The 56,231-nt window shown below is 58.3% G+C and carries 55 protein-coding genes, 2 tRNA genes, 2 pseudogenes and 1 riboswitch (1 of these 60 running past the window's edge); of the genes and pseudogenes, 21 read left to right on the top strand and 38 right to left on the bottom strand.

Features of this window, described 5'->3' with window-relative positions; translation table 11 throughout:
- Together ACR0BZ_RS13550 and betB are read right to left on the bottom strand one after the other, a co-directional pair.
- Positions 1 to 923: the 5' portion of an MmgE/PrpD family protein gene (locus tag ACR0BZ_RS13550; RefSeq protein WP_480920467.1), read on the bottom strand. It extends 445 nt beyond the left edge of the window; 923 of the gene's 1,368 nt are visible here — the first part of the coding sequence; the start codon lies at positions 921 to 923; its stop codon lies beyond the left edge, outside the window.
- Between the two features lie 119 nt (positions 924 to 1,042).
- Positions 1,043 to 2,497 (bottom strand): betaine-aldehyde dehydrogenase, encoded by a 1,455-nt coding sequence (gene betB / locus ACR0BZ_RS13545; protein WP_480920466.1) that lies wholly within the window; start codon positions 2,495 to 2,497, stop codon positions 1,043 to 1,045.
- Positions 2,498 to 2,685: 188 nt separating this feature from the next.
- Here betB and ACR0BZ_RS13540 point away from each other — a divergent pair, with 188 nt between their 5' ends.
- Entirely contained in the window at positions 2,686 to 3,015 is a 330-nt protein-coding gene (locus ACR0BZ_RS13540; protein ID WP_480487031.1) for a hypothetical protein, read from the top strand.
- A 3-nt stretch (positions 3,016 to 3,018) separates the two neighbouring features.
- Here the strand turns inward: ACR0BZ_RS13540 and ACR0BZ_RS13535 are convergent, their stop codons facing one another.
- Positions 3,019 to 3,531 (bottom strand): potassium channel family protein, encoded by a 513-nt coding sequence (locus ACR0BZ_RS13535; protein ID WP_480487029.1) that lies wholly within the window; start codon positions 3,529 to 3,531, stop codon positions 3,019 to 3,021.
- Between the two features lie 65 nt (positions 3,532 to 3,596).
- Entirely contained in the window at positions 3,597 to 4,502 is a 906-nt protein-coding gene (trhO, locus tag ACR0BZ_RS13530; protein WP_480920465.1) for an oxygen-dependent tRNA uridine(34) hydroxylase TrhO, read from the bottom strand.
- 97 nt (positions 4,503 to 4,599) lie between these two features.
- Here trhO and pncA point away from each other — a divergent pair, with 97 nt between their 5' ends.
- Complete coding sequence (gene pncA / locus ACR0BZ_RS13525) at positions 4,600 to 5,193, top strand: bifunctional nicotinamidase/pyrazinamidase (protein ID WP_267364923.1); 594 nt, start codon at positions 4,600 to 4,602, stop codon at positions 5,191 to 5,193.
- Here the strand turns inward: pncA and ACR0BZ_RS13520 are convergent.
- The gene (locus ACR0BZ_RS13520) at positions 5,190 to 5,723 is read right to left on the bottom strand and encodes a hypothetical protein (RefSeq protein WP_267364920.1); all 534 of its coding nucleotides are present in this window, start codon (positions 5,721 to 5,723) and stop codon (positions 5,190 to 5,192) included. The genes pncA and ACR0BZ_RS13520 overlap by 4 nt on opposite strands.
- Before the next feature lie 164 nt (positions 5,724 to 5,887).
- On the opposite strand from ACR0BZ_RS13520, the gene pncB reads away from it, so the two are divergent.
- On the top strand, positions 5,888 to 7,180 hold the full coding sequence (gene pncB, locus ACR0BZ_RS13515; protein WP_480484546.1) for a nicotinate phosphoribosyltransferase: 1,293 nt from the start codon (positions 5,888 to 5,890) through the stop codon (positions 7,178 to 7,180).
- A 57-nt stretch (positions 7,181 to 7,237) separates the two neighbouring features.
- Here the strand turns inward: pncB and tnpA are convergent.
- Both tnpA and ACR0BZ_RS13505 read right to left on the bottom strand, forming a co-directional pair.
- Positions 7,238 to 7,668, bottom strand: a pseudogene (gene tnpA / locus ACR0BZ_RS13510) (IS200/IS605 family transposase).
- 54 nt (positions 7,669 to 7,722) lie between these two features.
- Positions 7,723 to 7,798: transfer RNA gene (locus tag ACR0BZ_RS13505), tRNA-Thr, on the bottom strand.
- A 238-nt stretch (positions 7,799 to 8,036) separates the two neighbouring features.
- Between ACR0BZ_RS13505 and ACR0BZ_RS13500 the strand changes: the two genes are divergently transcribed.
- The 3 genes from ACR0BZ_RS13500 to arsJ are packed head-to-tail and all read left to right on the top strand — an operon-like array spanning position 8,037 to position 11,127.
- A complete protein-coding gene (locus ACR0BZ_RS13500) occupies positions 8,037 to 8,870 on the top strand; it encodes an arsenate reductase/protein-tyrosine-phosphatase family protein (RefSeq protein WP_480920464.1) in 834 nt (277 codons plus the stop codon).
- Positions 8,867 to 9,865 (top strand): ArsJ-associated glyceraldehyde-3-phosphate dehydrogenase, encoded by a 999-nt coding sequence (locus ACR0BZ_RS13495; RefSeq protein ID WP_480487022.1) that lies wholly within the window; start codon positions 8,867 to 8,869, stop codon positions 9,863 to 9,865. Before ACR0BZ_RS13500 ends, ACR0BZ_RS13495 begins: the two co-directional genes overlap by 4 nt.
- Complete coding sequence (gene arsJ, locus ACR0BZ_RS13490) at positions 9,862 to 11,127, top strand: organoarsenical effux MFS transporter ArsJ (protein ID WP_480920463.1); 1,266 nt, start codon at positions 9,862 to 9,864, stop codon at positions 11,125 to 11,127. The genes ACR0BZ_RS13495 and arsJ overlap by 4 nt, the downstream gene beginning before the upstream one ends.
- A 200-nt stretch (positions 11,128 to 11,327) precedes the next feature.
- On the opposite strand, the gene ACR0BZ_RS13485 is transcribed toward arsJ, so the two are convergent.
- A tRNA-Arg gene (locus ACR0BZ_RS13485) sits at positions 11,328 to 11,404 on the bottom strand.
- Between the two features lie 115 nt (positions 11,405 to 11,519).
- Here ACR0BZ_RS13485 and ACR0BZ_RS13480 point away from each other — a divergent pair.
- Both ACR0BZ_RS13480 and ACR0BZ_RS13475 read left to right on the top strand, forming a co-directional pair.
- Positions 11,520 to 12,545, top strand: coding sequence for a LacI family DNA-binding transcriptional regulator (locus ACR0BZ_RS13480; protein WP_267366879.1), 1,026 nt, complete (start codon positions 11,520 to 11,522; stop codon positions 12,543 to 12,545).
- Positions 12,542 to 13,753: a winged helix-turn-helix domain-containing protein gene (locus ACR0BZ_RS13475; RefSeq protein WP_480920462.1), complete on the top strand. Its 1,212-nt coding sequence runs from the start codon at positions 12,542 to 12,544 to the stop codon at positions 13,751 to 13,753. The genes ACR0BZ_RS13480 and ACR0BZ_RS13475 overlap by 4 nt, the downstream gene beginning before the upstream one ends.
- Positions 13,754 to 13,756: 3 nt before the next feature.
- Here ACR0BZ_RS13475 and ACR0BZ_RS13470 read toward each other — a convergent pair whose 3' ends face one another.
- Positions 13,757 to 14,455 carry a fumarylacetoacetate hydrolase family protein gene (locus ACR0BZ_RS13470; RefSeq protein WP_480920461.1) on the bottom strand — a complete coding sequence of 233 codons (699 nt, stop codon included), beginning with the start codon at positions 14,453 to 14,455 and terminating at the stop codon, positions 13,757 to 13,759.
- A 601-nt stretch (positions 14,456 to 15,056) separates the two neighbouring features.
- The gene (gene hpaR / locus ACR0BZ_RS13465) at positions 15,057 to 15,491 is read right to left on the bottom strand and encodes a homoprotocatechuate degradation operon regulator HpaR (protein ID WP_480494048.1); all 435 of its coding nucleotides are present in this window, start codon (positions 15,489 to 15,491) and stop codon (positions 15,057 to 15,059) included.
- 188 nt (positions 15,492 to 15,679) lie between these two features.
- On the opposite strand from hpaR, the gene ACR0BZ_RS13460 reads away from it, so the two are divergent.
- Complete coding sequence (locus ACR0BZ_RS13460; RefSeq protein WP_480487011.1) at positions 15,680 to 16,450, top strand: HpcH/HpaI aldolase family protein; 771 nt, start codon at positions 15,680 to 15,682, stop codon at positions 16,448 to 16,450.
- Positions 16,451 to 16,454: 4 nt separating this feature from the next.
- On the opposite strand, the gene ACR0BZ_RS13455 is transcribed toward ACR0BZ_RS13460, so the two are convergent.
- Positions 16,455 to 17,597, bottom strand: coding sequence for a DUF3095 domain-containing protein (locus ACR0BZ_RS13455; RefSeq protein ID WP_480920460.1), 1,143 nt, complete (start codon positions 17,595 to 17,597; stop codon positions 16,455 to 16,457).
- Positions 17,598 to 17,737: 140 nt separating this feature from the next.
- On the opposite strand from ACR0BZ_RS13455, the gene ACR0BZ_RS13450 reads away from it, so the two are divergent.
- From ACR0BZ_RS13450 to ACR0BZ_RS13430, 5 genes are all read left to right on the top strand, one after another.
- Positions 17,738 to 18,910: an MFS transporter gene (locus ACR0BZ_RS13450; protein WP_480920459.1), complete on the top strand. Its 1,173-nt coding sequence runs from the start codon at positions 17,738 to 17,740 to the stop codon at positions 18,908 to 18,910.
- A 21-nt stretch (positions 18,911 to 18,931) separates the two neighbouring features.
- Positions 18,932 to 19,963 carry a glycosyltransferase family 4 protein gene (locus ACR0BZ_RS13445; RefSeq protein ID WP_480920458.1) on the top strand — a complete coding sequence of 344 codons (1,032 nt, stop codon included), beginning with the start codon at positions 18,932 to 18,934 and terminating at the stop codon, positions 19,961 to 19,963.
- Positions 19,964 to 20,066: 103 nt separating this feature from the next.
- Positions 20,067 to 21,089, top strand: a complete 1,023-nt coding sequence (locus tag ACR0BZ_RS13440) for an aspartate-semialdehyde dehydrogenase (RefSeq protein WP_209598943.1) — start codon at positions 20,067 to 20,069, stop codon at positions 21,087 to 21,089.
- Positions 21,090 to 21,212: 123 nt separating this feature from the next.
- Positions 21,213 to 22,844, top strand: a complete 1,632-nt coding sequence (locus ACR0BZ_RS13435) for a DUF4139 domain-containing protein (RefSeq protein WP_480920457.1) — start codon at positions 21,213 to 21,215, stop codon at positions 22,842 to 22,844.
- A 163-nt stretch (positions 22,845 to 23,007) separates the two neighbouring features.
- Positions 23,008 to 23,979 (top strand): endonuclease/exonuclease/phosphatase family protein, encoded by a 972-nt coding sequence (locus ACR0BZ_RS13430; protein ID WP_480920456.1) that lies wholly within the window; start codon positions 23,008 to 23,010, stop codon positions 23,977 to 23,979.
- Positions 23,980 to 24,042: 63 nt separating this feature from the next.
- Here ACR0BZ_RS13430 and ACR0BZ_RS13425 read toward each other — a convergent pair whose 3' ends face one another.
- Together ACR0BZ_RS13425 and ACR0BZ_RS13420 are read right to left on the bottom strand one after the other, a co-directional pair.
- A complete protein-coding gene (locus ACR0BZ_RS13425) occupies positions 24,043 to 24,174 on the bottom strand; it encodes a hypothetical protein (protein ID WP_480920455.1) in 132 nt (43 codons plus the stop codon).
- A 73-nt stretch (positions 24,175 to 24,247) separates the two neighbouring features.
- Complete coding sequence (locus ACR0BZ_RS13420) at positions 24,248 to 24,898, bottom strand: carbonic anhydrase (protein WP_267363919.1); 651 nt, start codon at positions 24,896 to 24,898, stop codon at positions 24,248 to 24,250.
- 144 nt (positions 24,899 to 25,042) lie between these two features.
- Between ACR0BZ_RS13420 and ACR0BZ_RS13415 the strand changes: the two genes are divergently transcribed.
- The 4 genes and pseudogenes from ACR0BZ_RS13415 to ACR0BZ_RS13400 all read left to right on the top strand — a co-directional run bounded on the left by ACR0BZ_RS13415 (position 25,043) and on the right by ACR0BZ_RS13400 (position 27,756).
- Positions 25,043 to 25,432, top strand: coding sequence for a hypothetical protein (locus ACR0BZ_RS13415; RefSeq protein ID WP_267363938.1), 390 nt, complete (start codon positions 25,043 to 25,045; stop codon positions 25,430 to 25,432).
- A 63-nt stretch (positions 25,433 to 25,495) separates the two neighbouring features.
- Positions 25,496 to 26,878: a leucyl aminopeptidase family protein gene (locus tag ACR0BZ_RS13410; RefSeq protein ID WP_480920454.1), complete on the top strand. Its 1,383-nt coding sequence runs from the start codon at positions 25,496 to 25,498 to the stop codon at positions 26,876 to 26,878.
- Positions 26,875 to 27,117: pseudogene (locus ACR0BZ_RS13405) on the top strand (hypothetical protein); the annotation flags it as partial. The gene ACR0BZ_RS13410 and the pseudogene ACR0BZ_RS13405, both read left to right, overlap by 4 nt.
- 54 nt (positions 27,118 to 27,171) lie before the next feature.
- A complete protein-coding gene (locus ACR0BZ_RS13400) occupies positions 27,172 to 27,756 on the top strand; it encodes a C40 family peptidase (protein ID WP_480920502.1) in 585 nt (194 codons plus the stop codon).
- A 3-nt stretch (positions 27,757 to 27,759) separates the two neighbouring features.
- Here the strand turns inward: ACR0BZ_RS13400 and ACR0BZ_RS13395 are convergent, their stop codons facing one another.
- The 14 genes from ACR0BZ_RS13395 to ACR0BZ_RS13330 form a co-directional block, all read right to left on the bottom strand.
- On the bottom strand, positions 27,760 to 28,110 hold the full coding sequence (locus tag ACR0BZ_RS13395) for a DUF2794 domain-containing protein (protein ID WP_480920453.1): 351 nt from the start codon (positions 28,108 to 28,110) through the stop codon (positions 27,760 to 27,762).
- 73 nt (positions 28,111 to 28,183) lie between these two features.
- Positions 28,184 to 29,848, bottom strand: coding sequence for an ABC transporter permease (locus tag ACR0BZ_RS13390; protein WP_480920452.1), 1,665 nt, complete (start codon positions 29,846 to 29,848; stop codon positions 28,184 to 28,186).
- Between the two features lie 122 nt (positions 29,849 to 29,970).
- On the bottom strand, positions 29,971 to 31,188 hold the full coding sequence (locus ACR0BZ_RS13385; RefSeq protein WP_480482433.1) for a phenylacetate--CoA ligase family protein: 1,218 nt from the start codon (positions 31,186 to 31,188) through the stop codon (positions 29,971 to 29,973).
- Positions 31,189 to 31,207: 19 nt separating this feature from the next.
- The gene (locus tag ACR0BZ_RS13380) at positions 31,208 to 32,041 is read right to left on the bottom strand and encodes an ABC transporter ATP-binding protein (RefSeq protein ID WP_480482435.1); all 834 of its coding nucleotides are present in this window, start codon (positions 32,039 to 32,041) and stop codon (positions 31,208 to 31,210) included.
- Positions 32,042 to 32,152: 111 nt separating this feature from the next.
- On the bottom strand, positions 32,153 to 33,436 hold the full coding sequence (locus ACR0BZ_RS13375; protein WP_267363927.1) for an ABC transporter substrate-binding protein: 1,284 nt from the start codon (positions 33,434 to 33,436) through the stop codon (positions 32,153 to 32,155).
- Positions 33,437 to 33,510: 74 nt separating this feature from the next.
- Complete coding sequence (locus ACR0BZ_RS13370) at positions 33,511 to 34,587, bottom strand: branched-chain amino acid ABC transporter permease (protein WP_480482437.1); 1,077 nt, start codon at positions 34,585 to 34,587, stop codon at positions 33,511 to 33,513.
- A 3-nt stretch (positions 34,588 to 34,590) separates the two neighbouring features.
- On the bottom strand, positions 34,591 to 34,848 hold the full coding sequence (locus tag ACR0BZ_RS13365; RefSeq protein WP_209506939.1) for a hypothetical protein: 258 nt from the start codon (positions 34,846 to 34,848) through the stop codon (positions 34,591 to 34,593).
- 3 nt (positions 34,849 to 34,851) lie between these two features.
- A complete protein-coding gene (locus ACR0BZ_RS13360) occupies positions 34,852 to 35,838 on the bottom strand; it encodes a branched-chain amino acid ABC transporter permease (RefSeq protein ID WP_267363929.1) in 987 nt (328 codons plus the stop codon).
- A 29-nt stretch (positions 35,839 to 35,867) separates the two neighbouring features.
- Complete coding sequence (locus tag ACR0BZ_RS13355; protein ID WP_480559234.1) at positions 35,868 to 36,686, bottom strand: ABC transporter ATP-binding protein; 819 nt, start codon at positions 36,684 to 36,686, stop codon at positions 35,868 to 35,870.
- A 78-nt stretch (positions 36,687 to 36,764) separates the two neighbouring features.
- On the bottom strand, positions 36,765 to 38,756 hold the full coding sequence (locus tag ACR0BZ_RS13350) for an AMP-binding protein (protein WP_480920451.1): 1,992 nt from the start codon (positions 38,754 to 38,756) through the stop codon (positions 36,765 to 36,767).
- Positions 38,757 to 39,044: 288 nt separating this feature from the next.
- Positions 39,045 to 39,656, bottom strand: coding sequence for a hypothetical protein (locus tag ACR0BZ_RS13345; protein ID WP_480920450.1), 612 nt, complete (start codon positions 39,654 to 39,656; stop codon positions 39,045 to 39,047).
- 88 nt (positions 39,657 to 39,744) lie between these two features.
- Positions 39,745 to 40,143: an 8-oxo-dGTP diphosphatase MutT gene (gene mutT / locus ACR0BZ_RS13340; RefSeq protein ID WP_267363933.1), complete on the bottom strand. Its 399-nt coding sequence runs from the start codon at positions 40,141 to 40,143 to the stop codon at positions 39,745 to 39,747.
- On the bottom strand, positions 40,140 to 41,366 hold the full coding sequence (argJ, locus tag ACR0BZ_RS13335) for a bifunctional glutamate N-acetyltransferase/amino-acid acetyltransferase ArgJ (RefSeq protein WP_480506894.1): 1,227 nt from the start codon (positions 41,364 to 41,366) through the stop codon (positions 40,140 to 40,142). Before argJ ends, mutT begins: the two co-directional genes overlap by 4 nt.
- Before the next feature lie 5 nt (positions 41,367 to 41,371).
- Positions 41,372 to 42,220, bottom strand: a complete 849-nt coding sequence (locus tag ACR0BZ_RS13330; protein ID WP_480538338.1) for a peptidylprolyl isomerase — start codon at positions 42,218 to 42,220, stop codon at positions 41,372 to 41,374.
- Positions 42,221 to 42,397: 177 nt separating this feature from the next.
- Here ACR0BZ_RS13330 and secA point away from each other — a divergent pair, with 177 nt between their 5' ends.
- The 3 genes from secA to ACR0BZ_RS13315 all read left to right on the top strand — a co-directional run bounded on the left by secA (position 42,398) and on the right by ACR0BZ_RS13315 (position 47,714).
- Positions 42,398 to 45,115: a preprotein translocase subunit SecA gene (gene secA / locus ACR0BZ_RS13325; RefSeq protein WP_480920449.1), complete on the top strand. Its 2,718-nt coding sequence runs from the start codon at positions 42,398 to 42,400 to the stop codon at positions 45,113 to 45,115.
- Between the two features lie 100 nt (positions 45,116 to 45,215).
- The gene (locus ACR0BZ_RS13320; RefSeq protein ID WP_480920448.1) at positions 45,216 to 46,133 is read left to right on the top strand and encodes a hypothetical protein; all 918 of its coding nucleotides are present in this window, start codon (positions 45,216 to 45,218) and stop codon (positions 46,131 to 46,133) included.
- 24 nt (positions 46,134 to 46,157) lie between these two features.
- Positions 46,158 to 47,714, top strand: a complete 1,557-nt coding sequence (locus tag ACR0BZ_RS13315) for a phosphate ABC transporter substrate-binding/OmpA family protein (protein ID WP_480913755.1) — start codon at positions 46,158 to 46,160, stop codon at positions 47,712 to 47,714.
- Positions 47,715 to 47,717: 3 nt separating this feature from the next.
- On the opposite strand, the gene radC is transcribed toward ACR0BZ_RS13315, so the two are convergent.
- Genes radC through thiD form a run of 11 tightly spaced genes read right to left on the bottom strand, consistent with a single transcriptional unit; the run spans position 47,718 to position 55,867 of the window.
- Positions 47,718 to 48,473, bottom strand: coding sequence for a RadC family protein (gene radC / locus ACR0BZ_RS13310; protein WP_480920447.1), 756 nt, complete (start codon positions 48,471 to 48,473; stop codon positions 47,718 to 47,720).
- Between the two features lie 35 nt (positions 48,474 to 48,508).
- Positions 48,509 to 49,243, bottom strand: coding sequence for an ABC transporter permease (locus tag ACR0BZ_RS13305; protein ID WP_480920446.1), 735 nt, complete (start codon positions 49,241 to 49,243; stop codon positions 48,509 to 48,511).
- Entirely contained in the window at positions 49,240 to 49,968 is a 729-nt protein-coding gene (locus ACR0BZ_RS13300; protein ID WP_480920445.1) for an ABC transporter ATP-binding protein, read from the bottom strand. The genes ACR0BZ_RS13305 and ACR0BZ_RS13300 overlap by 4 nt, the downstream gene beginning before the upstream one ends.
- Entirely contained in the window at positions 49,965 to 50,639 is a 675-nt protein-coding gene (tenA, locus tag ACR0BZ_RS13295; protein ID WP_480920444.1) for a thiaminase II, read from the bottom strand. The genes ACR0BZ_RS13300 and tenA overlap by 4 nt, the downstream gene beginning before the upstream one ends.
- Positions 50,636 to 51,571, bottom strand: coding sequence for an ABC transporter substrate-binding protein (locus ACR0BZ_RS13290; protein WP_480920443.1), 936 nt, complete (start codon positions 51,569 to 51,571; stop codon positions 50,636 to 50,638). The genes tenA and ACR0BZ_RS13290 overlap by 4 nt, the downstream gene beginning before the upstream one ends.
- An 18-nt stretch (positions 51,572 to 51,589) precedes the next feature.
- Positions 51,590 to 52,555 carry a ThiF family adenylyltransferase gene (locus ACR0BZ_RS13285; protein WP_480920442.1) on the bottom strand — a complete coding sequence of 322 codons (966 nt, stop codon included), beginning with the start codon at positions 52,553 to 52,555 and terminating at the stop codon, positions 51,590 to 51,592.
- Positions 52,552 to 53,148 carry a thiamine phosphate synthase gene (locus tag ACR0BZ_RS13280; protein ID WP_480920441.1) on the bottom strand — a complete coding sequence of 199 codons (597 nt, stop codon included), beginning with the start codon at positions 53,146 to 53,148 and terminating at the stop codon, positions 52,552 to 52,554. The genes ACR0BZ_RS13285 and ACR0BZ_RS13280 overlap by 4 nt, the downstream gene beginning before the upstream one ends.
- On the bottom strand, positions 53,145 to 53,909 hold the full coding sequence (locus ACR0BZ_RS13275) for a thiazole synthase (protein WP_480474355.1): 765 nt from the start codon (positions 53,907 to 53,909) through the stop codon (positions 53,145 to 53,147). Before ACR0BZ_RS13275 ends, ACR0BZ_RS13280 begins: the two co-directional genes overlap by 4 nt.
- Before the next feature lie 2 nt (positions 53,910 to 53,911).
- Entirely contained in the window at positions 53,912 to 54,106 is a 195-nt protein-coding gene (thiS, locus tag ACR0BZ_RS13270; RefSeq protein ID WP_480494004.1) for a sulfur carrier protein ThiS, read from the bottom strand.
- Positions 54,090 to 55,067 carry a glycine oxidase ThiO gene (gene thiO, locus ACR0BZ_RS13265; RefSeq protein ID WP_480920440.1) on the bottom strand — a complete coding sequence of 326 codons (978 nt, stop codon included), beginning with the start codon at positions 55,065 to 55,067 and terminating at the stop codon, positions 54,090 to 54,092. Before thiO ends, thiS begins: the two co-directional genes overlap by 17 nt.
- The gene (gene thiD, locus ACR0BZ_RS13260; RefSeq protein WP_480898640.1) at positions 55,064 to 55,867 is read right to left on the bottom strand and encodes a bifunctional hydroxymethylpyrimidine kinase/phosphomethylpyrimidine kinase; all 804 of its coding nucleotides are present in this window, start codon (positions 55,865 to 55,867) and stop codon (positions 55,064 to 55,066) included. The genes thiO and thiD overlap by 4 nt, the downstream gene beginning before the upstream one ends.
- A gap of 44 nt (positions 55,868 to 55,911) precedes the next feature.
- Positions 55,912 to 56,017, bottom strand: a riboswitch (TPP riboswitch).
- Positions 56,018 to 56,231: the final 214 nt, after the last annotated feature.

The raw sequence follows: 56,231 nt of genomic DNA, 5'->3' as shown, positions 1-56,231 counted from the left end.
AGGCAGGCCGCCTGATGAAAGCTGCTGATATGCAAAGTTTCGATCCGCGCGCTGGTCAGGTCATGCGCGATCATGACTGCGCGCACGCCATCAATCGCGGCATGGGCCCAGCGACAGATCGGATAGGGTTTCACGTATTGATGTTCGACCTGCCAAAAGGTTCCCAGATCTTCCCAGTAGGGTGTGACCTCTTCCGCCTCGATTGTGATGGCGGGCGCGCCGGTAAAGCCGCGTTCGGCCAGAACAGCGGCGGACAGCCCCACCATCGCGCCCCAACCCGACCCGTCATGCAGCATTGTGGGGTTGGCAATCTCGCGCATCATCTGGCTGCGTGGCCCGTGATATTCGGCAATTCCCATCGCCTGCCGCATCTGGTCGACAGATAATCCGCGCAGGCGCGCCGCCATCGCAACCACGCCCAGCGCGTTCCAGGCACCGGATGTGTGGTAATCGCTGACACTGGCGTGCAGCGATAGGCCCGCGCGCCCGGCCACCTCGTACCCGGTAACGACCGCCGCCAAAGCCTCGGGTCCGGTCAGGTTCGGGCAATGTTCGGCCAGTGCGGTCAGCGTTGGCAACACAACTACCCCGATATGGCCCTTGGTTGGGTTGTATCCATCGTGACCATCCAGATTGTCGGTCTGCGTGGCGGCGGCATAGGCGGCACCCGCCATGCTGACGGTACGGCCATCGAATAGCATCCGTGCGCCATATGCAGGATCCGTGCTGGCATAAAGCAATGCCGCCGTGTCCCGCGCGATCACGCCTGCCTGCATCGGGCCGGATGCGATCAGGATCCCCATCGTGTCGAGCATCATCAGCGCCGCAGCCTCTAGTGCGCTTTCAGGCATGTCCGAGGCCGCACGGGTCAGCGTGAAATCGGCAACCATGGAAAATGTATTTGTCTGCGGGTTATGCGTCATGAGAGCTCTCCTGTCGGGCGGGGCCGGTACAGGAAAGTCAGCCACAGGTAAGGGCGAGCTTGTACTCTGTTCCCGACGCCAGATGTCGGGAACAGAGGAAAACGAACGAAGAAGAGACCCTAGTAAGGGGCTTCGACGTCATTCATGGAAACGTAGACTGTTTTCATTTCCGAAAAATGGTTGATCGCCAGCTTCGAATTCTCGCGCCCGACACCCGACATTTTCGATCCGCCGAACGGGGCTTCGACCGGGGCAAGGTTATAGGTGTTGATATAACAGGTTCCCGCCTCGAACCCGGCAACAACACGGTGCGCGCGGGTCAGGTCATTGGTGAACACGCCTGCGGCCAGACCAAATTCAGTGTTATTGGCACGGGCCATGACCTCGGATTCCGTGTCGAAATCCAGCACCGACATGACAGGACCAAAAATTTCCTCGCGCGCGATAGTCATGTCATCGGTCACATCCGCAAAAACGGTCGGCTGCATGTAGAAACCGTCGCCTTCGATCCGGTTGCCGCCGAAGACCAGCCTTGCGCCCTCGGCCCTGGCTTTGTCGACATAGCTCAGCACGATGTTCAACTGGTTTTCGCTGACCATCGGGCCAAAGCTGACGTCCTCGTCCATCGGATCACCGATTTTGGCGTTGGCCAGACGTTCGGACAGGCGTTTCAGGAAGGCATCCTTGATACCTTTTTGCACAAAGACGCGGGTACCGTTGGAACAGACCTGGCCCGATGAATAGAAGTTGCCAAGGATCGCGCCGGACACCGCGTTTTCGATGTCGGCATCGTCAAAGACGATCATCGGAGATTTGCCGCCCAGCTCCATGGTGACGTGCTTCATGCCGTCAGCCGCCGCGGCATAAACCTTGCGGCCTGTCGGCACCGATCCGGTCAGCGAGACCTTGGCCACACGCGGATCAGTGACCAGCGCGGCGCCTACGTCGCCATAGCCCTGAATCACGTTGTAGACACCCTTGGGCGCACCGGCCTCGACAAGAATCTCGGCCACTTTCAACGCCGAAAGGGGCGTCGTTTCCGAGGGCTTGAAGACCATCGTGTTGCCGCAGGCCAGCGCCGGGGCACCTTTCCAGCAGGCAATCTGCGTGGGATAGTTCCACGCGCCGATGCCGACGCAAACGCCCAGCGCCTGACGGATGGTGTAGACGAAATCGCCACCGCCCAGCGGAATATGCTCGCCGGTCAGAGAGGCGGCCAACCCGCCGAAATATTCCAGCGCATCTGCACCCGATGTGGCATCTGCCACCGTGGTTTCCTGAATCGGTTTGCCGGTGTCATGGGTTTCCAGAACCGACAGGTCGTAGTTGCGGTCGCGCATAATGTCGGCCGCGCGGCGCAGAATGCGGCCGCGTTCTGTTCCGGTCAGTGCGGCCCAGGCTGCCTGAGCGGTTTTCGCGCTGTTCAGAGCCTTTTCTACAATCGCCGGTGTCGCCGAATGCAGACGGGCAATCACCTCGCCGGTAGCGGGGTAGATCACGTCAATGGCCGCGCCATCGGTATCCTCGACATAGGTGCCGTCGATGAAATGGCTGGCCTTGGGCTGAAACTTCATACCGTGTCCTTTTCGCTCGACCCCGTCCGGGCGGGGCATTTGGTCATTTTGAATCGGCCCTAATGGTTATTGACTGGCCAGTCAATAAAATCATCCAAGCGGCAAGGTCACGCCTGCCACCGCGCACAAATCTTGAAATTCTTTGGTTAATGTTCTATATATGTTCCACATAGTCAGAGGACAAACCGATGACCCAGCACATGCGCCACGTGGCACTGAACGGGCCAAACAACGACTACCATCTGCTTCCGGTAACAGACCGGCAGATGCGATATGCGCGCGCCATTGCCGAGAAATCAGCGCTTGAGATCCCGGTCGAGGCGCAGCGCGACAGGCGGTTGTTGTCCGACTGGATTTCGGCCCACAAACCGCGCGGCACCTCGCAATTCGACGATTACCCGACGGGCAAGCAGGTGGCATTCGCCGAACGGATCTCACGCAGCAAGCACCGCCCGATCCCGTCCGAGTGTTTTCGGGACAAGAAAATGATGTCCCGCTGGATTGATCACAACAGATAACCCTTACTTAGGGTCTTCTGGCGCATGATTGCGGGTATAAAGCGCAACCGCAGCCGCAACAAACATACCCAGCAGAATGTAACCGGTCACAGCCTCGGACACTGCAAGCCCGCGACACAGGCCGGTCGGGGACATGTCGCCATACCCGACCGTGGTGAAGGTGACATATGAGAAATACAGGACATCCCCCGGACCCTGCGCCCCGACCACACAGTTGTCGTTGTACCCAAAAGCCCCGTAGACGGCGGCGAACAGGAACGGGACGACCTGGATGAATGACACGCCCATCAGGAACAAAAGCCGTCGCGGCGATTTCACCTGTGTCATGTAGTACCAGGATTGCGACACCAGCCAGATCAGCAGGCCAACCGACGCGATTGTTCCGATCATGTCACCCGCAGCGGTTTCGTTAAGACGCGATAGCCCGAACCAGGCAAGAAAACTTGTCAGAACCAGCCCCAATGCAGCAATCAGGGTCGATTTCCATTCTTCCAGAGTTGTGGGTTTGCGGTGCATGAACGCCCTCTCAGCCTAGTCTGACGGTGATCATCCGACCTAAAGCAAGGGCCTGCAACCCGCTTTCAGTCCTGCCGCAAATGCGGCTCGCCCCGCTTGCGCGCAAGCACTATCTGTTTTTGCCGTTCACGAAAGCGCATCTTGTCGGCCTCGGAGGTCTCGTCGATGCATTGGTGACAGGACACACCATGTTCATATTCGGGGCGTTTCATATCCTCGGGCAGGATCGGGCGACGGCAGCCATGGCACAGCTTGTGCGGTCCTTCAACAAGGCCGTGCCCTACCGAGACACGATTGTCGAACACAAAACATTCACCCTGCCACGAGCTGTCTTCGGATGGCATCTCTTCAAGATAGCGCAGGATGCCACCTTTGAGGTGATAGACATCATCGACCCCGTGCCCCAGCAGGTAATTGGTAGACTTCTCGCACCGGATGCCGCCGGTGCAGAACATGGCAACGCGCTTGTTGTGAAAGCGGTCCTTGTTTGCCTCCCACCAGGCAGGAAATTCGCGGAAGCTGGCTGTTTCAGGGTCTATTGCGCCTTCAAACGTGCCGATCGCCACTTCGTAGTCATTGCGGGTGTCGATCACCACGACATCGTCCGAACGGATCAGATCATTCCAGTCCTGCGGATCGACATAGTTGCCGACACGGGCGCGCGGATCGACATCCGGCTGACCCATGGTCACGATCTCTTTCTTCAGCCGCACTTTCATCTTGCCGAAAGGCGGATGGTCCGAGGTCGCCTCTTTCCACTCCAGATCCGAGCAACCGGGCAAGGCCCGGATATGTGCCAATACCGCATCGATCCCGGCGCGTGGACCTGCGATGGTGCCGTTGATACCTTCCTGCGCCAGCAACAGCGTTCCCGTGACGGACTGCGCGCGGCACAGGTCAAGCAACGGTTCGCGCAGTGTGACGGGGTCTGGGAATCGGGTAAAGTGATAGAGGGCAGCGATCGTGTACATATGCGCGATCTACCCCCGCAAACCCGGAGTCGCAAGGGATTGCATTGACGCCCCGGCCCCTGCCCCCTACCGATAAGGCAGTTATACGGAGGCCGCCATGACCCATGCCCTGCTTGTCATCGATGTCCAGAACGATTTCTGCCCGGGCGGTGCCTTGGCAGTGGCCGGAGGAGACGAAATCGTCGCGTCTATCAATACCATGATGGAGGAGTTCGACGCCGTGATCCTGACGCAGGACTGGCATCCGGCGGGGCATTCTTCCTTTGCCAGCTCGCACAAAGGCAAAAACCCGTTCGAGCTGATCGACATGCCATATGGCCCGCAGGTGCTGTGGCCGGACCATTGCGTTCAGGGCTCAAACGGTGCTGCGTTTCACCCCGAGTTGCGCACTGATGGTGATTTGATCCTGCGCAAGGGGTTCCGCAGTGGCATCGACAGTTATTCTGCGTTTTTCGAAAATGACCATCAGACGCCAACAGGCCTGAAAGGCTATCTTGAGACCCGAGGCATCACCCGTTTGACACTGGTTGGATTGGCGACCGATTTCTGTGTTCACTACTCGGCTGTAGACGCTGCCCGGTTGGGATTCGATGTCACAGTCCGGATGGATGCCTGCCGCGCGATTGATATGGACGGATCACTGGCTGCCGCCGAGCAGGCCATGCGCGACGCCGGTGTTACGCTGGCCTAAGGGGTCGCCCCGGCAGCCGCCAGCAGTTTGATCGTCACAAACAAAACAACGGCCAGCCCAAACGCCAGCCCGATACGCCCCGAAATAGAACGCCGACGGTCCGAAACAGGCTGCTGTGGCTGTGGCGGTGGTTTGCGCACCTGACGCGTGCGCACGATCCCGGCCATGGGCTGCGCCATCCGAATGTAATGCAGAAAATCCCACAGGTTGAATTCGCCGCAATACTCCCCCTGAACGCCGCGTGATTTTATGTTCTCAAACAGAGAACGCAGAATCCTGACCCGGTCCACCTGATCTTCGGCCGGAAATACGCCGGGCACGATGCCGCTGTTCCGCGACTCGAGGCTGAACCCGGCATCCAGGAAAATCTTGCGGATTTTCGGCGATGTTCCCCGTAGCGCATCTGCCGTTCTGATGTCGCGAAACACCGCACACACCTGGCGTTCCACGTCAGAGTCTGACCCCAGCTTCTCCGGGTCAATTTCGTTCAGTGCTACATTAACAATATCAAAATCGTACTCGAGACCCATTCACAAACTCAGTTTCGTCTTTCCATCCCCTTCTCTCACTAACCGGCGAAAACAATGCACAATATGCCCGTATTGTGACGTCATGCTGGCATTGTCACCAAATCAGCGACTCTTGCCATTCCCGTTGTCGATTGATCTAACTACGGAAATCGCAGGAGTTCCCCATGGTCGACATCGCGACCCGCGTCTACAATCATAAATGGAAGATTGACCCGATTGTCCGGTCTTTAATCGACACAGACTTCTACAAACTGCTGATGTGCCAGTCAGTGTTTCGAAACAAGCCCCAAACAAATGTGGTGTTTTCCCTGATCAACCGGTCGAATCACGTGCCTTTGGCCCGTTTGATCGATGAAGGCGAGCTGCGGGAACAGCTGGATCATATCCGCTCGCTTAGTCTCAGCCGGGGGGAAAGCACCTGGCTACGGGGCAACATGTTCTATGGAAAACGCCAGATGTTCCGTTCCGATTTCATGGAATGGTTCGAGAATATGCGCCTGCCGCCCTACCACCTTGAACGCAAAGGCGATCAGTATGAACTGACCTTCGAAGGCAAATGGCACGAGGTCATGTTGTGGGAAATTCCGGCGCTGGCGGTGCTGATGGAACTGCGCTCGCGTGCGGTGTTGAACGACATGCGCCGGTTTGCGCTACAGGTGCTATATGCCCGCGCGATGACCCGCGTATGGGAAAAGATCGAAAAGCTGAGCACGATCAACGGTCTGGGTATCGCCGATTTCGGCACACGACGACGGCATTCCTTCCTGTGGCAGGATTGGTGCGTGCAGGCGATGATCGAAGGGCTTGGCCCCGCGTTTACCGGAACCTCAAACTGCCTGATCGCGATGCGGCGTGAGGTTGAGGCCATCGGCACCAACGCGCATGAGCTGCCGATGGTCTATTCCGCGCTGGCCGACACCGATGCCGAACTGGCGCAGGCCCCTTATGACGTTCTCAGCGATTGGCATGACGAACATGACGGCAATCTGCGCATCATTCTGCCCGATACCTACGGCACCAAGGGCTTTCTGGACAACGCGCCCGACTGGTTGGCGGGCTGGACCGGTATTCGCATCGACAGCGGCGACCCGGCCACCGCCGCCGAGGTGGCCATCGACTGGTGGAAAGCGCGCGGTGAAGACCCGACCCAGAAACGGATCATTTTCTCGGACGGGTTGGATGTGGACAAAATCCAGGAATTGCATGCGCAGTTTGCCGACCGCACCAAAGTATCCTTTGGCTGGGGTACCTTGCTGACCAACGATTTCCGCGGTCTGGTTCCAAATGACTCGCTGGCACCGTTCTCATTGGTCTGCAAAGCCGTATCCGCCAATGGACGCCCGACGGTAAAGCTGTCGGACAACCCGGAAAAGGCGATGGGCCCGAAGGACCAGATCGAACGCTATAAGCGGGTGTTTGGCGTTGGCGCTCAGGAGGCGATCGAGGTGATTGTCTAAGCCAAGGCACAATATCAAACACTTATCCTCAATTCATATGATGCCGGGACTAAACGACTACAGATTGGCGTCGGCAGGATCGGCGATATGGTTTTCGAGGTATTGCAGCACGATGTTCTCGGTGATGGCGCCGTCGGTGGTTGAGAAATACCCCCAGCCCCAGAACCGGCGTCCACAGTAGCGGCTGCGCAGCGCGGGAATTTCCCGTTGCACCTTGTGAGACGAACGGCCCTTCATCTTGCGCACCAGACCCGAGATGGCAATCTTCGGCGGCACCGACACGAACAAATGCACGGGATCGCTCAACAACACCCCGCGCAAGATGTCGACCTCGTTCTCGTGGCAGACCTGACGGACGATGGCGCGCACCCGCAGGCGCACCGCACCGGTCAGCACCTTATAGCGATACTTGGTCGACCAGACGATATGGTACGGTGATAGAAAACGCAGTGCTTGCCAATATCATAACACGATTCTCCGCACTGAATCGGGCCCGACCGGAAGTCGAAGGGTTTGCGTCAAAGCGTGGATACTGAAACTTGTGGTGCCGCTGAAGGGACTCGAACCCCCGACCCCATCATTACGAATGACGTGCTCTACCAGCTGAGCTACAGCGGCGCCTTGAGTCATCCGGAACTGGTCTCTGCCGGATGAGATGGCTCATTTAAACTGTCAGCCTGAAGCCTGCAAGACCAGTTATTTCTCCTCGGGCCTTTCCGCTCTTTTCACCAGATGTTGTCGTCGAGGTATTGGGCCAATGATCAATCCATTGGGGCGAGCTTCCAGTTTGTGAAATTTTTGTAACGACGCAAAAGTCGTTTTGACTCCATAGCTATAATTCCATAATTCGTGAAATATGATAACAGAAGTAATCGATCAACTGGCCATCCTTGGCCACCCACAACGTATCACCGTGTTTCGCATGTTGATGCGACGGTATCCCGACGCCGTTCCGGCGGGGGAACTGGCGTCGGAACTGGGGATCAAGTCCAGCACCTTGTCGAACTATCTCAACGCGTTGCAGCGATCCGGGCTGGTCAAGCAGGAACGCTCCGGGACGTCACTGCTCTATTCGATTGAGATGAAGAACGTGCAGCACATGTTCGATTTCCTGCTCGTGGATTGCTGTCGCGGCCGACCCGATCTTTGCGTGCCCTTGGCCAAAGGACGCGAGCCAATGGCCGACCGAAAGTTCAATGTGTTGTTCATTTGCGTGGGTAATTCTGCCCGGTCGATCTTTGCCGAATCCCTTTTGCGGGATATCGGCGGGGATCGGTTCAATGTCTATTCGGCCGGCATACGACCGTTTTCCGAACTCAACCCGTTTGCAATTCGGGTCCTTCAAGACAAGGGGCACGATACGTCGGCGCTCCGCTCGAAGAATGTATCCGAGTTCTCGGGGCCGGGCGCACCTGAAATGGATTTCGTCTTTACGGTCTGCAATCAGGCTGCGAACGAAGAATGCCCCGCCTGGGAAGGCCAGCCGATCAGCGGTCACTGGGGTATGGCGGATCCAGTCAAGGCAGAAGGCACCGATGCCGAGAAAAGCCTGGCCTTTCAAAACGCGTATGGCGCGCTGAAGCGTCGGATTCAAGCCTTTACATCGCTGCCGGTTGAAAGCCTGGACCGGATCGCACTGCAATCCGCCGTTGATGAAATCGCGCGATCGCCAGTTGAGGATGCGACATGACGACTTACGCTTTGAACGGCCTTGGCCGAATGGGGAAACTGGCCCTGAAGCCACTCTTGGAACAGGGGGCAAAGATTGCCTGGATCAACGATGCCGTCGGCGACCCCCAGATGCACGCGCATCTGTTAGAGTTCGACACCGTGCATGGGCGATGGGATGCAGAATTCAGCTTTGATGCCGACAGCATCACTGTGAATGGAACCCGCCTGCCGTTCATCGGCACGAAAGACCAAAACACCCTGCCGCTGGATGGCGTCGACGTCGTGATCGACTGTACGGGCGTGTTCAAGACCGAGGCCAAGCTGGCCCCGTATTTTGATGCCGGGGTGAAGAAGGTCGTCGTCTCGGCCCCGGTCAAAGACGGCCCGACGGCCAATATCGTTGTCGGTGTGAATGACGGCACATACGACCCCGCGACCCATAAAATTGTGACAGCGGCCTCTTGCACAACGAATTGCCTGGCGCCGGTGGTCAAGGTGATCCACGAGAATCTGGGTATCCGCCACGGGTCGATGACTACGATCCATGACGTGACCAACACGCAAACAATCGTTGATCGGCCCGCAAAGGACTTGCGGCGCGCACGGTCGGCCCTCAACTCACTGATCCCGACGACCACCGGTTCGGCCACCGCCATCACGCTGATCTATCCCGAACTCAAGGGGCGTCTGAATGGTCACGCCGTCAGGGTGCCGCTTTTGAACGCCTCGCTGACCGATTGCGTATTCGAAGTTGAGCGGGCCACCACGGTTGACGAGGTCAACGCCCTCTTCAAAGCGGCGGCTGAGGGTGATCTGAAGGGTATTCTGGGTTATGAGACCCGCCCACTGGTATCCACCGATTACACCAATGACAAACGCTCCTCGATCGTCGATGCGCCCTCGACCATGGTGATAAACGGGACACAGGTGAAAATCTATGCGTGGTACGACAATGAGATGGGCTATGCGCACCGCTTGGTGGATGTGGCGCTGATGGTCGGGTCCTCGCTGTGACCCAGCGGCCCGAAGGACTGTCGGCTTATGTCGCGGTCACGGCGGCTTATTGGGCCTTCATGCTGACTGACGGGGCGCTCAGGATGTTGGTGCTGCTGCACTTTCACACCATGGGATTCTCACCGGTTCAGCTGGCCTATCTGTTTGTGCTTTACGAGATTGCTGGGATCGTCACCAACCTGGCCGCAGGCTGGATTGCCGCCCGGTTCGGGTTGACGTCCACCCTTTATGCAGGATTGGGGCTGCAGGTGGTGGCGTTGCTTGCCATGACGCAGCTTGATCCGCACTGGACCGTTACCGCCTCGGTCAGCTTTGCGATGATGGTGCAGGGGGCAAGCGGAGTGGCCAAGGATCTGGCCAAGATGTCGTCGAAATCATCAGTCAAATTACTGGCCCCGGCCGAGGGCGGAGGGCTGTTTCGGTGGGTCGCGGTGCTGACCGGATCAAAAAACGCCGTCAAAGGGCTGGGTTTCCTGTTGGGCGCGGCCATGCTGGCCACGTTGGGATTCATGACGGCAATTCTGGCCATGGCGGCGGTTCTGGCACTGATCCTGTTCGCAGTTATTCTGTTCATGCCAGCGGGCCTGCCGAAGGGGCGAAAAGGGGCGAAATTCTTGGAAATATTATCAAAATCCGCCAATGTGAACTGGCTATCCGCAGCGCGCGTCTTTCTGTTCGGCGCCCGCGATGTCTGGTTCGTGGTCGGCATCCCGATCTATTTCTACGCCGTCCTGTCGGATGGCACCGACGACGGCAACCGTTCCGCGTTCTTCATGATCGGAACATTCATGGCGCTGTGGGTCATCCTCTATGGCGCAGTGCAGGCCTACGCGCCAAAGATCCTTCGTGCGGCGGATCGAACCGAAGGCGATTTGATCCGCGCGGCACGTAATTGGGCGATTGTCCTTTTCTGCGTTCCTGCGGCTCTAACAATGGCCATATCGCTGTCACATGGGCCTGAAACCTGGCTGACCATAACGCTCGTGGCTGGGCTGCTGATCTTCGGAGCGATATTTGCGGTGAATTCATCGCTGCATTCCTATCTGATCCTGGCCTTCACCCGGTCCGAACGCGTGACAATGGACGTCGGATTTTATTACATGGCAAATGCAACAGGCCGGCTGATCGGCACGGTTCTGTCCGGCCTGACTTATCAGATCGGAGGGTTGCCAATGGTCCTCGGCACCGCGACCGTGATGGTTGCCCTTGCAGCGCTGACTTCAGTCAAACTGACAGACCAAACCTCCGACGCACTGACGTAACCGTTTCTGAACAATACCTCATTGACTGAATCGCCCTCGCCATGATTGGTAGCGATCTGATCGGCGGGGCTGCGCAAGGATATAGAATATCGAATGGCGCGAATTTTACATGTTTCGGCATTTGCCCTCGCAAAGCTCAGTAAACCATGACGGCACCGCTGGCCGCGGAAACCCGGTATCTGTTAAATTATCCGATTTTTTGGTGACCCCGGCAGGATTCGAACCTGCAACCTGCCCCTTAGGAGGGGGCTGCTCTATCCAGTTGAGCCACGGGGCCGTGCCAGGCTCTCTGTAACCGGGATTTTCCGGGTTGTCATCGCCTTTGCACAATTGTTGTACACACCGACCTGTTCACGCTACCATCGGACAAAACAACAACGCAGGTGCCTCCCGTGAACAGTGAAACCAAACGCCCGCTTACCCTTCGTGATGTGTCCGAGGCTTCCGGAGTATCCGAGATGACGGTAAGCCGGGTTCTGCGTAACCGGGGGGATGTGTCTGACGCCACCCGCACCCGCGTTCTGGCCGCCGCCAAAGAGCTTGGCTATGTCCCCAACAAGATCGCGGGCGCATTGGCGTCCAGCCGGGTTAATCTGATCGCGGTGATCATCCCTTCGCTTTCGAACATGGTCTTCCCCGAGGTGATGACAGGCATCAACCAGGTGTTGGAAGACACCGAATTGCAGCCCGTGGTCGGGGTAACCGATTATCTGCCTGAGAAAGAGGAAAAAGTGCTGTACGAGATGCTCTCGTGGCGGCCCTCTGGTGTGATCATTGCGGGGCTTGAACATACCGAAGCCGCGCGCGCCATGCTGGATTCGGCGGGTATTCCGGTGGTCGAGATCATGGACACGGATGGCAAGCCGGTGGATGCGATGGTGGGGATCTCACACCGCCGCGCGGGGCGCGAGATGGCGCAGGCAATCCTGAAGGCCGGGTATCAGCATATCGGTTTCATGGGTACCAAGATGCCACTGGATCACCGCGCACGGAAGCGGTTCGAAGGCTTTACCGAAGTTCTTGGCAAGCACGGGATCGAGATAGAGGATCGCGAGTTCTATTCCGGTGGATCAGCCCTGGCCAAAGGGCGCGAGATGACCCAGGCCATGCTGGAACGCTCGCCCGAGCTGGATTTTCTGTATTACTCGAACGATATGATCGGGGCCGGTGGTCTGCTGTACCTGTTGGAACAGGGTATCGATATTCCGGGACAGATTGGCCTGGCAGGCTTTAACAATGTCGAGCTTTTGCAGGGCCTGCCCCGAAAACTCGCGACGATGGACGCCTGTCGTCTGGAAATCGGCCGTCAAGCCGCCCAGATCATCGCCGAACGTCTGGAAAATCCTGATACCGAGATCGAGACACGCGTTACTCTGACCCCCACGATCAGTTATGGTGACACGCTGAAACGGCGATGAACACATCCCTGAAAAGGCTCGACAACCGGACGGCCCGGGCGATCTTCATGGACCGGCACGTATTGGGTGAACAACCCTCAGGCTCGGCCAAAGGTTCCGCGCTTCTGGATCTGATCCACCGGCTTGGATTTGTTCAGCTTGATAGCATCAACACCGTTGCCCGTGCCCATGACATGATCCTGTTCTCGCGCAGGCCCGCCTATCGCAGCGCCGACCTAAAAAGGCTCTATGAAAGGGATAACGCGCTTTTCGAGCATTGGACGCACGATGCGGCGGTGATTCCGATGAAATTCTATCAGCATTGGCATCTGCGCTTTCAGCGGGATGCTGATATGTTGAAGGCGCGGTGGAAGAACTGGCGGCGGGATGGGTTCGAACAGCAGTTTGACACAGTCCTGCAACACATCCGCGACCATGGGGCGGTGTCGTCCTCGGATGTTGGCAAGGATGAAAAGAAGGGCTCGGGCGGATGGTGGGACTGGCACCCATCGAAAACCGCGCTGGAATATCTGTGGCGCTCGGGTGCCCTAACCGTCGTCGGTCGGGATGGGTTCCAGAAACGCTATGATCTGACAGAGCGCGTGATTGAAACACATCTCTGTCCCGGCAGCACGCCCTGTGATGCCGAAGCGACCGTGGATTGGCTGTGCAACGCCGCATTGGACCGGCTTGGATTTGCAACATCCGGAGAGTTGGCGGCTTTCTGGGACACCGTCAGCGCGGCTGAGGCAAAAGACTGGTGCGCGGCGTCGCTGGAAAGTGGCGATATTGAAGAAATCGAGGTTACCTGTGCCGATGGGTGCCTGCGCAAGACATACGCCCGCCCAAACCTGACGACCGAAGTACCGCAACCACCAGGCCGCATTCGCGTGCTCAGCCCGTTTGACCCCATGCTGCGCGACCGCCGCCGGGCCGAGCGGCTGTTCGGCTTTCACTACCGCATCGAGGTTTTCGTCCCCGAGGCCAGACGAACCTATGGATACTACGTTTTTCCTTTGCTCGAGGGCGACCGTATGATTGGCCGTATCGATATGAAGGCCCACCGCGATCGTGACCTGCTGCATGTCAAAGCGCTCTGGCCCGAGCGCGGTGTGCGTTGGTCAGATGCCCGTACCCGACGCCTGAACGCCGAGCTGGACCGGGTGCGGCGACTGGCCGGTGTGGAACATGTGACTTTCGCCAAGGACTGGCTGAAAGACCCTAAATAGGGTCTATTCTGCGTCGGACAGGGACAATTTGATCGGTTCCAGCCCATCAATCTCACCTGTCAGAACATCCCCTGCAACGACTGGACCAACGCCAGCCGGCGTACCGGTCAGGATTAGGTCACCGGGGCGCAGGTGGTAAAAGCCGGACAGGTGCATGACAATCTCGTCGATCTTCCAGATCAGCTCCTCCAGGGTCGCGTTCTGGCGCAACTCTCCGTTTACGCTTAGCTGAATGCGTTTGTCATCCTCCGGGGTCCAGTCGGCAGCTGGTGTCAACGGGGCAAAGACCGCTCCGTTTTCGACGTCCTTTCCCAGATCCCAGGGCCGCTGCTTGTTGCGCTCGCGGATTTGCAGATCACGGCGCGTCATATCCAGGGCGCAGCCATAGGCAAAAATGGCATCCCACGCCTGCGCACTGGTGGCGCGAAACACGGGTTTTCCAATGGCCAATGCCAATTCCATCTCATGGTGGTAATTTTCGGTCCCGGCAGGATAAGGAACCGTCGCACCTGAGAGTACAGCGTTCGGGGCGGATTTAGTGAAATAGAAAGGTGCCTCGCGATCCACCTCATTCCCCATTTCTGCGGCATGGGCTGCATAATTTCGACCAACGCAGAAGATCCGTCCAATGGGATATCCGGCCGCCGCGCCGACAACGGGGATGGTGATCGGGTCCGGAAGCGAAAACAGGCTGTTTGGCATGATAATCCCTGAAGGTTGCGTAACTTCCATATTACGTCTGCCAAACCCGCCAGCAAGCCCGGAAAACACGCTGTATTTCGCCAATCTCGAGGAGGTGTTTCAGCGTGAAACGGCTCAATTCTGACCTGAATGACTGACGCCGTGTCAAAAATTGGTTTCATCAGTTTTTATGGTCTCACCAGTACACAAACAGATCGAAACAACTCTTGGCTCAGTCAAAAGCCGGGCTAAATCCTCAGGTAGTCAGGCCCGTGCCGATTTCGGTGCGGCGTCAAAATTCAGAACAGCAGCTTTGGTAAAGCATTCCACCAAAGTGACGTCGACAAACCATACGCTGACCCATTTACCGATCGGCAACTGCCTAAACCAGTTTCGGAGAGTATAGGTGCAAGGCCCCTCCCCCAAGGGCCAAAAGACCCTGTTCAGAGCCACATTTCAGGCTTTTCGTATACTCCGAAGCACAGGCCGGACCGTCAGGTTTGACGTAACCGGTCTTGGGCCAGGCACCAACGACCAGTCCGGGTCTGGCCGCCCCGTCGGAGACTCCCCCTACAGTTTCCGGCGGGGTCACTGCCAACGACATCGGATACAGTGCCAATAATCAGGAGTCGAGGTCCTTCAACTCGTTCAGCAGATCCAGCAGTAACTCATGCTTGTCCGGTCCAAGCTGAGATCGAATACGTTCCGCCTGGGCCGTGCTTGCAGCCAGATTGGCACGAATGATCTGAACCCCTTTTGTATTGATCTCAACAACCTGACGCCGTCGGTCAGCCGGATGGCTGCGCCGCGTGATCAGTCCACGGTTCTCCAACTTCTGAAGAATGCGCGTCAGGCTTGGCAGCAACAGGCAGGCGCGATCGGCGATGTGGGTCGGCTCTTGTGGGCCTTCTTCGTTCAACACCCGCAACACCCGCCACTGCTGTTCCGTGACGCCAGCGTCAGCCAGCATTGCTCGAATGGGTCCCATAACCTTTTCCCGCGCCCGCAAAAGCGCAATGGGCAAAGATCGCGACGTCAGAGGGAGATCGTCGGTCATAAGAAAATTATCACCGAAATCCGGGATATAAGCAAGCAACCCGACACACAGCAGCAGCGCCCACACCCGTATTCGCACGTTATGCGGGCCGATTTCAGGCTGGACAATTAGGAACGACCGTTGATGATGCGACCGAGGTCCATTTCATGTCCTTCTCACCTGCACCGGCTCAAATATGAGGTTTCAGCATGTCAGCCCCAAAGAATATGTTCAAACAGGCTCTAATAAAGGGCGAACAGCAGATTGGTTGCTGGATGAGCTTTGCTGAATCCGTAACCGCCGAAATCATGGGAACCGCGGGTTTCGATTGGCTGGTGGTAGATGGAGAACACGCCCCAAATGATATCCGCTCGATCCGGGATCAGCTGACGGCTTTGGCCAGCAGCGCATCTCATCCCGTTGTTCGGGTCCCTGTTGGAGAGACCTGGATGATCAAGATGGTTCTGGATGCTGGTGCCCAAACAGTACTGGTTCCGATTGTCGAAAGCGCCGCTCAGGCGCAGGATCTGGTCCGTGCCTGCCGCTATCCACCGGACGGGGTGCGGGGTGTTGGTGCAGCCGCATCTCGCGCCACGATGTATGGGTCGACAAGCGACTATATCCAGACCGCAGATCAGGAAATCTGCCTGTTGTTGCAGGTGGAAACCCGCGCCGGAGTGGCCGCGTTGGATGACATTCTTCAAGTCGAAGGTGTGGATGGCGTTTTCATTGGCCCCGCTGATCTGTCAACCGACATGGGGTACAAGGGCAACAGCGCCGCACCCGAGGTGCGTGCGGTCATCGCGGACGCCCTGGCCCGGATCAAGGCCGCAGGCAAAGCGCCGGGCATCCTTGCCACCAATGACGAAGCGCGTCAGGCCTATCTGGACATGGGCGCCCAATTTCTGGCGGTCGGCATTGATGTGATGCTGCTGGCACAGGCGGCACGCGCGCTGGCCGCGCAATGGAAACCTTCCTAGACATTCAAGTGCGCATGGCCGCAGCGGCCTGCGCATAGCCGCCCGAGGCACCATCAACAAAATGCACATGGTCATCCCGTGTGGCCGAGGGGACGATACATGTCATCATCGCCTCGTCCTGTGCGTGCAAACCGTATCTGATTTTCCCACGGCGACGCGCCTCTTCAAGCAGGTGTTCGATTTGGCGCAATGTGTCCGGATCGCAGTCGAGCGTCATTTTCAGCCCGTCATCAAACTTTCGGTAATCGGCATTGCTACTGACCATATGTCTGTAATGGTCCGGCTCAAAGCGTCCCATCCGCAGGCCAGTTTTGAACAATACCGCGATCAACAGGTTTTGAACCAGTAGGACGAGCTTGTGCAAAATCACATGACGCCCGTTGCGCGACACATGTGCGTCGATGTCAAGGCCGGGTGGAGGCCATGTCATGGGCGGACCCTTTTCCGACACCGGATGGCCAGCACGCTCAAGCGCTTCCGACGCGGACAAGACGGATTGCGCAAGATCGGCAAAGTCCCGTTCGGTTGCTGACGGTGTGGGCTGTACGACCAGTGAAACGATCTGACCGTGACGGGCCGGGCTGTTGGACCACCTGCAAGAAAGGCCTGTCAGATCCGGCTGCGCACCTGGCCCTGCGGGTGTGACCATATTTTGCCCGGCTTTCATCCCGGCCTCGGCCCAGGCCAGACCGCCGCCGGAAAACATGGCGTAATCCACTCCGGCAGAGGGTGCATAGCGCGCAACACGCAGATCCTTACCCGCTTTGCGAATATCAGCCACCGACACCAGCGCCGCCCGTAATGGCATGGAGAACTCTTCATCCGCCCAGCGCCGCAAATCCGCCAGCGTAGTCCGGGCGGTTTCAGCTTTTCCGGGTGGAACAGCAAACCCAGCCCCATCGCCGCCAAAGACGTATGGAAACAGCGCGCCGTCCATTGCATTGATCATGGCCGAAATTACCGCAGCGCCCACAGTATTGACGGTCTTGTACCGGCCCCGCGCGATTTCGCCTGTTGAATCGACAATGTCAGCAACACCCAGAACCCAATCATCGGGCAGTTTTGAAAACTGTGCGGGGTCTGCCAGGCGGGTAAAATCGCGCTGCAAGGGAAGGTAATCGTAAAATGTGAACTGGAGGTCTTTCATGCTCCCCCTCGGAATCAATGTTTTGACAAAGATAGCCGGAAGGCGAGCCATGTCCTGACTTTGAAACATATTACACAGGCTTGTGCGTTGCATCACGGCGTGCCAAGCATTTTCCTCGGACGAGCAGGAAAGGGCTGAAGATGCAGGCAGGTTTGGTGGTTTTATGCCTGGGCTATGTGCTCAGCCAATTTTTCCGCGCTTTCCTTGCGGTTCTCAGCCTGGATCTGGAACGTGATATCAGTGCCATGCCCGAAGATTTGGCCTTTGCTTCCGGTCTTTGGTTTATTGTATTCGCCGTCATGCAGATCCCGGTCGGATGGGCGCTGGACAGGATTGGTCCCCGCCTCACGTCCGCCGCGCTGCTTCTGGTGGGCGGGGCAGGTGGAGCGGCGGTTTTTGCAGCCGCAACAACGCCCCTGCACATCAGCATAGCCATGGGCCTGATCGGTGTCGGGTGCTCTCCGGTCCTAATGGCCTCCTACTATATCTTTGCGCGTGAATACCCCCCGGCGCGGTTTGCCACATTGGCCGCCGTGATGTTGGGCGCAGGGTCCGTTGGAAATCTGGTGGCTTCTTATCCAACCGCGCTTGCCGTGGAATGGATGGGGTGGCGCGCAACGATGGTCGGGCTGGCCACAGTGTCCGCCGCAATCGCATTGGGCCTGTGGCTGACTGTTCACGACCCGGCGAAGGTCGAAACAGAACACAAGGGATCCCTGCTGGATCTGCTGAAGGAGCCTGCCCTGTGGCTGATCCTGCCCTTGATGCTGGTTGCTTACGCCCCCTCTGCTGCGCTGCGAGGGCTTTGGGCCGGGCCTTACCTGAACGATGTCTTTGGCTTAAGTGCCACTCAGATCGGCACTGCAACGCTGATCATGGGTGCGGCTATGATTGCGGGCACTTTTGTCTACGGACCGCTGGACCGTATTTTTGGCACCCGGAAATGGGTGGTTTTCGCTGGCAACGCTTTGGGTTCAGTTGCGCTGGGCCTGCTCTGCCTGTGGATTGATAATGCAATATGGCTGTCCGTCCTGCTAATGGCCGTCGTCGGCTTTACCGGTGCCAGCTTCCCGGTCATCATGGCCCATGGCCGGGCGTTTGTTCCTCCGCATCTGGTAGGGCGCGGGGTGACGCTGCTAAACCTGTTCGGCATCGGCGGCGTTGGTATAGCTCAATTTGTCACCGGGCGTATTCACGCAGCCACCGCGCACACCGGACCAACCGTGCCCTACACGGCAATATTCGGGTTTTTTGCGGTCACCCTTGCCATTGGTTGCGTGATCTATCTATTCAGCCGGGATAGTGTGGATTGACGCAGCCATCAGGAGAGTCCGTTGAAAGACCCCGTTGTCATAGCCCCAAATCTAAAACGCAGACTTTCGGGCGTAACAGCGACCATCGCAAGGCTGGTTCCTCTGCAGGCGCAATGGATCGACATCGCCGCCACCGGGCCAGGTCTGCCCGCCGACACGCCGCACATCCCGCTGGGTCGACTGCCCTTCCTGTCGCGTCGAAAAAGGCGGGTCTGGCACGCACGCCGCAACACCGAGATGTTGCTGGGGCTTATCCTGCGCGATGTATTCCGGTTAAAGCTCAAAATGCTGTTCACAAGCGCGTCCCAAAGGCCGCACACAGGCTATACCAAATGGCTGATCGGCAAAATGGATGCGGTCGTTGCAACCTCGCGCAAAACCGCAGGGTATCTTGAGCGAGACTCGCAGGTGGTGATGCATGGCATCAACCTGGAGGACTTCGTTCCGCCTTCAGACAAGGCCGCCGTCCGTGCTCGGCTGGGGCTGCCGGATGGGGTACTGTTAGGGTGTTACGGCCGTATTCGACACCAAAAAGGCACGGACGCCTTTGTCGACGCCATGATTGACGTGTGCGGACGGTTCGACACAGTGTCAGGCATCGTCATGGGCCGGGCAACCGAGAAACACACCGCTTTTCTGGCCGAACTGAAAGATAAAGTCACCAAAGCTGGCTTGTCTGATCGCATCCTTTTCAAGCCCGAGGTGACCGTAGACCAGATTGCTGAATGGTATCAGGCCCTGGACCTGTTTGTTGCGCCACAAAGGTGGGAGGGGTTTGGTTTGACCCCTCTCGAAGCGATGGCCTGCGGTGTTCCGGTCGTGGCCACAGATGTCGGCGCGTTTGCCGAGATTATTAATGATCCGTCCTTTGGCAAAGTGGTGACCCCCGATGACGTTCCCGCCTTGGTCGAGGCGATTGCCCAAATGCTGAAAAGTAATGATTCCCTGTCACAAGCAGGCCAGGCATCCCGCGCCCATGTCGAGCAGCATTTCGACATTCAGGGCGAAGCAAAGGCGCTGGTTGCGCTTTATGAACGACTTTTGAACGATTGAACCGCTTGAATTCGGCATCAGTCGTTGAAAACCCCGCTGATAGCCCTTTTTTCTTCGCTGCAACGCGGCTATGAACGCGCGTCCTTAACTTTGGAGACATGAAATGGGCTATCGCGTCGTAGTCGTCGGCGCCACGGGCAACGTGGGCCGCGAAATGCTGAACATTCTGGCTGAACGCCAGTTCCCGGTTGATGAACTTGCCGCCCTGGCAAGCCGTCGCTCGCTGGGTACCGAAGTAAGCTTTGGCGACAAGACCCTAACGACCAAAGATCTGGACACGTTCGATTTCACCGGCTGGGACATGGCGCTGTTTGCCGTGGGTTCCGAGGCGACCAAAGTCTACGCCCCCAAGGCGGCTGCGGCGGGTTGCGTGGTGATCGATAACTCGTCGCTCTATCGCTATGACCCGGACATTCCTCTGATCGTGCCGGAATGTAACCCGCAGGCGATCCACGACTACAAGAACAAGAACATCATCGCCAACCCCAACTGCTCGACCGCGCAGATGGTTGTCGCGCTGAAGCCGCTGCATGACCGCGCCAAGATCAAGCGCGTTGTTGTGTCGACCTATCAGTCGGTTTCGGGTGCCGGCAAGGAAGGTATGGATGAGCTTTGGGATCAGACCAAGGCCATCTACAACCCTACCACCGAAGTTGAGCCGAAAAAGTTCCAGAAGCAGATCGCCTTCAACGTCATTCCGCAAATCGACGTTTTCATGGAAGACGGCTCGACCAAGGAAGAGTGGAAGATGGTTGTCGAGACCAAGAAGATCGTCGACCCGTCGATCAAGGTTACGGCCACCTGCGTCCGCGTTCCCGTTTTCGTCGGCCATTCCGAGGCCGTGAACATCGAGTTCGAGGAATTTCTGGACGAAGACGAAGCCCGCGATATCCTGCGCGAAGCGCCCGGCATCATGGTGATCGACAAGCGCGAAGCCGGTGGCTACGTCTCGCCCATCGAATGCGCAGGCGACTTTGCCACATTCATCAGCCGCATCCGCCAGGATTCGACTATCGAAAACGGCCTGAACCTGTGGTGCGTCAGCGACAACCTGCGCAAGGGTGCCGCCCTGAACGCGGTTCAGATCGCCGAACTGCTGGGCCGGGAAGTCCTGAAAAAAGGCTGAGGGCTTTCAAAGCTGAAAACCCTTAAGGGTCGCCCTTTGCAGGCGGCCCTTTTTTGTGCTTGCAGTCGACCATCCGGGCTGCAACCCTTGCGGGAATATAACACCTGATTTCCGCGAGTGATTATGAGACCCCTGATTTACCTTCTGGCCCTTGCGCCCACCGTCCTGCATGCTGAAACATTTTTGATCGACACCAAAGTCAGTGAGGTCACGGTTTACCCCAGAGGAGCCGACATTATCCGCACAGGGGCCTACGAAATTCCTGCTGGCAACCATCGTTTGATCTTGCAGGGCATTCCCGCACGTGACGAAAATCAGTTGTTTTCAATTCAGGTTCTGACCGAAGGTCTGACACAAACCGCATTGCTGCGGCGCTTTGAAAACCTTCCGGTACAGGACCGCAAAAGCGAAGCTGTAATGCAGGCCGAGGATCGGATCGAAGCAATAGAAGATCAGATCACTGCTGTCACTGACAAGGCGAAAGCCACCCGTCTACGCGCCGAGGCTGCACGCCAATCCTTATTGTTTCTTGGTCAATTGGGACAGAATGAAGGTCTGCCTGCCGACCCAAACACGCTGCGTGAGATCACCCGCATGATTGCCGAGGAATCTCTGCGCGCCGAGCAAGAAGCCCAAACGGCTGAAATCGAAGCCCGAGATGTCGAGCGGCAACTGGAACAGCTGGAAGAAGATTTGTTGATTGCTCAAGCTGATCTGGCTGCACTGATCCCCGAAGCTGATGACCATGTTTTCGTTGCCGTCGACGTGACCGCCGAAACATCAACAAAAGGTGCTTTGACCGTGTCGTACATCGACTCCTATGCCGCAGAATGGTCGCCGGGATACGAGTTTCATTTGGCAACAGGCGACGCGCCCACAGTTCGGATCGACCGCAACCTCCTGATCACGCAGGACACCGGTGAAAACTGGCGCGATGTTACGATGCATGTGTCGACCATTGCCCCAACTGGACAGAACGCTGCATCATGGCTGCCTTCATTACGACATTGGATACGCGAAACACCGCCACCGCAACCAGAACAGGGAAATTTCGGGAAATTGGCAGAAGCGGTTGTCGAGGCACCTGTTGTGGTAGAAGAGACATCCATTGGCACGATATTGACCTCGTCAGTAGAAGGCACCGGCATCACTTACACTTTGCCAAATCTCATCTCGGTTTCCACTGGTTATGAGATTACCGAGGTCGCATTGGACGCAATCACCCAATCTGCCGAGGTTTTTGCGCTTGGCGTGCCCTGGCGCGATGACACGGCGTATCGGACCGCTCGGTTCACCAACCCAATGGATCAGAGGCTTCTGGAGTCTGCTGCCGCGCGGTGGTTTGTAGACGATATTCTTGTTGCTGCCGGAGGGTCGCAGGAAATTGGCCCTCGGGAAGAAATCGAGATGGGATTTGGTCCCATCCATGGTCTGACACTTTCGCGACAGATCCTGAACCGCAGCAGCGGTGACACCGGGATCATTTCGCGGTCCAATCAACGGATCGAACAGGCTGAAATCAGCATTGAAAACCTGACGGGCCAAACCTGGCCGCTGCGCCTTTTGGACCGGGTTCCATATTCCGAGCAGGACGATCTGGAAATCACGTGGAACGCCAATCCGCGCCCAAATGAAGAAAATGTGGACAACCAACGCGGAATTCTAGCTTGGGAAATGGATATTGCCCCCGATCAAAAGGCAAACATCACCTTGAACCTTGAACTGAACTGGCCAGAGGGGATGGACCTGAGGTAGCTTCCAAAGACGCTCGGATTTTGCCGTCTATTTCATCAGCCGCACCCATCAAGGCACCGACCGGACCCCAAGCATCGGCAGAGCGCTGACGGCAATCCAAATTACCGATCTGTTGACAAATTCAGGCGTGCTTGCCAGCTAATCACCGACCTGAACGTGACGGATGGGACAATACAGACAACAGGTGGTGCCCTGCACAGGGCATCAGGGGCAGAGCATGGGAAACTCGACCAAACGCAGAATTGGAAGATACCTGATCATGGGATGTACAGGCATTCTGGTTGGGCTTATCCTCATCGGGTTTACCGGGCAATTCCTGGCAGTCGGAGATTCCTTTGCGCTTTTCCGCCCGCAAGCTGGCGTTTTGCTTTTGCCGTGTGCCGCGATCCTGCTGTATATGCGCGCCAGATACCTTGCTTTGGTGACCCTGGCCTTTGCCGCCGTTGCTGTGGGATCAATCGCAACCAGTTTCGCCGCCCCGCCCAAGGACTGCGACGGTCCGTGTCTGACCCTGTATCAAAAGAACCTCATGAGCCGGGCGTGGCCCCGGTATTCGCTGGCCGACGACATCATTGCATCCGATGCTCAGATCGTGACGTTGCAGGAAGTCTCAAGTCACAACCGCGAATACATGAGCAACCTGTTCGAGCATTACCCCGAAAAGGTGATCTGTGAGTTTCGTCCCGAACAAAACGTTGCCATCCTGACAACTCTTCCGATTGTCGAAGGGTCCGGGTTCTGCCTGAAAGGCCACGGTCTTGTCGGATTGCAGGTCAAGGCCCCGGATGGGTCTTTGGTCTGGATCGTATCGATCCACCTGAAGTGGCCTTTTCCCTACGACCAATCAACCCAAAGCCGGATCATTGCAGAACGCATCGCAAAATTGGATGGCCCGGTTCTGATTGCCGGAGATTTCAACATGGTTCCCTGGGGTGCAAGCGTTCGGCGGATCGCAGCGGCAGCAGACAACCAGAGTTTTGGGGCCGTCCTGAATACTCATAATCTTGGCAGCTGGCACTTACCCTTGCCGATCGACAACCTTTTGTTCCCGAAAGGAACAACCGGAACGGTTGAGCTGCGCCCGTTCATGGGATCCGACCATTTCGGCAAATTCGCGCGGTTTCGTTTGGATTGATCCGCAAGTTCCCCGCCGCTTTGGCGGGCATACCAGATCGAATGTCGCAATCCCAAGAAGGGTCTAGGTGTTATTTTCGATCAGCGCTTTCAGATTATTCAACCCCCGCTCATAATCGCCACCAACCCATTTATCCATCATCACCCCCATCCAGCGGGACATGGGGTTGAGCCCCAGATCGGATTCAAACGTCATGTGTCGAGCATACGAAGTAACGGCTCTGAAACAGAAGCCGTATTCCGCATCATTTTTTCACTATGAACTGTCGTCAGACCGGAACGAATTTCTTCTGTATGGGGTCGAAACTCTCTAACCCGCCAGCGCCGATATCGGTCCACAACCCGTGCAGGCTCAGGGTGCCCTGTTCGACCGCTGACGAGATGAACGGGAACGTCATCAGGTTTTCAAGCGACGCAACAACCGACTGGCGTTCCAGCTGCCGGGCTTGTTCGAGGCTGTCTTCGATATCAGCGACAAGTTCGAATTTTGGTTTCAGAATGTCCATCCAGCGACCGACAAAGCTTTCCTTTGCGTCCAGTTGCGGCGCCTGACCCTTGCACATGTCGATACAGCCCTGAACACCACCGCATTGCGAATGGCCAAGAACCATCAGATGCGCAACCTTGAGAGAAGTGACGGCGTATTCGATTGCTGCGCTGGTACCGTGATGATCGCCGTCCGGCGCATAGGGTGGCACCAGATTGGCGATATTGCGGTGGATAAAGAAATCGCCCTGATCCGCACCGAACATCGAGGTCACATGGACCCGGCTGTCGCAGCAGGAAATCACCATCGCCCGGGGCCGCTGCCCTTCATCTGCCAGCCGCTTGAACCAGACCTGGTTTTCCGAATATGTGGTCGCTTTCCAGCCGTGATACCGCGTGACCAGATAGCTCGGCAAAGGTTTGGCAAATTCCATTACGGTGTCCCCGTTCTTGTCGCTGACCGATCCTCTAAACCGAATTCTAGGAAAATTCGAGCAATTATCCGATTTCTCTGCAAGGTTTTGCAAAGGAAATTGTCACCAGTATCAAACCTGCGCCGTGGGGGCGTCAGAAATAGGGTGAATGTGGTGGAAAAAATAATCACGCTTGAACACAAGGAATCCGTCCGTCTGGATTCGGATCAACTAAGTGGCCTTTACCGTCAACTTGGCGACAAGAACGCGCTGGATGTGCTGTGCCGCACCATCGAAGAACTGGCAGTGCGCCTGTCGAACTGCGAACGCTTTTGGCGTCAGCGCGAATGGGCCGAACTGCGCAAATGCGCAAGGTCCCTGGTCGCGATTTCCGAACAGGTTGGGATGACGGTTCTGGCCAGGGTTGCAGGGGACGTGGCGCAGGCCGTCGATGCCGGTGACGCGGTAGCCGCAGGTGCAACGCTGGGACGTCTGATCCGCGTTGGTGAGCGATCATTGACAGCCGTCTGGGATCAACAGGACCTTTCCGTCTGACAGGGGTTGCGGGCAGAATATGCGCGGCTAGTCTGTGCACAGAAACAATCTGCCGAGGCGCCCATGACACTGTCCTTCGCCCCATCCTCTGACCCTTCCGTACCGCTTCATGTGATCGCGCAGCCGGATTTGGACGGCTGGCTTCTGGATCAGCCCGAGCGCGTGCAGTCCTGGGTCGCAGCAAACGGGTTTTCCGGTGCGCTGGGGCAGGTCCTGCTTGTGCCAGCCACGAACGGCGCAATTGAATTCGCGCTGGCCGGTTACGGAACCGAAGAAAAACGTGTGCGCAAACGGTTCCCCCTTGCCGCGGCGGCCATGGCCCTGCCGGAAGGCACCTACGGCATTGCTTCGGGCATTCCTGCGGATTTATTGGAGATGGAGTGTCTTGGCTGGCTGATGACCGGCTATGCTTTTGATCGATACGCGTCCCAGACCGGAGGGTCAGCGGCATTGATTGCACCTGATGGCATTAACGCCACCCGTATCGAAGCCATGGCAAATGCCGAGGCTCTGACGCGCGATCTGGTCAACACGCCCACTTCGGACATGGGACCGGATCAGTTACAGCAAGCGGTCGAGGTTCTGGCGAATGAGTTCGGCGCGTCTTGCAAGGTGATCACCGGCCATGCGCTGCTGGATCAGAATTTTCCCATGATTCACACGGTAGGGCGGGCCGCGGCGCAGGCCCCCCGGCTGATCGAGCTGAACTGGGGCACTAGTGGCCCCAGACTGACACTGGTGGGCAAAGGTGTATGTTTCGATACCGGCGGGCTGAATTTGAAACCGGGCGCATCCATGGGCCTGATGAAAAAAGATATGGGTGGCGCGGCCAATGTGTTGGGACTGGCACGGACGATCATGGCGCTGGACCTTCCCCTGCAACTGCAGGTTCTGATCCCGGCCGTTGAAAACGCGGTATCAGGCAATGCCTTCCGCCCCGGTGATATCCTGACCTCACGCAAGGGTCTGACCGTTGAAATCAACAACACCGACGCCGAAGGGCGTCTGGTTCTGGCTGATGCGCTGACTTTGGCGGATGAAGGGAATCCCGATCTGGTGATCTCGATGGCAACGCTGACCGGAGCGGCGCGCGTGGCCGTGGGCCCTGATCTGGCCCCGTTTTACACCGACGACGAAAGCTGCGCGATGGCCTTGGCACAAGCGGCCAAAACGTCTGCCGATCCGGTCTGGAGAATGCCGTTTCACACACCCTACGAGGCGATGATCGAACCCGGCATTGCCGATCTGGACAATGCCCCCTCGGGCGGGTTTGCCGGGTCTATCACCGCCGCGCTGTTTCTGCGCCGGTTCGTAGGGTCCAGCCGCTATATCCATTTTGACATCTACGCGTGGCAACCCAGCAATGAACCCGGCCGCACAAAAGGCGGTCTGGGTCAGGGAACACGCGCTGTGCTGTCGGCATTACCGGAGGTATTGGGATTATGACGGATCACAGATTGCTCCCCTTCAACGGACGAGTAGCGCATTCATCGTTGAAAGGTCATATCGACGCTGACGATTTCACGGATGGTGAAACATATCGTATCCAATCGGTTGTGCGGGACGTTCTGGACAAACCCAATGGTAGCCGGCGGTGCCAAATGGTGTGTGGAGAAGTATTCATCATCTTGGAACGGACGCAGAACCACCTGTTCGGGTTTCGCGAAAAAGATGGCTATGTTGGGTGGGTGCGACAGGAAATAGAAAGACGGCCACTTCAGCCAACGCACCGCGTTTCCGTGCCTAGAGCAGTTTCATTGGAACACCCCGATGTGACTAAAAACGTGAATGAGCGGATACTGCCTTTTGGCGCTGGTGTTGAATACTGGCCGCGCCGCGATTCTGAACGCGAAAAAGCCATTCGTTCGACCGGGTGGGTTTGCGTGAAAGAAGAGGGCCACATTCCAACGCCGCGATACATTCGCGAAACACAACTGGTCGAAAAAGACTGGGTGGGTTCTGATCCTGCAGCCATAGCAGAACAGTTTCTTACCACCCCTTACATCTACGGTGGCGATACCGGGCTTGGACTTGACTGTTCGGGCCTGATTCAAATCGCTTTTCATTCTTGCGGATTACCCTGCCCTCGCGATAGCGACATGCAAGCAGAGTTCTTCAAGCCAATCTCAAGCCCCGAGCTTCGCCGGGGTGATCTGGTGTTTTGGAAAGGTCACGTAGGCATGATGCTGGATCAGGACACGCTTCTGCATGCAAACGCATATCACATGGCTGTTGCCAAAGAACCTTTGGAAGACGCTATTTCTCGTATCGGCCGAAAAGAGTTCGGGGCTGTAACAGGATATGGGCGACATCCTGCGTCTTAGGCTCTAATCCGGGTTTACGGCCCGGATGAGCTTGCGTTCCAGCACCCGCAGTACCGCGCGCAGATCATGGCCGCGTTTCAGGATGCGGCCATCCATACCTATGACTGAGTACATCCCCTGCCGGGACTTCAGGCGCGGGTGCTTTTCGACGCGGTAGATCGGGTGCTCAGCGGTGCGCCGGAAGATCGAGAATACCGCCATGTCGCGCAGGTTTGAGATACCATAGTCTCGCCACTCTCCAGCGGCGACCATCCGACCATAAACGGACAGGATTTGCGACATCTCATGCCGGTCAAAGGCCACGGGCATCTGCGCTGCGTTTGCCGATAACCGGTTGGGAGGCTGCATGTTCATACCGCCAGCCTTGCCGGAAATCATGTTTGAATCAAGCCTGATGCGCTGTTGCCCGGCTTTTACAACACAAGTGTTACCGCCGACCAACCTGACGGCAGATCAGGATTACCGGCAGCAGGCCGACCGCCAGAATGACCAGCGACGGCACGGCGGCACCCTCAAGCCTCTCATCCGAGGCAAGCCTGTACGCCTGTACGGCCAGTGTGTCGAAGTTGAACGGGCGCATGATCAGGGTGGCAGGCAATTCCTTCATCACGTCCACAAAGACGATCAACAGCGCGGTCAGCAGCGACGGTGTCAGAATGGGCAGGTGAACGCGCCGCAATGTTCCCAGCGGGGTTTGCCCCAACGACCGGGCCGCGGCATCCATATTGGCATGAACCGTGCTTTGACCCCCCTCATATGCGCTGAGCGCGGCGGCAAGGAATCGCACCATGTAAGCGGCGACCAGCAGCCAGATTGAACCGGTAACCAACAACCCCGTGGACACATCGAATGTCTTCCGCATCCAGGCATCCAGCGCGTTGTCAAAGCTGGCGAAAGGTACAATCAAACCGACTGCGATGACGCCACCGGGCACGGCATATCCCAGCCGCGCCATGTAGGCCGTCGCCGACGACGCGCGCCCGGGTCTCAGACGTTGAAAGAACCCGACACAGATCGCCGCAAAGACAGTGACGACCGCGGCCGTGCCAGCAAGGGTCAGCGAGTTCTGGATGAAACCGATATAGCGCCGCGACAGCAGGTTCTGTTCCGATTCCAAACCCATCTCGACCAGTATGATAACGGGCAACAGAAACCCGAAAATAACGGGTATCGTACATAACAGGAATGCCGCGACGGCGCGAAGACCGGTCAGGTGTTCCGCCGGTTGGGCAGCATGTTTCTTTCCGGCCTGATAGTATTTTGCCTTACCGCGCTGGGTGCGTTCGGCCACAGCCATGATCAGTGCAAAGACAAGCAGGCACCAGGCCAGCTGCGCCGCCGCCGCACGGTCGGCCATTGAAAACCAGCTGGTGTAAATCCCGGTCGCAAAGGTCTGCACACCGAAATAAGACACGGTTCCGAAATCGGCGATGGTTTCCATGATGGCCAGAAGCACACCACCGGCAATTGCCGGGCGCGCCATCGGCAGCGAGACGCGCCGAAACGCCAGCCATGGATTGTTGCCCAGCGCCCGAGCAGCCAGAAACGCCGAAGCACTTTGTTGCAGGAACGCAGCCCGCGCCAGCAGGTAGACATAAGGGTACAGCACCAGAATCAGCATCACCGCAGCGCCCCCGGTCGAACGGATTTCAGGGAACCAATAGTCGCGCGGCCCCCAACCCGTTACATCCCGCAAAGTGCTTTGAACGATACCCGGATGATCCAGAATAAAGGTGTACGCATAAGCAAGCACATATGCCGGAAAAGCCAAGGGCAAGACCAGCGCGATCTCAAGGATCCTGACACCGGGAAAGCGGGTCATCGTCACCAGCCAGGCAGCGCCCGTGCCGATACTGAACGTACCCGCCGCGACCAGCACCACAAGGATCAGGGTCGTCACAGTATAGCTGGGCAGCACCGTTTCCATCAGGTGCGAGATCGTATCTGTCCCGCCCGTCACTGCCGCCAGAACCACGGCCACCATGGGCAACAAGCATGCGGCAGCCACAAGATAAGCAACTGCGGCCAACAGCCGTGTGCCGCGTACACCGCGATTGCGTGATCCGTTTTCTGAATAGTCGATCTGGGCCATTATCCCGGCTTTTGATTGGCAAAGGCTTAGGGTACGCCTTTAATCGACCAAAATGCTCGGAAACACCAGTGCGTCGGTCAACAAATCTGCGGCACAAACTGCCGCAGACCTGTTATTCACCACTATTCGTAGACGCGCTGATCCTCGATCACCAACCCGTCTTTGGGCAGCGAGCCGGGGGCGACGACTTCGATTGCGCCTTTCAGTTTCAGCACTTCGGCCACCGATCTGGCATATGCCGTATCATCCCCGCCTGTGCTTTCGATCTGGACAGTCATCGAATCCATCTCGCCCTGACGGGTGGCGATGACACGAGCCTTGACGATTTCCTCATGCTTGTCGACCAAAGCGGCAACCTGTTCCGGACGCACGAACATACCTTTGATCTTGGTCGTCTGATCTGCACGCCCCATCCAACCTTTGATCCGGGTGTTCGTGCGACCGCAGGGGGAAATCCCCGGCATCACGGCGGAAAGGTCGCCTGTCGCAAAGCGGATCAGCGGGTAATCGGGGTTGAGAGAGGTCACCACGACCTCACCCACCTCACCCGGTGCCACCGGAGTTCCGGTTCCAGGTGTCACAATCTCGACAATCACGTGCTCGTCGATGATCATCCCGTCGATCGCGGCGCTTTCATAAGCAATATTGCCCAGATCCGCTGTCGCGTAACATTGCAGGCACGAGATACCCCGGTCGGCGTATTCCTGTCGCAGAGACGGGAACAAGGCCCCACCTCCAACGGCGGCTTTCGAGAAATGCAGTGAAACGCCCATCTCATCGGCTTTGTCCAGAATGACCTTCAGGTAATCCGGCGTTCCTGCATAGGCCGTACAGCCAACGTCGCGGGCGGCAGTCACCTGCAACTCGGTTTGTCCGGTTCCTGCGGGCAGAACAGCCGCGCCGACAGCCCGTGCGCCATTTTCAAAGATCATACCGGCTGGGGTTAGGTGATACCCAAAACAGTTCTGGACAATGTCCCCTGCGCCAACACCCGCGGCATTCAGGAAACGGCCCATGCGCCACCAGTCGTGATCAGTGCTGCCCGGCTCATAGATCGGTCCCGGCGACTGGAACACATGATGGAAATGCCGCGCCGGTTTCACTGTAAATCCACCAAACGGGGGGCGTTTGGCCTGTGCTCTGGTCAGGTCCGATTTCCGCAGAACCGGCAATGTTGGCAAATCTTCAACTGATTTTACCTTATTAGTGTCTGATTCTGACAGATGCGACGCAAATCCAGGGGCCGACATCGCGCGTTTGATCTGCTCCACTAGTGCCCTGGCCTGGTCCGAGGCGCGTTCGTCTGCCGAGCGTGTTTCGAGTGCGTCGAAATAGGTCATAGCCATATCCTCCATCCGCTCACAGCCACCTTTTGCGACGACGATAGGACCGCACATCGCGAAAGCTTTTGCGGCCTTCGTCGGACATGCCCAGGTAAAACTCTTTCACATCCGGGTTTTCGCGCAGGTCGGCTGCCGGGCCATCCATCACGACACGCCCGGATTCAAGAATGTAACCGTAATGTGCAAAGCGCAGGGCGACGTTGGTGTTCTGCTCTGCCAGCAGAAAGGACACGCCCTCTTTTTCGTTGAGGTCCTTCACGATACTGAAAATCTCTTCGACCAGCTGCGGAGCAAGACCCATTGAGGGTTCGTCCAGCAAAATCGTCTCGGGCCGCGACATCAAGGCCCGCCCCATGGCAACCATCTGTTGTTCCCCACCCGAAGTATAGCCTGCCTGCGACCGGCGGCGTTCCTTGAGCCGGGGAAAATATGCGTAAACCATCTCAAGATCCCGCTGGACCGCAGCCGCCCCGTCTTTGCGGGTGTAGGCGCCGGTCAGCAAGTTTTCTTCGACGGTCAGGTGCTCGAAACAGTGGCGGCCTTCCATCACCTGAATGACACCCTTTTCAACCAGATCGGCCGGATCGCTTTCATGCACGTTCTGGCCGCGATACTTGATCGAACCTTTGGTGACTTCTCCGCGTTCGGAATGCAGCAGGTTCGATACGGCCTTGAGCGTGGTTGTCTTGCCCGCACCATTGCCGCCCAGCAACGCTGTGATGCCGCCCTTTGGAACGCTCAGGCTGACGCCTTTCAACACGAGGATCACGTGGTTGTAGATCACCTCGATATTATTGACCTCAAGCAGGGTTTCCGCCTGCACGTCAGTGGTTTGTGCCGCATCCAGCATCAGCGCGTTTCCTCATGCCTGCCCGTTCCGGGGCTGTTCGTGAGGAGCGGCAGGTGACCCGCCGCTCCGGTTGTCTGAACGCCCCGGATCACATCCGTGGCGCAACATGCCTTACTCGCAACGTGGCGAGATGCTGTTTTCGGTTGCGTAGGCACCGGAATCTTCTTCGATCAACGCGCCGATAACTTCGGCATCTGTCGGTTTGAAGTCCTGTACCGGGTTCCAGGCACCAGTCGCCGCATCCCACTGAACAACACCGACAAGGCCGGGGCCGCCGTGGTTTTCGCAGGAAACCGAGAATTCAGGGCCGAACCCGGACATGCCAAGCGCTTCCATCTTGGCGTTGGTCATTTCCAGTGCTTCCATGCCGTCGCGCATCATCGACGCGTCGATATCAGCGGTTCCGTGCATCGCCTGCGCCGTTTTCACAGCCTCGGCTGCCAGCATGGCGGCATAAAGACCACGGTTGTACTGAACTGTACCCAGCTGATCGCCGGCACCTGCAGCCTTGCCCGAGTCAACGACGTACTTTTTCAGGTCGTCATAGACCGGATAGTCCATGCCAAGGCCGGTAAAGGTCAGCGCCTTGTAACCGGTCGCTTTTTCGCCAGCAGGCTGAACGTCGAATTCCGCGCCAGACCACCAGACACCAATGAAGTTTTCCATCGGGAAACGGATGTTGGCCGCTTCCTGAACCGCAACCTGGTTCATGACGCCCCAACCCCACATGATGACATAGTCAGGCTTTTCACGGCGAATTTGCAGCCATTGCGACTTCTGCTCCTGTCCTGGGTGATCAACCGGCAGCAAGGACAGCTCATACCCATGCTTTTCAGCCAGAGTTTCCAGCGTCCGGATCGGTTCCTTGCCGTAAGCAGAATTGTGATAGACCAGCGCAATCTTCTTGCCGCTCAGGTCACCGCCATTTTCATCCAGCAGATAGTTGATCGCACCGGACGCACCGTTCCAGTAGTTGGCCGGATAGTTGAACACGTGGCTGAACACTTTGCCGTTCGCAGCCGAGGTCCGGCCATACCCCATCGTGTGCAGAGGAATGCCGTCTGCGGTCACTTTGGGGATCAGCTGATAGGTGATACCGGTCGACAGCGGCTGATACACCAGCGCGCCTTCACCTTTGGTGGATTCATAGCATTCCACGCCTTTTTCGGTGTTATACCCGGTTTCGCATTCGATCACGTTTGCTGGTACACCGCCAATGCCACCGTCCCGCTCGTTCAGAAGAGTGAAATAGTCGGCGTAACCGTCCGCGAATGGAATACCACCGGCCGCATAGGGCCCGGTTCGATAGCTGAGCGACGGGAACACAAGATCCGCCATCGCAGGTCCTGCCGCCATCAGGGCGCTCAGCGCCACGGTTGCCAGTTTCTTGTTCATCGGGTGTCTCCTCCCTTGATTGATCCGATATTGAGTTCGGGCTTGATCACCCGTCTTTATGATTGGGCCAGCCCTCAGTGCGGGAACGGCCAGAGTCTGAGTTTCTCTTTCGCAACGCGCCACAACTGTGCCAGACCGTGGGGTTCCAGGATCAGGAACATGATGATCAGCGCGCCCACGATCACCAGCTGAAGATGGGCAACGATATCGGTCGGCCAACCCAGAAGATCGACGCCAACCAGTTTGAGCAGAACCGGCAGCAGCACGAGGAAGGCCGCCCCGGCAAAAGACCCGAAAATCGAGCCTAATCCGCCGATAATCACCATAAACAGCACCAGGAATGATTTCTGAATGCCGAATGCTTCGCCCACCTCGACCGCGCCAAGATAAACGGCAAAGAACAAGGCCCCTGCGATGCCCACAAAGAACGAGCTGACAGCGAAAGCGCTGATCTTGGCTTTCAACGGGTTCACCCCGATGATTTCGGCGGCGATATCCATGTCGCGGATCGCCATCCATGTCCGCCCGGTCGTGCCGCGGGTCAGGTTGCGCGCAATAATCGCGCTGAAGGTCAGGAAGATCAGGCAGAACAGGTAGGTCGCCCAGGCCGGGGCGTTCGGGCCCGAGATGATAATGCCGAACACGTCACGCTCGGGCGCGTTGATCTGACCCGAGGCCGAGTAGTTGTAAAACCACGGTACCCGGTTGAAGAGCCAGACCAGAAAGAACTGTGCCGCAAGCGTGGCCACCGCCAGATAGAACCCCTTGATCCGCAGGGAAGGCAGGCCGAACAAGACGCCTACAATCGCTGTGATACCACCAGCCAACAGGACATGAATGAACATGCTGACATCTGGAAATGCGGTCATCAACTTGTAGCAGGCATAAGCACCCACCGCCATGAAACCGCCTGTACCAAGGCTGACCTGCCCGCAATAGCCCACGAGTATGTTCAATCCGATCGCCGCGATGGCATAGATCAGAAAGGGCAGCAGCAGGGCGTTTGCCCAATAGTCGTTGATGATGAACGGAATGATCCCAAACGCCACCGCCAGAACGACATAGTACCGGTACCGGTCGAACTTGATCGGGAAAGTCTGGCTGTCATCCACGTAGGAGGTTTTGAAATCTCCGGCCTCACGATAGAACATCTGTTACTTTCCCCATTCTTCCTGCGCCCGGTTTCGGGTCGCGGCGTCCAGCTGGCTGGACCCTTTGGCATATCCGCTCGCCTCAGAGGCGCGCACGAGTTTCAGGTAGGCCAGAACACCCATGATCAGACCGGCAAAGGCCAGGATCGCGGCAATCGTCAGCTGACTGTCAGTCAGGTCATTCGAAGTCAGCGCGATATATCCAAAGGCCCAGAACCCCGCCCATGCGATCACATTGATGATGGCGATCAGCTTGGTCATGCGTTACACCCTCTCGATGATCTTCTCGCCGAACAGACCCTGCGGTCTAAACACCAGGAAGATCAGCGCCAGCACATAGGCGAACCAGTTTTCGGTCGCGCCGCCGACCAGCGGGCCAACCGAGAATTCGAACAGCTTCTCGCCCACACCGATGATCAGTCCGCCGACGATGGCACCGGGGATCGAGGTGAACCCGCCCAGCATCAACACCGGCAGCGCCTTGAGTGCGATCAGCGACAGCGAGAACTGCACGCCCGATTTGGTGCCCCACATGATCCCCGCGACCAGCGCCACGAACCCGGCCACCGACCAGACCATGACCCAGATGAAGTTGAGCGAGATCCCGACCGAAAGTGCCGCCTGATGGTCATCTGCCACAGCACGCATGGCCCGGCCCTGTTTTGTGTACTGGCTGAAGGCCACCAGCGCCGCCACCAGAAGCGCCGCAATTACGGTTGCCACGATGTCGAGGTTGTCGATGAAGAAGCCATAGCCGAAGATGTTAAAGGTGACCTCGTCGATCCACAGGTTGATGCCCTGCGGCAGACCCACATCCAGCGTCTTGATCTCGGATCCCCACATCAGGTCGGCCACACCTTCAAGGAAATAGGCCAGACCGATCGTGGCCATGAACAGGATGATCGGCTCCTGCCCAACCAGATGTCGCATGACAAAGCGCTGCACACACCAGGCCAGCAGAACCATCACACCCATTGTCAGGATGATCGCCAGCAGGGCGGGGATGTTCCAGCCGAAGTTATAGACATGAGTGCCGAAGGTCGCGTTGATCAAATGCGCGAAAGGCACCTGCCCGTTCATGATCCCGACCAGTGTCATCGCCGCAAACAGGGCCATAACCCCTTGCGCGTAATTGAAAATCCCGGATGCCTTGTAGATCAGCACAAAGCCCAGCGCGACCAGCGCATAAAGCACCCCGGCCATCAGACCGTTAAGGATGACCTCCGTGGCAAAGATTAACTGCTCAGGCATATGTGCCTCCCCGGATATCTGCTTTGGTCTCAGTCATGGCTGACCCCCAGATAGGCGTCGATGACTTCCTGATTGTTGCGCACCTCGTCGGGTGTACCGTCACCAATCTTTTTTCCGTAATCCATCACGACCACGCGGTCGCTCAGGTCCATCACCACGCCCATATCGTGTTCGATCAGGGCGATGGTGGTGCCGAATTCGTCATTCACATCGAGGATAAAGCGGCTCATGTCCTCTTTCTCTTCGACATTCATGCCCGCCATCGGTTCATCCAGCAGCAAGAGCTTTGGTTCTGCCGCCAGTGCGCGGGCCAGTTCGACGCGTTTTTTCAGGCCATAAGGCAGGCGCGCAACGGGCGTCTTGCGGATGTGCTGGATTTCAAGGAAATCGATGATTTTCTCAACCGCCTCACGGTTTTCAACCTCTTCCGCCTCGGCCTTACCCTTCCACCAGGCCTGCTGGAGGATGTTGGTCCGCATGAAATTCAAGCGCCCGGTCATGACGTTGTCCAAAACGCTCATCCCTTCGAACAGGGCGATGTTCTGGAACGTCCGCGCGATCCCCTGCTGCGCCACCTCAAAGGGCCGCATCGCTGGGCGTTTTGATCCGTGGAACCAGACCTCGCCTTCCTGCGGGACATAGAACCCCGAGATAACGTTCAGCATGGATGATTTTCCGGCCCCGTTCGGCCCGATGATGGCGCGAATCTCACCCTCGCGAATATCGAACGAGATATCCTTGATCGCCACGACGCCGCCAAAGCGCAGGGTGATGTTCTTCATTTCCATCACCACGCCGCCGATCTTGCGACCGTCTTCGGTGACATATCCTTCGGCGTTATCCAGCATCAGTCACTCCCTGACTTGCGCATAAACGGGATGGCGGGCGTGGCGATGGCCGCAGGTCTAGCGGTGCAATGGCGGCCCTCATTCCGCTGCCACCTTGTGCTGCGCACCCGGTACCACCGGCGCATCCACGATTTTCAGCGTCGCGCTGATCGATCCCTTGCGCCCATCTTCATAGGTCACTTCGGTCGTGGTCGACACGCTTTCGGACCCGTCATAAAGCGCTGCAATGATGTCGTGGAACTTCTCTTCGACAAACCCACGCCGCACTTTCCGGGTGCGCGTCATCTCACCATCATCAGCGTCCAGTTCCTTGTGCAGAACGACAAAGCGATGCACCTGGCAACCGGACAGCATTTCATCAGCTGCTACCGATTTGTTGACCTCTTCCACATGCGCCCTGATCGTCTCTAACACACGCGGATGGCCTGCCAGTTCCTGATAGGAGGCGTAAGCCACGTTGTTGCGTTCCGCCCAGTTGCCGACCGCTGTCAGGTCGATATTGATAAAGGCCACGCAGCGATCCTTGCCGTTTCCGAACAGAACGACCTCGAGAATATCGGGATAGAATTTCAGCTTGTTCTCGACATATTTCGGCGCGAACATGGACCCGTCGGCCATTTTGCCCACGTCCTTGGCGCGGTCGATGATCCGCAGATGGCCGCTGCTTTCCTCGATGAACCCGGCATCACCCGTTGCCACCCAGCCTTCGGCATCTTTGGTCGATGCCGTGGAATCCGGGTTGTTGTAATATTCGACAAACACGCCGGGCGAGCGGTAGTGGATCTCGCCCTTGTCGTCGATCCTGATCTCGACATCCGGCGCGGGCACGCCAACCGTATCGGCCCGAACCTCGCCATCCGGCTGTACGGTGATGAACACGGTTGCTTCGGTCTGGCCATAAAGCTGTTTCAGGTTGATGCCCAAAGATCGATAGAAATCAAAGATTTCCGGTCCGATCGCTTCACCCGCTGTATAACCAACCCGGAACCGGCCATAGCCCAGCGTATCCTTGAGCGGCCCGTAGACCAGCAGGTTACCCAGCGCGTATTTCATCCGGTCGCCAAAGCCGACGGGTTTGCCATCCAGCAACTTGCCACCCACTTTTTTGGCATGCGCCATGAAGTGATGGAACATGCGTTGCTTCAGCTTGCTCGCATCCTCCATCCGGATCATTACATTGGTCAGCTGGCTTTCAAACACGCGCGGCGGGGCGAAGAAATAGGTCGGCCCGATTTCGCGCAGATCGGTCATCATCGTGTCGGCGCTTTCCGGGCAGTTCACGCAGAACCCGCACCAATAGGCCTGACCGATGGAAAAGATGAAATCCCCAACCCATGCCATTGGTAGGTAGGAGAGGATATCTTCATCGCGGGTCAGATGGTCGAAGATCGCTGAATTTTTGGCGCTTTCGATCACGTTGCGGTTCGACAGAACCACCCCCTTGGGCTTGCCCGTTGTGCCCGAGGTATAAAGCATGACGCAGGTGTCGTTATAGGTGATCTCAGTGATGCGCTTGTCCAGCTCTGCATCAAACCGCTGATGTCCTGCCTGACCTTCGGCCATGAGGTCTTCCAGCGCGTTCATCTGGCTGTGGTCGTATTTCCGCATCCCTCGCTTGTCGGTATAGAGGATGTGCTTGATCTGGTGCACTTTTTCCTGAATTTCGATGACCTTGTCGACCTGTTCCTGATCACCGCAGACGACGTATTTCGCGCCGCAATGCTCCATCACATAGGTCATCTCTTCGGCGACTGCGTCCTGATACAGAGGCACCGGAATTGCACCGACCATCTGTGCCGCGACCATGGTCCAGTAATGCGCTGGCCGGTTGCGACCGATCACGGCAATGTGGTCACCGCGCTCAACGCCAATTTCAAGAAATCCAAGGGCGAGCGCGCGAATTTCCTTGGCCGCTTTAGCCCAGGTCCAGCATTGCCAGATCCCAAATTCTTTTTCCCGATAGGCCGGGGCATCCCCGAACTGGGTCGCGTTGCGATGTAGAAGCGCCGGAAGGGAGTGCAACCCTTCGGCGCCCGACTGCGTCTGAGCCAATCTTTTTCTCCTCCCCATCCGGCCTCCTCAAAGCCGGAAATGGCGGATCCGGGAAAGCCCCCGGATGCCAGTGCCCCGATTTGGGACACCCGCACGATCAGCGTCAACTTTTTCCTGATGTTTTCTCAATTCTTACGAATTGTAACAGGTGCAGAGGGGTGATGTTACGTTTTGTACAAGATGTACAAATGCAGACTGTCACGAGGAACCCGATAGTCCCAAGCTATTGCCATACCAAACAGGTCCCGTGTTCAACAGGGATGGCGTACCGGCAAACAGAATACGACCTTCGGCAGGTTGGCGCGGTTACTGATACTTAGCTTTTAGTGCTGCTTTTTTAAAACGACCAACAGATGTTGAGCGCAACGTGTACAGCAACCCCAAAAGTTTCGTGTTCAAGGGCATTGTCTTATCGCGGTAAACGAGGCTTGCCTCATAGGGCTTGTTGGCGTCGCAAAGTTCAATGATTTCGCCTGCGGCCAAAACCATCTCGTCCATCAGGGCTTCGGCAGCTTCCGCCTTGCTTGCCTCATCCTCAGAAATTGTTTTGTCTCTTTGGGACTTTCGGCGGAAATCCACAATGGCAGCGGGCACGTATTCAGCGACCCGATTTCTGAACCGCGTCATGTCAGAGCCATTGGCCTGAGTGCCGTCCGATTTGGTGTAGGAGTTGTAATCACCGTATAGGGCCAGGATCGTGCTCGTCTGGTGAAACAAAAGATCCTGCCGCGCAAAATCGAGTTCAACGTAGCGGTCAATACGGGCCTGTTCTTCGATCATGACCGTTATCGAAGCCTTCGCATCATCTGCTTTGGCACCATGAACCGCCAATACAACAAAGGTCAAAATCAAAACAATCCTGGGCACCCAAAGCTTCGCAACTCGACTTGCAATCATAACGAGGTACTCCTTCATCATTGAGAAAGCACTCGAACACTACCACAAATCGGCAAACAAATCCGCCAAGCTGAAATTCTGGCGCTGGCGCTTGACGCCCCTTGAGCCCTTACAACCAATCCCGCAGGATCGGGATCAGGGGCACATCCGCGGCGGGCATGGGGTAGTTGCGCAGGTCATTTGCGCGGACCCATTTCAGCGCCTGCCCCTCTTTCGACTGCGGGATGCCCTGCCATTTGCGGCAGGCGAACAGCGGCATCAGCAGGTGGAAATCATCATAGCTGTGGCTGGCAAAGGTCAGAGGGGCGAGGCACGAGGCCCATGTGTCGATGCCCAGTTCCTCGTGCAATTCGCGGATCAGGGCGGCCTCGGGGGTTTCGCCGGGCTCGATTTTGCCGCCGGGAAACTCCCAAAGACCGGCCATGGACTTGCCCTCGGGGCGTTGGGCCAACAGCACCCGGCCCTCGATGTCGATCAGGGCGACCGCAGAGACCAACACGGTTTTCACGAGCGGTAATCCGCGTTGATCTCGATATATCCGTGCGTCAGATCGCAGGTCCAGACGGTGGATTTGCCCGCGCCCAGACCCAGATCTACGGCGATGACCAGATCCTGACCTTTCATATAGGCGGCGGCGGCGTCTTCGCTGTAATCGGGGCTGACCCAGCCCTTTTCGGCCACAAGTATGTCGCCGAAGGAAATGCTCAGCAGGTCGCGATCCGCCGCGGCACCGGATTTGCCGATGGCCATGACGATACGACCCCAGTTCGGGTCTTCGCCCGCGATGGCGGTTTTGACCAGCGGAGAGTTGGCGATGGCAAGGCCATGGGTCTTGGCGTCAGCGTCTGTTGCGGCCCCTGTCACGCGGATTTCGACGAATTTCGTGGCACCTTCGCCATCGCGCACCACTTGCTGGGCCAGATCCAGCATCACAGCCTCCAGCGCCTCGGCGAAGGCCGCATTGCCGGTGGCGTCCACACCCGAAGCGCCGGTGGCGCACAGCAGCAGGCTGTCCGAGGTGGATGTATCGCTGTCCACGGTGATGCAGTTGAACGTCCGGTCTGTCTGCGCGCCCAGCATCGCCTGCAACGCCGATTGTTCGACCTGCGCGTCGGTGAAGATATAGACCAGCATGGTCGCCATATCTGGCGCAATCATGCCGGACCCCTTGGCAATCCCCGCAATAGAGACTGTTTTGCCATCAATTTCGACCTGCGCCACGGCCCCTTTCGGGAAGGTGTCGGTGGTCATGATCGCGCGTGCGGCGTCTTCGATCGCGTGACGGCTGAGATCCGCCTTCAGCGTTTCAAGCTTGGCAATGATGCGGTCATGCGCCAGCGGCTCACCGATGACGCCGGTTGAGGAGGTAAAGACCCGCTCGACCGGAACACCTGTCGCCTTCGAGATGGCCTGCGTCACCTCGGCCACCGAGGTCTGACCATAATGCCCGGTAAAGGCATTGGCATTACCCGAATTCACCAGGATCGCCGCCGGGCCATCGCTGGGCCCGCCGATCTTGTCCTGACAATCCAGAACCGGCGCGGCGCGCGTGGCTGAACGGGTAAAGACCCCGGCCACAGATGTGCCCGGGTCCAGCACGGCCAGCATGACATCGGTGCGGCCCTGATATCGCACGCCCGCCGCGACGGTGGCGAACCGCACACCGTCAATTGCAGGCAAATCAGGGAAGGACGCTGGCGCCAGCGGCGAAACCTTGGTGATCTTGGCCACGGGGATTACTCCTGAATCAGGTCCAGCTGGCGCAGGACTTCGGGTCCGGCACCTTCCAAAGCGGGGCGGTCGATCTGGGCCTGCTGTGTCAGTTCATCGATGCGCGCCTGAATGGCGTCCTGCTGAACGGTTTGTGCAAGCTCTTCGCGCACGGCGTCCAGCGCGGGCGCTTCGGTTTTGCGCTTGTCGTTCAGCTTGACCACATGCCAGCCGAACTGCGTCTGAACCGGGTCGGACACCTGCCCTTTTTCGAGCGCGACCACGGCTGTTTCGAATTCCGGTACCATCTGGCCCTTGCCGAACCAGCCCAGCGCGCCGCCATTGGGGCCGGACGGACCGGTGGAATGCGCGCGCGCGAGTTCGGCGAAATCGGCGCCGTCATCAAGCTGCGCCTTGAGGTCGTTGGCCTGTTCTTCGGTCTCGACCAGAATGTGGCTGGCATCGAATTCGTCCTCACCCGCGAAATCGTTGTACTGCGCGTCGTAGGCTGCCTGAATGGCCTCGTCCGTGACAACGGTATCGGTCAGGGCTGTGACGGTCTGAACCGCCAGAAGTGAGCGTTCTTCATTTTTCAGCCGCAGCGTGTTCAGTTTGTTCAGCCCATCCTGCTGTTGCCCCAGCAATTGCTGCTGGATCAGCTGTTCCAGCACGAAGTCGAACAATACGTCATCTTCGGCCTGCTGGTATTGCGGCGGCAGGGCGGCAACGGTAGCGATCACGTGACCCAAAGTGATCTCATCCCCGTTCACACGCGCCACCACGGTGGATGCATCCGGCTGGGTTTCGGCGGCCAGCGGCAAGGCCATCATGGCGGTCAGAGCCAGCGATGGCAGAAAAGTGAGGCCTTTGGGCATTGAATCATCCTATTTCCTTGCCGCGGCAGGGCGCAGCGTTGACACTCTGGAACCTGCCGCTTACATCGCTTTGAAGCCTTGGACAGGGCCGCCTTTCACCCCCCGTATCTATGGGTTGCGCGCAAGGTGGGCAAGCCTGTCAAAAACCAAGACAAGAACAGATCCGCTGGAGTGAACATGCTGGGACTCGGAACGCTCGCCAAAAAGGTGTTCGGAACACCGAACGACCGCAAGATCAAGGCGACCCGCCCCCTGATCGAGAAGATCAACGCGCTGGAACCCGAGTTCGAGAAAATGTCCGATCAGGGCCTGATCGACAAGACAGAAGACCTGCGCAAACGCGCGCTGGATGGCGAAAGTCTTGACGATCTACTGCCCGAAGCCTTTGCCAACGTGCGCGAAGGTGCCCGCCGCGCGCTGGGGCTGCGCGCCTTTGACGTGCAGCTGATGGGCGGTGTTTTCCTGCATCAGGGCAACATCTCGGAAATGAAGACGGGTGAGGGCAAGACACTGGTCGCGACCCTACCGGCGTATCTGAACGCGCTGACCGGCAAGGGCGTGCATGTGGTCACGGTGAACGAATACCTGGCCAAGCGCGACGCGGAATGGATGGGCAAGGTGTTTGCTGCCGTGGGCATGACCACCGGCGTGATCTGGTCGGGCCAGCCTGACGCGGAAAAACTGGCCGCCTATTCCTGCGACATCACCTATGCCACCAACAACGAGCTGGGTTTTGACTATCTGCGCGACAACATGAAGGCCGATCTGGAACAGGTTTACCAGAAGCACCACAATTTCGCGATTGTGGACGAGGTCGATTCGATCCTGATCGACGAGGCGCGGACGCCGCTGATCATCTCGGGCCCGGCACAGGACCGCTCGGACCTGTATACCGCCATCGATGCGCTGATCCCGAGTCTGACCGACGAACACTACACGCTGGACGAAAAGGCCCGCAACGTGACCTTCACGGATGAGGGCAACGAGTTTCTGGAGCAGCAGCTGTTGGCTGCCGGCCTGATTCCTGAAGGCCATTCGCTGTATGACCCGGAAAGCACGACCGTGGTGCATCACGTGAATCAGGGTCTGCGCGCGCACAAGCTGTTCCAGCGCGACAAGGATTACATCGTGCGCGACGGCAATGTCGTTCTGATCGACGAATTCACGGGCCGCATGATGCCGGGCCGCCGCCTGTCCGAGGGCCTGCATCAGGCCATCGAAGCCAAGGAAAACGTGCAGATTCAGCCTGAGAACGTGACGCTGGCCAGCGTGACCTTCCAGAACTATTTCCGCCTTTACGACAAGCTGGGCGGCATGACCGGGACCGCCCTGACCGAGGCCGAGGAATTTGCCGAGATTTACGGCCTTGGCGTGGTTGAGGTTCCGACCAACAAGCCGATTGCCCGTGTGGACGAGGATGATCAGGTCTATCGCACCGCCATGGAAAAATACGGCGCGATGATCGAAGAAACCAAGAAGGCGCAGGAAACGGGCCAGCCGGTCCTGCTGGGCACGACCTCGATCGAGAAATCGGAACTGCTGAGCCAGATGCTAACCAAGGAAGGCATCGCCCATAACGTTCTGAACGCCCGCCAGCACGAGCAGGAGGCGCAGATTGTCGCCGATGCCGGCCGTCTGGGCGCGGTGACCATCGCCACCAACATGGCCGGTCGCGGTACCGACATTCAGCTGGGCGGCAATGTCGAGATGAAGGTGCTGCAAGCGATTGCGGACAACCCCGAGGCTGATCCGTCGGAGCTGCGCGCCGCAGAAGAGGCGCGCCACGCGGAAGAAAAAGAAAAGGTTCTGGCCGCAGGGGGCCTTTATGTTATGGCGTCCGAACGCCATGAAAGCCGCCGCATCGACAACCAGCTGCGCGGCCGTTCGGGCCGTCAGGGCGATCCGGGCCGTACCGTGTTCTACCTGAGCCTTGAAGACGACCTGATGCGCATCTTTGGCTCGGAACGGCTGGACAAGGTGCTGACCACGCTGGGCATGAAAGAAGGCGAGGCGATCATTCACCCCTGGGTGAACAAGTCGCTGGAACGCGCGCAGTCCAAGGTCGAGGGCCGCAACTTCGACATGCGCAAGAACGTTCTGAAATTCGACGACGTGATGAACGATCAGCGCAAGGTGATCTTTAGCCAGCGCCGCGAGATCATGTCGGCCAATGACCTGTCCGAGATCGTCTCGGATATGCGTGAGCAGGTGATCGACGATCTGATTGACGAGTACATGCCGCCGAAATCCTATGCGGATCAGTGGGATACCGACGGTCTGCATGCTGCGATCAAGGACAAGCTGACCATCGACGCCCCGGTTCAGGACTGGGCTGCCGAAGAAGGCGTGGATGACGAGCAGGTGCGCGAGCGCCTGATCAAGGCCGCGGATGAGATGATGGCCCAGAAGGCGGTTGCCTTTGGTCCCGAAAACATGCGCAACATCGAAAAGCAGGTGCTGTTGCAGACCATCGACAGCAAATGGCGCGAGCATCTGCTGACGCTGGAACATCTGCGCTCGGTCGTGGGGTTCCGCGGCTATGCCCAGCGCGACCCGCTGAACGAATACAAGAACGAAAGCTTCCAGCTGTTCGAATCCATGCTGGACGGTTTGCGGGAAACCGTGACACAGCAATTGTCGCGCGTGCGTCCACTGACCGAAGAAGAGCAGAGGGAAATGCTGGCGCAGATGGCGGCGCAACAGGCGCAGGCCCAGCAGGCCGTGGACAAGGCCGCAAGCCAGGCCGAGGCCAAGGCCGAAGCGGCGGCGTCAGGCGATGCCCTGCCGGGTTTTGACGAGAGTGATCCGTCGACCTGGGGTAACCCGTCGCGAAACGACCTGTGCCCCTGCGGATCCGGCAAGAAGTTCAAACACTGCCACGGCAGATTGACCTGACGTTAACACCCTTTAATCACAATGAGTCCGTCTCGCGGCCACAAATTGGCCGCGATTGGTGGCGAGAGTGCAAGCTGCTCCTTCAACTGGGGAGGGTGTCTTGTTTGTAGTTCGCAACTACGTAACCATGTGCGGAACGGTCGCTTGTGCCCTGGGCATAGGCTATCTGATGCAGAACGGACCGGCTGCGCAGCAGAACCGCGCGCAGGGCGGTGTCGATGTGGCCTCTGTTGCCGATCAGTCTTCGATTCTGTCGGGACTGGACAGTATCGTTCTGACTTCGGCCACCGTATCAGATGCCGATCCGGTCACTGTTACACCGGCACCCCGCGCTGTACCTGTAGCCCCCAAGACATCGAACTGCCGGATCAGCGCGCACGCAAACGCAGCACCCGGTGCCTTGGCACACCTGTCGCTGAAAGCGCCGTGCCACAAGAACGAGCGGATTGAAATTCACCATAGCGGCCTGACTGTTAGCCAGATGACGGATGCCAGCGGCGCGCTGGACATGGCGATCCCGGCTCTTTCGGAATACGCGATCTTCCTGTTTTCTTTCGAAGATGAAACAGGCACTGTCGCCACCACTCACGTTCCCGAAATCGCCGGTTTTGATCGTGTTGTCTTGCAATGGCAGGGTGATACCGAGTTGCAGATTCATGCGCTGGAATTTGGTGCCAGCTATGGCGCGGATGGCCATGTCTGGGATGACGCATCTGCAGAAGGCGCCGGTAAGGTTATGCGTCTGGGTCAGTCCGGTTCCGGTATGACGCAGAATATCGAAGTGTATTCTTTCCCGGCCAGTACATCGGAACAGTCGGGCACGATTGACCTGACTGTCGAGGCCGAAGTGACCGATGCAAATTGCGGCCACACGCTGAACGTGCAGTCGCTGGAGTTGTTGTCGGACCGCCGCCTGCGGTCGCGCGACATGTCAGTGACCCTGCCGGATTGTTCGCGCGCGGGCGAGTTTCTGGTGTTGAATAATCTGCTCTCAGACCTGACAATCGCGGCAAAGTAATCCGCAGGCAGGCTTGAACCTCTTATGACATTTTTCCGTGTGGCGGTGGCTGCGCTGTTTTCCGTGACGGTGGCGACCGGTGCTTTTGGGCAGGACATCACACTGACCTCGCATGATGGCAAGGTCGAAGTGACCGGCAATCTGCTGAGCTTTGACGGTGAGTTCTATCGCGTCGATACGCAATTCGGGACGTTGACCGTGGATGGCTCGGGCGTCACTTGTGAGGGGCCCGCCTGCCCCAACCTGATCGATTTCGTCGCCGAAGTGCAGTTTTCCGGATCATCGGTGATGGCGGAAACGGTGCTGCCCGCCCTGATCATCGGCTTTGCCCGTCAGGAAGACCTGACCGCGACCCCTGCCCGCGTGGATGAGGACACCTTTGTTTACGAGCTGCATCAGGCAGGCCGGTCGGCGCCGCTGGCACGGTTTTTCTTTGACGTGGGCACCACCGATCGCGGGTTCAGTGACCTGATCGCGGACCAGGCGGATATCGTGATGGCCCTGCGCGAGATGCGCGAGGCCGAGCGGGAGGCTGCCGAGGCTGCGGGGTTGGGTGATCTGAAGCGCGCCCGTCGGTCGCGGGTCATTGCACTGGATGCCATGGTCCCGGTCGTGGCCCCCGACAGCGTGATGCGGCAGGTTTCGCTGGCGGACCTGGCCCGCATTCTGTCCGGAGAGGTCAGCAACTGGGCGCAGCTGGGTGGGCCGGATGCCCCTATTGCACTGCATGTGCCAGAGGCCGGGTCGGGGCTGGCGCAGGCGGTCGAGGATCAGGTTCTGAAAACCGCCGGTGTGGACCTGACCGATACGGCGATCCACCACAAACGCATACATGACCTGACCGCGGCCGTGGCTAAGGATCCGTTCTCCATCGGGATCGCCAGCAAGGCATCGGCCCATGGCACCCGCGCTTTGCCGTTGACCGGCGGGTGCGGGCATCCGCTGGCCGCGACCCGCCAGTCGATCAAGACTGAAGATTACCCACTGAATATGCCCATGTTCCTGTATCTGCCGGAACGACGCCTGCCCCGGATTGCGCGGCAGTTTCTGGCCTATAGCCAAAGCCCCGATGCGCAGATGGCCATACGTGACGCAGGATATGTGGATCAATCTGCTGAAACCCTGCCGGTTGGCGTACAGGGGGACCGGCTTGCCAATGCGGTCGTCACTGGTGGAACTGAGGTCGGACTTGAGGAGTTGCAGCGCATGATCAAGACCCTGCGCCCCTTGTCGCGCCTGTCCCTGTCGGTTCGGTTCGAACCCGGATCGTCCCGTCCGGACGCGCAGTCACGCGCCAGTATTCAGCAACTGGCACAAATGCTAGACGCGGGTACGTTGCAGGCACGCAAGGTGGTGTTTGCAGGCTTCAGCGATGGGGGCGGGGGTGCCGTTTCAAATGCCCGCATCGCCCTGCGGCGCGCGCAAACCGTGCGGAACGCGGTTATCGCCGCGCTTGAAGCCCCGATCCCTGACAGTATCGCGGTTACCGCCGAAGGATTCGGCGAGGCGATGCCCATGGCCTGCGATGACACCGAATGGGGCCGCAAGGTCAACCGGCGGGTCGAGATTTGGGTGCAGTAGCTGCTAGAGATACCCTTCGGAACGAAAGCTGAGCTCGGTCGATTTGCCGATGATCAGGTGGTCATGCAGCGTCAGCCCCAGGGCGGAACAGGCATCCTGTATGCGGTTGGTCATGTCGATGTCCGACTGTGACGGCGTTGGGTCGCCCGAAGGATGGTTGTGCACCAGGATCAAGGCCGAGGCATTCAGCTCCAGCGCCCGTTTGGCCACTTCGCGCGGATAGACGGGCACGTGATCCACGGTGCCTTTGGCCTGTTCCTCATCCGCGATCAGGACGTTCTTGCGATCCAGATAGAAAACGCGAAATTGCTCGGTCTCGCGATGCGCCATTGTCGTGTGGCAATAGTCCAGCAGAGCGTCCCAGCTGGAAATTACGTGCCGTTGCATCACCCGCGCCCGTGCCATCCGATGCGCGCAGGCTTCGAGGATTTTCAGATCGGTGATGACCGTATCACCAACGCCCTTGATCTGCCGCAGCCGTTCTTCGGGTGCTGTCAACACACGGTTGAAATCGCCAAAGGCATTCATCAATGCCCGCGCCAATGGTTTCACATCCTGCCGAGGGATGGACCGGAACAAAACCAGTTCCAGCAACTCATAATCCGGGATCGCTGCGGATCCGCCCGCCATGAACCGTTCGCGCAGCCGCTTGCGATGGTCTTTGATGTAGGAGGGTAACCGACCATTCGGCAGCGGCTGCGCTGGCGCTTCGTCCGTTTCAAACAGCATGGGGGCTTCGGCAAAGGCGTCCTGTGTCATGCGTTTACCCTGTCGCAGAATCACTTTCCGAAAGGTTAACGCACCTCTCCTGCCATATGCGCGGTGGCGCGGCGGACAATCATGTGCAGAAGGATCGAAAATACGCCCAGAGTCAGCATCGCTGCAAACATCAGGTCCGTCTTGGCGCGGCCATTGGCCAGCAGCATCAGATATCCCAGACCTTGCGATGAACCGACCCATTCACCGATCACGGCACCGATCGGCGCATACACCGCCGCCAGCCGCATCCCCGAGGCCAGAGACGGCAACGCCGCAGGGATACGGATGTGCCACAACACAGTGCGCTTGCTGGCCTGCATCGTGCGTGCAAGGTCCAGATACCCCTGCGGTGTTCGCATCAAACCGTCAAAAAAGGACGACGTGATCGGGAAATAGATGATCAGGACCGCCATCGCGACCTTGGACAACAAGCCATAACCCAGCCACAGGGTCAGCAACGGGGCCAGTGCAAAGACCGGCAGGGCCTGCGTGAACACCAGCATTGGCTGCACCAAAACTCGTGCGACGCGGGAATTGGCCAGCTGCAACGCGGTGACAACGCCCAGCAACGTGCCGCAGGCAAGGCCGATAATGACCTCAATGGCTGTGATCCAGGTGTGTTCTGCAATCAGCCAGCGGTTCTGCCACCAGGTCTCGGCAACCACCACGGGGCCGGGCAGGATGAACTTTGGCAATCCGGTCAGGGTCACGATCCCCTGCCAGATGGCAATGGCAAACAGGGTTGCTGCCAGAACAGAGAGGGACTTCATACCCCGCCCTCCCGCAGCAGCCGTAAAAGCGCACCTTGTGTTTCCAGCGTCTGCAGATCATCCACGCTGCGCGGGGCTGGAGCAACCGGCGGATCGCACGGCGTCAGCCCGTGCTGTGTCATGACGACGATGGATTGCCCCAGACGCGCGGCTTCGCCCGGATCGTGGGTCACCAGAAGGACAGTGCGGTCTTTTAGCGCCTCGGCGGCCAGATCCTGCATATCGGCACGGGTTCGGGCATCGAGGGCGGAAAAGGGTTCATCCAGCAACACAATCGGCCGGTCTTCCATCAGGGTGCGGGCCAGTGCCACGCGCTGACGCTGCCCGCCCGAAAGTTCGGGCGGTTTCTTGGTCATATGGTCCTGCAACCGCATCCGCTCAATCAGGCGGTCACGCCGGTCAACGTCAACTTTCTCGCCCCGCAGCCGCGCGCCCAACGAGACGTTCTGCGCAACACTCGCCCAAGGCAGCAACAGGTCGTCCTGCGCCATATAGGCAACCCGGTCCGAAACCGGCTGGCCATCGCTGGCGGTGATCCGGCCCGAGAATTCAGCGCCGGTTTCCAGCCCCGCAATCAGCCGCAAGACCGTAGTTTTGCCAACACCCGATCCGCCCAGCAGACAGGTCCACGCCCCGGCGGCAAGCGTCAGGGTCAGCGGCGCGAACAGAGTCGTGCCGTCGATCGTGGCTGTGCCGTTGATGGTCAGATCGGGTGCCGGGGTCATGGGGTCAGACCCATCTGCCAGAAATTGATTTCCATTTCCGTCGCTGTACGGAACGTCCGGCACAGACGATCCCAGCGGGGCGAAGATTGGAAATCCGCCCCAATCCTTCGTGTTAGAGCCGAATCCAGCAATTCGCCCACGGCCGCGCAGGCGTTCTGATAGCCTTCATCCGCGTAAGTATCGATCCAGCCACGATAGGATGTGGATGTTGCTTCCGCAGACAGGCGGGTGCCAATCTCACCATAACCCATGACGCACGGCACAAGTGCTGCCAGAAGATCCAGCAGATCGCCGCTATAGCCCGCCTCGAGAACAAAGCGGGTATAGGCCAGATTCTCGGGCCGTTCAGGCGTTGCAAACAGATCGGACTGCGAAATGCCTTCTGCTTCGCAAATACCGATATGCAGCTTCATCTCTTCGCTGATCAGGCCGTTCACGGTACGCGACGCCGCCAGCATTTCAGCATGTGTTTCCGATTTCACCACGGCCAGCGCCCAGGCGCGCGAGAAGTGGATCAGGAACACGTAATCCTGACGCAGATAGTGCAGGAACGCGGGGCGTGGCAGGGTGCCGTCTTTCAGGGCTTCGACAAAAGCGTGGCGGGTGTAATCCCGCCACGGCCCCTGCACCGCATCGCGCATCAGCGCAAAGGCTTTGCCATAATCGCTCATTGCGCGGTGACGTCGATGGCAATGTCGCTGACGGGCAGGACAGTGTCGATCATGCCGCTGTCGTTCAGGAATGCTTCGAACCGGGCATATCGGCCAGCGTCAAACCCGGCGGGACGCAGGGCAAAGCGCGGCAGAGTGTCGACCCATGCGCGCGCGTTCAGTTCGTCCTGCAGTTCGGGTGATGTGGTCGAGAAGACCTCCCAGCTTTTTTCCGGGTTGTTGACGATGTACTGAGTCGCTTTTTCGGTCGCGGCCAGGAAACGGGCGATCTTGTCTTTGTCCATCGTATCGGGGTTGGCGACATAGATCAGTTCGTCATAAGACGGCACGCCTTCTTCCTCGATATAGAAACAGGTGCCGGGGCGGCCTTCGATATCCATCTGGTTCAGTTCGAAGTTGCGATAGGCGCCGATCACCGCATCCACCTGACCGGTCATCAGCGAGGGCGAGAGCGAGAAATTCACGTTGATCATCTCAACATCATCCAGCGCGACGTCGTATTTGCCAAGCACGGTGCTGAGAATGGCCTCTTCCACACCGGCGACGGAAAAGCCGATTTTCTTGCCTTTGAGGTCAGCGGGCGATTTGATCGGGCCGTCTTTCAGAACCAGCAGGCAGTTCAGGGGCGTCGCGACCAGCGTGCCGACCCGTTTCAGTGGCAGCCCTTCGTGGATCTGCAAATGCAGTTGCGGCTGATAGGATACCGCCAGATCCGCTTGACCAGCGGCCACCAGACGCGGCGGCGCGGACGGGTCGGCGGGGGCAACGACTTCGACCTGCAACCCCTGCTCGGCGAAATAGCCATTTTCCTGTGCCACGATGATGGGCCCGTGGTCGGGGTTGATGAACCAGTCCAGCAGGACGGTCATCTTGTCTTCGGCCCAGGCCGGCGCGGCGGCCAGAAGGGCAAGGGCTGTCATCAGCTTTTTCATATCTCACGTTTCCTTTTCTCAGGAGGCTGAGGCCGCGACGAGGACAATCTCGCCCGGCCAAATCGGTTGGATTTTCTCGGCAGCGCGCCATGCGCGCAGCCCGGTGGCACAGCAAAGGGCGAGGCGTTGCCCCTTGTTTGGGTCTATTTTTTGTATTTCTTCGGGTGAAATGCGCGTTGCATTCGGGTGAGCCGGAACCGGAGCTTCGTTCGGGTCACGCAGTTCGATAATCTGGTCTGTCTCCCTCAACTGACTGGCGGAGAGAAAGCGGAAACAGCTTGACGGTTCCGGCGCGTCATCAAAACGAAACCCGGTGCTGCGCAGGGTTCGCGCATCATATTGCACCATCTGCCCAAGCGGGGACGGGTCAAGCCGCAAGATCAGGTTCAGCGCCATCTGCGCCTGCATGGACCCGATCACACCGACAACGGGGCCTAGAACACCCGCCGTGGCGCAGCTTGCGCCGCTATCCGGCGCATCGGGGAAAACGGCTCGCAGAGAAGGCGCGCTGCCGCAGAAGCCGCCCACATAACCCGAAAGCCCCAGTACCGAGGCGCTGATCAGTGGCTTGCCTTGTGCCAGACAGGTATCCGACAGCAAATAACTGACCGCATAGCTGTCGGCACAATCCAGAATGATATCTGCCTGCGACACCAGATCGGGCGCATTTTCCCCTGTTAGAGCCATTTTCTTGGCAATCACATCGATTTCGGCATTCAACGCACGGCATCGGTCAGCGGCGCGTTCGGCCTTTGACAGCCCGCAATCTTCTTCTGAAAACAATGTCTGGCGATGCAGGTTCGACAGATCGACGATGTCACCATCGACAATCGTGATATGCCCCACCCCGGCCCCGGCCAATAGCGGCAGCAGCGGCGCGGCCAGACCACCTGCGCCGACCACCAGAACACGGGCCGCAGTCAGGCGGGCCTGTCCTTCAGCCCCAACCTCGGGCAGCAGCGTCTGGCGGGCGTACCGGTTCATCTCGTGACCTCGATCCAAGCACGCACCCGCGCTTCGGGGTCGGCGTTCAGCGTGATGTCCGTGACAGCCGAGACAATGTCGGCCCCGGCAGCCAGCACCCCTGCTGCGCGCGCGACGCTCATACCGCCAATGCCGACCAGAGGAATGTCGCCAACCCGCGCCTTCCATTCGGTCACGCGGGGCAGGCCCTGCTGATGCCATTTCATCTTTTTCAGGACGGTCGGATAGACGGGACCCAGCGCCACGTAATCGGGATCCATGGCCAGAACCCGCTCAAGCTCATCATCGTCATGAGTGGAAACACCCAGCTTTAGACCCGCTTTTCGGATGGCTTTCAGGTCGGCAACATCCAGATCTTCTTGCCCCAGATGAACCCAGTCACAACCCAGATCGATGGCCTGCTGCCAGTAATCGTTGATCACCAGAACCGCCCCATAGTCGCGGCACAGATCGCGCGAGGCGGCAATCTGATCGCGCACCACTTCAACCGGCTGATCCTTGATACGCAGCTGCACCAGTTTGACACCCAGGGGCAGCATCTGCCGCAGCCAGTCCGAGTGATCGAAGATCGGATAGAAACGGTCCAGCGTCATGACAGGAAGGCCTTTCCAACAACAGGGGTCGAAGGTTCGGCCATATCGCGTGCCTCGATCGGGTCTGCCTGATGGGCCAGTTGTCCGGCATGGATTGCCTGCGCCATCGCCTTGGCCATCAGAACGGGGTCACCGGCACGGGCCACAGCGGTGTTCAGCAGAACGGCATCATAACCCAGTTCCATCGCATGGGCCGCGTGGCTGGGCAGGCCGATCCCGGCATCCACCACCAGCGGCGTGTCAGGGAACTCGGCCCGCATCGACCGCAGGGCGTATTCGTTGTTCAGCCCGCGCCCGGACCCGATAGGCGCCCCCCACGGCATCAGCACTTCGCACCCCGCTTCGAGCAGGCGTTCGCCCACGATCAGATCATCGGTGGTGTAGGGAAACACCTCAAACCCGTCTTCGGTCAGGATGCGCGCGGCCTCGACCAGCTGGAACACATCCGGCTGCAAACTGTCGGTGTGGCCAATCAGTTCCAGCTTGATCCATTTGGTATCAAACACTTCGCGCGCCATATGGGCTGTGGTCACCGCCTCTTTCACCGTATGACAGCCAGCCGTATTTGGCAGGATCAGTACACCCAGTTCACGGATCATCTGCCAGAATGTCTGCCCCGCGCCGGATTCCCGCCGCAGCGATACCGTTGCAACCGCCGCACCGCTTTCGCGAAAGGCCTGTTCCAGAATGGCGGGGCTGGGATATTGGGCGGTGCCCAGCATCAAGGGGTTCGGCAGTTCGATGCCGTAGAACGTTCGCATCCTCAGCCCCCCTGCATCGGTGCGACAACTTCGATCCGGTCGCCATCGGTCAGTTTGTGCCCAATACGTAGGCTTGACGGCACGAAATCTTCGTTCACGGCGGTGGCCACACGGCCTGAGAAGCCGCATTCCAGCAACAGATCCGACAGGGTTTCCGCGCGCACATCGCGCGTCTCGCCGTTAAGCACGATCTTCATCGACCATCTCCGAATGTGTGTTGTTCAATGCCAGATCAGCGACACCCCGCGCCAGTGCAGGGGCCAGCAGATAGCCATGGCGATAAAGCCCGTTGGCATAAATTGTCCGGCCCAATCGCCGGATACGCGGCAGGTTGTCCGGGAAAGCAGGGCGCAGATCGACGCCGATCTCCAGCACCTCGGCCTCGCCAAAGGCCGGGTTCACGGCATAGGCCGCGCTGAGCAGTTCCAGCATCGAGCGGGCGGTGATGCGGCTGCTGTCCTCGGATTCGATCATGGTTGCGCCCAGCATGTAGACGCCATCCCCGCGCGGAACGATGTAGAGCGGCATCCGCGGATGCAATAACCGCACCGGGCGCGAAAGGGTCACATCGGGGCAACGAAGAACCAGCATCTCACCCTTCACGCCGCGCAGGTCGTGCAGATATTCGCGCGCGTGCAAACCCCGGCAGTCTATGGCGTTGTCCAGTTGCGCCGGAGCCAGCTTTCGGTGGAATTCCACGCCTGCGCCTTGCAGGTGACGATGCAGATCGCGCAACGCCTGACGAGGATCAAGGTGCGCTTCGTTTTCAAAATACAGAGCTTTGCCAAACTTGCTCAGATCAGGCTCTAATTCGAGTATTTTCGCACGATCAACCTCGCTGAACCCTTCGGTCCGGCGTGCAAACCGGCGCAGGTCGGGCAGGTCGCGCGCATTGGCAACGACAAGAGTTCCATGTCTGTTTACCTGCGTTCGCTGCGCCCACCATTCGATTGCTTCCTGCCCCAGCCGCAGCACCGGTTCTTCCGCGTTTTCAAATTCACACCAGGGGGCCAGCATCCCACCGGCCCACCAGGAACACCCATGCGGGCCGGGCGGGCCGCCCGGATCGAAAACCTGCACCTTTGCCCCGCGTGACACAAGCTCGCTGGCCACGGCCAGACCCGTTACGCCCGCACCTATAACCGACCAGAGTGTCATGCGGGCCAGATCCGGTGGAAGTGGTGCACAGGACCGTGCCCGGCACCAATCTTCAGCTCATCCGCCCGCGCGATGGCCCCTTGCAGATAATTATGCGCCTGCGCGATCGCATCCCTCAGCGGCAGACCCCTGGCCAGACCGGCGGCGATCGAAGACGACAGAGTGCATCCGGTTCCGTGGGTGTTTTTCGTGTTCTGACGCGGGGCCTGAAATGCGGCCACGACGCCTGAGGGGTCGACCAACAGATCGTGGCAGACATCGCCCGACCCATGCCCGCCCTTCATCAAAACCGCACCCGCGCCCAGAGCACACAGGGCCTTGCCTTGTGCAGCCATCTCGTCCGGTGATTGCGCCGGTTTCGCATCCAGCAAACATGCCGCTTCGGGCAGATTGGGTGTCAGCACAGTCGCTGCTGGCACCATCACTTCGCGCAGTGTCCGGACCGCTTCCTGCGCCAACAACGCATCTCCGGATTTTGCGATCATGACAGGATCAAGAACGACGAGACCTTTGAACGCTTCCAGGCCTCGGGCCACTGTGTGAATGATCTCTGGCGTGGCAAGCATACCGATCTTGATGGCCGTCACATCCAGATCGCTGAGCACCGCGTCGATTTGCGCAGCAATGACATCCAGCGGAACCCCATGCACCGCAGTGACGGCTTGCGTGTTCTGCGCCGTAACAGCGGTAATGACGCTTGCGCCGAATACACCCAGCGCCGACATCGCTTTCAGATCGGCCTGAATCCCGGCGCCTCCGCCGCTGTCAGATCCTGCAATGGTCAGGGCAATTGCCGCCATGTCGTTGCTCCATCTTCTTTGGGCAACGAGGTGGGGAAAACGTCTGTGTTCATAAGACCGTTCCCTACGCCGGAATTGCCCGGATCAGGTTCGATGGGTTAGCGCGGTCGCGCCTCTCAGCCCTTTCACAGGACACCCCAACGGTTGTCGCGGACAATTTCAGGGTCAGCGGTTGGAATCAAGACCCAATTTGGCAAATGCATTGCCACTTTTGGTCATCTGATAAGGCCAATTGAATGTCTTTAGGGAGTATTTTGAGAGGCTCTGCCTCGGTCTCTGGGATATTTAGAGCCAGATGAATGCACGATCCCTGCTTCATCTGGCCGGAAATATCCCGGGGGAGGCGCCCGGATCGGGCGGCGGG

It is taken from the genome of Ruegeria sp. P8, from assembly GCF_056534665.1.
Note: the sequence above shows the minus strand (reverse complement) of the source record. Positions and strands in the feature narration are given on the sequence as shown.

Bases quoted from the DNA above. Each gene is read 5' to 3' on its own strand.
- ACR0BZ_RS13385 (WP_480482433.1), bottom strand. From the start codon at position 31,188: ATGACCTATTTCGACGCACTCGAAACACGCTCGGCAGACGAACGCGCC.
- ACR0BZ_RS13520 (WP_267364920.1), bottom strand. From the start codon at position 5,723: ATGGGTCTCGAGTACGATTTTGATATTGTTAATGTAGCACTGAACGAA.
- ACR0BZ_RS13355 (WP_480559234.1), bottom strand. From the start codon at position 36,686: ATGCTGGATAACGCCGAAGGATATGTCACCGAAGACGGTCGCAAGATC.
- ACR0BZ_RS13475 (WP_480920462.1), top strand. From the start codon at position 12,542: ATGAACACATCCCTGAAAAGGCTCGACAACCGGACGGCCCGGGCGATC.
- ACR0BZ_RS13350 (WP_480920451.1), bottom strand. From the start codon at position 38,756: ATGGGGAGGAGAAAAAGATTGGCTCAGACGCAGTCGGGCGCCGAAGGG.
- ACR0BZ_RS13370 (WP_480482437.1), bottom strand. From the start codon at position 34,587: ATGTTCTATCGTGAGGCCGGAGATTTCAAAACCTCCTACGTGGATGAC.
- ACR0BZ_RS13390 (WP_480920452.1), bottom strand. From the start codon at position 29,848: ATGGCCCAGATCGACTATTCAGAAAACGGATCACGCAATCGCGGTGTA.
- betB (WP_480920466.1), bottom strand. From the start codon at position 2,497: ATGAAGTTTCAGCCCAAGGCCAGCCATTTCATCGACGGCACCTATGTC.
- thiD (WP_480898640.1), bottom strand. From the start codon at position 55,867: ATGGCGGCAATTGCCCTGACCATTGCAGGATCTGACAGCGGCGGAGGC.
- ACR0BZ_RS13290 (WP_480920443.1), bottom strand. From the start codon at position 51,571: ATGAAAAAGCTGATGACAGCCCTTGCCCTTCTGGCCGCCGCGCCGGCC.
- hpaR (WP_480494048.1), bottom strand. From the start codon at position 15,491: ATGACCGACGATCTCCCTCTGACGTCGCGATCTTTGCCCATTGCGCTT.
- pncA (WP_267364923.1), top strand. From the start codon at position 4,600: ATGACCCATGCCCTGCTTGTCATCGATGTCCAGAACGATTTCTGCCCG.
- tenA (WP_480920444.1), bottom strand. From the start codon at position 50,639: ATGAGCGATTATGGCAAAGCCTTTGCGCTGATGCGCGATGCGGTGCAG.
- radC (WP_480920447.1), bottom strand. From the start codon at position 48,473: ATGACACAGGACGCCTTTGCCGAAGCCCCCATGCTGTTTGAAACGGAC.
- ACR0BZ_RS13300 (WP_480920445.1), bottom strand. From the start codon at position 49,968: ATGACCCCGGCACCCGATCTGACCATCAACGGCACAGCCACGATCGAC.
- ACR0BZ_RS13495 (WP_480487022.1), top strand. From the start codon at position 8,867: ATGACGACTTACGCTTTGAACGGCCTTGGCCGAATGGGGAAACTGGCC.
- thiO (WP_480920440.1), bottom strand. From the start codon at position 55,067: ATGACACTCTGGTCGGTTATAGGTGCGGGCGTAACGGGTCTGGCCGTG.
- ACR0BZ_RS13435 (WP_480920457.1), top strand. From the start codon at position 21,213: ATGAGACCCCTGATTTACCTTCTGGCCCTTGCGCCCACCGTCCTGCAT.
- ACR0BZ_RS13425 (WP_480920455.1), bottom strand. From the start codon at position 24,174: ATGACGTTTGAATCCGATCTGGGGCTCAACCCCATGTCCCGCTGGATG.
- trhO (WP_480920465.1), bottom strand. From the start codon at position 4,502: ATGTACACGATCGCTGCCCTCTATCACTTTACCCGATTCCCAGACCCC.
- ACR0BZ_RS13330 (WP_480538338.1), bottom strand. From the start codon at position 42,220: ATGCCCAAAGGCCTCACTTTTCTGCCATCGCTGGCTCTGACCGCCATG.
- ACR0BZ_RS13360 (WP_267363929.1), bottom strand. From the start codon at position 35,838: ATGCCTGAGCAGTTAATCTTTGCCACGGAGGTCATCCTTAACGGTCTG.
- ACR0BZ_RS13315 (WP_480913755.1), top strand. From the start codon at position 46,158: ATGACATTTTTCCGTGTGGCGGTGGCTGCGCTGTTTTCCGTGACGGTG.
- ACR0BZ_RS13440 (WP_209598943.1), top strand. From the start codon at position 20,067: ATGGGCTATCGCGTCGTAGTCGTCGGCGCCACGGGCAACGTGGGCCGC.
- ACR0BZ_RS13280 (WP_480920441.1), bottom strand. From the start codon at position 53,148: ATGACGCTGGACCGTTTCTATCCGATCTTCGATCACTCGGACTGGCTG.
- ACR0BZ_RS13365 (WP_209506939.1), bottom strand. From the start codon at position 34,848: ATGACCAAGCTGATCGCCATCATCAATGTGATCGCATGGGCGGGGTTC.
- ACR0BZ_RS13470 (WP_480920461.1), bottom strand. From the start codon at position 14,455: ATGCCAAACAGCCTGTTTTCGCTTCCGGACCCGATCACCATCCCCGTT.
- ACR0BZ_RS13375 (WP_267363927.1), bottom strand. From the start codon at position 33,436: ATGAACAAGAAACTGGCAACCGTGGCGCTGAGCGCCCTGATGGCGGCA.
- ACR0BZ_RS13395 (WP_480920453.1), bottom strand. From the start codon at position 28,110: ATGAACATGCAGCCTCCCAACCGGTTATCGGCAAACGCAGCGCAGATG.
- ACR0BZ_RS13275 (WP_480474355.1), bottom strand. From the start codon at position 53,909: ATGCGAACGTTCTACGGCATCGAACTGCCGAACCCCTTGATGCTGGGC.
- pncB (WP_480484546.1), top strand. From the start codon at position 5,888: ATGGTCGACATCGCGACCCGCGTCTACAATCATAAATGGAAGATTGAC.
- ACR0BZ_RS13455 (WP_480920460.1), bottom strand. From the start codon at position 17,597: ATGAAAGACCTCCAGTTCACATTTTACGATTACCTTCCCTTGCAGCGC.
- ACR0BZ_RS13305 (WP_480920446.1), bottom strand. From the start codon at position 49,243: ATGAAGTCCCTCTCTGTTCTGGCAGCAACCCTGTTTGCCATTGCCATC.
- ACR0BZ_RS13420 (WP_267363919.1), bottom strand. From the start codon at position 24,898: ATGGAATTTGCCAAACCTTTGCCGAGCTATCTGGTCACGCGGTATCAC.
- ACR0BZ_RS13345 (WP_480920450.1), bottom strand. From the start codon at position 39,656: ATGATGAAGGAGTACCTCGTTATGATTGCAAGTCGAGTTGCGAAGCTT.
- secA (WP_480920449.1), top strand. From the start codon at position 42,398: ATGCTGGGACTCGGAACGCTCGCCAAAAAGGTGTTCGGAACACCGAAC.
- ACR0BZ_RS13535 (WP_480487029.1), bottom strand. From the start codon at position 3,531: ATGCACCGCAAACCCACAACTCTGGAAGAATGGAAATCGACCCTGATT.
- ACR0BZ_RS13540 (WP_480487031.1), top strand. From the start codon at position 2,686: ATGACCCAGCACATGCGCCACGTGGCACTGAACGGGCCAAACAACGAC.
- ACR0BZ_RS13410 (WP_480920454.1), top strand. From the start codon at position 25,496: ATGACACTGTCCTTCGCCCCATCCTCTGACCCTTCCGTACCGCTTCAT.
- ACR0BZ_RS13430 (WP_480920456.1), top strand. From the start codon at position 23,008: ATGGGACAATACAGACAACAGGTGGTGCCCTGCACAGGGCATCAGGGG.
- thiS (WP_480494004.1), bottom strand. From the start codon at position 54,106: ATGAAGATCGTGCTTAACGGCGAGACGCGCGATGTGCGCGCGGAAACC.
- ACR0BZ_RS13450 (WP_480920459.1), top strand. From the start codon at position 17,738: ATGCAGGCAGGTTTGGTGGTTTTATGCCTGGGCTATGTGCTCAGCCAA.
- ACR0BZ_RS13285 (WP_480920442.1), bottom strand. From the start codon at position 52,555: ATGAACCGGTACGCCCGCCAGACGCTGCTGCCCGAGGTTGGGGCTGAA.
- ACR0BZ_RS13460 (WP_480487011.1), top strand. From the start codon at position 15,680: ATGTCAGCCCCAAAGAATATGTTCAAACAGGCTCTAATAAAGGGCGAA.
- ACR0BZ_RS13500 (WP_480920464.1), top strand. From the start codon at position 8,037: ATGATAACAGAAGTAATCGATCAACTGGCCATCCTTGGCCACCCACAA.
- ACR0BZ_RS13380 (WP_480482435.1), bottom strand. From the start codon at position 32,041: ATGCTGGATGCGGCACAAACCACTGACGTGCAGGCGGAAACCCTGCTT.